The following is a 41,011-nucleotide window of genomic DNA, read 5'->3' as shown; positions in this document are numbered from 1 at the left end:
CGGTCCGGACGGGCCGCCGGCGTCGCGCGGTAGTCCGGGAGGGGTGGTGTGGTTGTGGGGTGGGTGGCCGTACCGCTGCGGCTATTTCGCGCAAGCGCTCCGGGGCAGCTTGCCGACCGCGATGGGTGACCGGCCGGGGGCCTTCGCCTTGCCGGCGATGACGGCCGCGAGCGCGGTGAGTGACAGCTTGCTGGACGAGTATGTGGCGACGAGTGTCGGTGTAGTCGCCTGGGCGAGGAGGCCGGGCGAGTCCATCATGACGGTGATCGCCGCGCTGTCGTCGAGGTCGACCCGCTGGTCGCCGTAGCCGACGAGACGGATGACCGCACCGCCCGACGTCTGGACCTGCACCCCGGCCTCCTGGAGCGCCTTGACCAGGTTGACCCGGGCCACCTCGCGATTGGCGGGGGCGAAGACCGACACCGGGCCGTCGGCGAGGGCTCCGGTGCAGCGGCCACGGAGGACCGTCACGGCGGCGGCGTCCAGGGCGGTCACTGCCTGTTGATGGGCGGGTGAGCCGATCACGGAGAGTTCCGGCTGTGGGGTCTGCGCGGTGCGGAACTTGAGGGTGAGGATGCGGGTGACGGCTTCGGTGAGGCGTTCCCGTTTGAGGCTGCCGTCCTTCAGGCCGGCGAGGATGCCGTCGCGGGCGGCACCGATGTCCGGCGGCATGAGCAGCATGTCGTTGCCGGCGTTGAGGGCGCGGACCGCCGCCTCTCCGGCCGGCCACTTCTTGGCGGGGGCCATGTTCATCGCGTCGGTGACGGCGACGCCGGTGAACTTGAGCTGGCCGCGCAGCACGTCCGTCATGATCTTGTGAGAGAAGGTGGCGGCCACCCCCTTGTCGACGGACTGCAGGTTGAGGTGGCCGGACATGACCACGCCGGCTCCCGCGTCGACGCCGGAGCGGAACGGCGGCAGGTCCTGCTGCTCCCAGCGCTTGCGGTCCTGACCGATGACGGGCAGTTCGTCGTGGCTGTCGGCGGTGGTGTGGCCGTGGCCGGGGAAGTGTTTGAGGGAGGCGGCGACGCCCGCCGACTGGAGGCCCCGGACGGCCGCGGCGACCTGCTCGGCGTTGGCTTTCGGGTCGCTGCCGAAGGAGCGGGAGCCGATCACGCCGCCGCCGTTGGTGTTGAGGGTGTCGGCGACGGGCGCGAAGTCGACGGTGACGCCCATCGCGGCGATCTCCTGGCCGGCCGCGCGCCAGGCCGCCTCGGTGAGGTCGGGGCGGGCGGCGGCGCCGAACGCCATCGCGGACGGGAGGATCGTCACGCCCTCGGTGACCCGGGTCACCGTGCCGTACTCCTGGTCCATCCCGATCATCAGGGGCGCGGAGGCCGGCAGTTTCAGCGCGGCGTCCCGGAGGCCGGCGGTGAGTTCGCGGACCTGTTCCGGGTTCTCCACGTTGGTCGTGGGGTTGGTCTTGCTGGTCGGGTCGTCGACGGTGAAGCCGACCAGGATCATGCCGCCGAGGCGGTATTTCGCGATCATCTCGGCGGGCGTGTTCACCCCGGCCAGGCCCTGGTTGGCGCGGGCGTTGTCCTCGTCGACCTCGGTGGCCGAACTGCCGTAGGCATACGGCATCAGCACCTGGCCGGCCAGATCCTCGTCGCTGAGGCGGGCCACGATCTCGGCGGCCCGCGCGGCGGGGTCGGCGGGTGGCGCGGCCGACGCGCTCTCCGGCACCGGCGAGGACGGGCCGGGCGCGGCGGTGGCCGGCGGGGCTGCCGCCGGTTCCGGCTCGTCGCCGCACGCCCCCAGAGCCAGCAGCAGGGGTACGACCAGAGCACGCGCCAGATTTCTCACGATCGCCATCGAACCAGTTCACGGCAAACGTCGCCAGTTCGCCCCGCCACCGCGCCTTGGGCACGCTTCAGGGGGATTTGCCCCGTCAGCCGAAGGTGTGTGTCAGCCGACCCGGGTGAGCAGCGTCACCGGGGCGCCGTCACCGGCATAGCGATAGGGCTCGAGCTCCACGTCCCAGGCGGTGCCGAGCGCCTTCTCCAGCGCATGCGACAGCGCCTCGGGCGCGCGGGCCGAGGTCATGATGGCGCGCAGCCGGTCCTCGCCGATCTGGATGTCGCCCGAAGCGCCCATGACCCCGTGGAACAGCCCTCGACCGGGAACGTGCATGAACCGTTCCCCGTCGACACCCGGACTGGGTTCCTCGGTTACCTCGAATCGGATCATGGGCCACTGTCGCAGGGCAGCAGCCAGCTCGGCGCCAGTCCCGGCACGGCCGGTCCAGCTGCACTCGGCTCGGCGCACGCTGGGATCGACCGGTTGCACGGTCCATTGCAGGTTGACCGGCGCTGTCAGGACGCGCGCGATCGCCCACTCGACATGCTGGCACACGGCGAGTGGGGTCGAGTGGACGTATACGACGCCACACGTTGGCACGGTGACCTCCCGGAGACCGAGGTGCGTCTTCCCCTACGACCTCGACCGCGGTTGATCGTGTCCCATGATGCCGGTTGGTACGGATGGTGCGCCAGAGAATCCGCAACATCGACTATGGGAGCTGCCGTAGTGGCATACCCTGCCCAACGGCCTTACCTGCTCCGACGGTATGGTCGAGGGGACGTCGTGTAGAGTTGCCACGGCCTTTTTTCTTTCTGCCCCAAGCTTTCCTTCAAGGAGTTCCGCCGTGGCGAGCAACACTTCAAAGACCGCCCGCGCATCAGTCCGCGCCGGCCAGGGCAGCGGTGGCGCCCTCAGCGTGCTCGGGGAGTACAAGTACCTGATCCCGCTCGCCGACGGCCGCTTCGCCTACGTGCGCAACCTGACCAACGGCAAGACCGCGCACCTCAAGACCGACTCCGAGGCCTTCGTCGAGGAGATCCGGGTGCTGACCGGCGCCGGCCACGGTGCCAAGATCCGCGCCGAGCTGGTCACCCTGCACGAGAAGAACCCGGAGCACGGCTGGGCCGCCACCGAGAAGCGTCTCGTCGACGCCGGCGTGTTCGAGGGCTGAGTCGCCGCACGACAACGGAAAGCGCCTCCCGGTTTCGGCCGGGAGGCGCTTTTTTGCATGATCAGTGGATCACGGCAGGAACTCGACCCACCCGCTGTCCAGGTCGTAGACGGCACCGGCGACCTTGATCCGGCCCTCCGCGATCTCGTGGGCCAGCTCCGGCACGTCCCGCAGCCGGTCGACCGTCCGGCTCACGTGCTCGCGGACCGCCTTCTCGTCGGTGTCCTCGTCGTCGAGGCCCACCGCCTGCACCGCCGGTGCCAGCTCGTCGACCAGGTAGCCGACGTAGCCCACGTCAGCGCCGGGCCGGGCACCGGCCCGCAGCGCCTCGACGGTGGCGTGGACCGCCCCGCAGCGCTTGTGGCCGACCACGAGCACGAGCGAGACCCCCAGCTCGGCCACCGCGAAGTTGATCGAACCGATCAGCGAGCGGTCCAGCACGTGCGCGCCGGAGCGGGCGACGCAGATCGAGCCGAAGGTCTGGTCGAAGATCGCCTCGAGCGGAACCCGGGAGTCGATGCAGCCGAGCACCAGCGAGTGCGGCTTCTGCCCGTTCGCGGTGGCGGCTGCCTGCGCGACGTCGTGGCCGTACCGCGGGCGGCCGTAGACGAAACGCTTGTTACCGGCGATGAGTTCGCTCATGGCAGCGGAGGGCGTACTGACCTGGGCGTCACGAGTTGCCGTCATGTTAGGGATTTTCGCTGCCCCGGCCCTGGGGAGAAGTGTTTGCGAGGTAACTCACTGTCTCGACAGGGCTGTGGGCCCATGTCAAAAGTCCCACCGAAACATGCTGGTAATACTTCAGATCACGAGTGATGCTTATTACCCGCGGGTACTGCGGGGACCGTGGCCATCACGGAGGTACCCATGCTCACTCTCGCCGACGGCGTCCGACTGTACGTCTCCGTCACCGGTCCGGTGGACGCACCGGTCACCGTGGTGCTCTCGCACGGCTGGTGCCAGGACCGCCGCACCTGGCGGCGGCAGATCGCCGCGCTCGGCGAGATGGGACACAAGGCGCCGCGGGTGATCGCCTTCGACACCCGCGGTCACGGCCGGTCCGGCACCACCCATCTGCGGTCGGCCACCCTGGCCCAGCTCGGCGACGACATGGCCGAGGTGATCCGCCACTACGCGCCATCGGGCCCGGTCGTACTGGCCGGGCACTCGATGGGCGGCATGACGATCATGGAGTATGCGCACCGCCATCCGGACGAGTTCGCCGACCGGGTGAAGGGCCTGCTGCTGGTCTCGACGACGGCCGAGGGCCACACCCACACCCGGTACGGCCTGCCCGACCAGCTGACCGCGCTGCTGCGGGCCGGCGAGACCCTGGGCGCCGGCCTGCTCGCCCGTTCCGGGGCCTGGCGCCCGCACCGGGTGGTGCTGCCCGCCCTGCGCCCGGCGCTGCGGTGGCTGCTCTTCGGCGACGAGTGCGGCGACGAGGCGATGACACTGACCATGGGAGGGCTGGGCCGGGCGCCGCTGCGGTCGATCGGCGGGTTCCGCGAGTCGATCGGCACCCAGCTGCGCCTGGAGACGCTGGCCGGGCTGGGCGACCTGCCGGCGGCCGTGCTGGTCGGCTCCCGGGACCGGCTGACCCCGCCGGCCTGTGCCGAGTCGATCGCCGCGGCCCTGCCCGGTGCCGAGCTGACCGTGGTGCCGGGTGCGGGTCACATGCTGCCGCTGGAGCGGCCGGAGGAGGTGTCCGCGGCTCTGATCACGCTGGTGCGCCGGGCGGCCCGGCGGGCGAGGAAGGGCCGGCGGCCGATCAAGCCCACCATCGGACAGGCCCACTGCCGTAAGGCGGCGTGAGTCGTTTTCCGGGGAAATGCACACCTCGCAGTGATTCGGCGACGATCCTGGGAAGTTCGAACTTCTGCGTGACCGCCGGGCTCGTTCGACGCGGGCGCACGGGCAGGAGTAAGTTCGATTGCCCCCTTCGCGCGAGCGCCTCCGCGCGTGTGGTGGTGCGCCACGAGAGGGAGAACAGCGGACTTGAGCGACACCACCGTCCTGGAGCAGGAGATCGCGGTCGAGCAGGAGCACGTGGACCGGGTCTACGCCCGTCTCACGGAGCTGCGGCGGGACGCTTCCCGGGCCGAGAAGGAGGGCTATCAGCTCGCCGGAGTCGGCACGTTCGGCGCCCTGGTGGAGCGGGACGCGATGGTCTTCCATCAGGCCCGCCGCCGGCACGCGCTGGACGCCGAGCACGAGGGCCTGGTCTTCGGCCGCCTCGATCTGAAGACCGGGGCCACCCACTACGTCGGCCGGATGGGCATCCGCGACGACAACGCGAAACCGCTGGTCGTCGACTGGCGCGCACCGGCCGCGGCGGCGTTCTACCGGGCCACCCCGGCCGACCCGCTCGGCGTGGTGCGGCGCCGGATGATCCAGTCGAGCCGGGAGAGGGTCACCGGCATCGAGGACGACCTGCTCGACCCGGATTCGGCACCCGAGGGCATGCGGGTGGTCGGCGACGGCGCCCTGCTGGCCAGCCTGGCCAAGGCGACCGGCCGCGGGATGCGCGACATCGTCGCCACCATCCAGCGCGAGCAGGACGACGCGATCCGCTCCCCCGCCTCCGGCGTGACGATCGTCACCGGCGGCCCGGGCACCGGCAAGACCGCCGTCGCTCTGCACCGGGCGGCCTATCTGCTCTACTCCGACCGCAGCCGGTTCGCCGGCGGCGGCATCCTGGTCGTCGGCCCGTCCGGCGTCTTCGTGGAGTACATCGCGACCGTCCTGCCGTCGCTGGGCGAGGAGACCGCCACGCTGCGGTCGCTGGGCACGCTGGTGCCGGGCTGGAACGCCACCCGGGTCGACCCGGGCGACGTGGCGTCGATCAAGGGCTCGCTGCGGATGCGGCGGGTGCTGGAGCGGGCCTCGCACGACGCGGTGCCGGGCGGCCCGACCGAGTTGAAGCTGCTCTACCGCGGCACGCTGCTGCGGCTGGGCGCCAACGAGCTGGACCGGATCCGCCGCGCGGCGCTGCCCAACGGCGCACGCCGCAACGAGGTGCGCGGACGCGGCTTCGACCGGCTCTTCGACGCCCTGTGGGCGCAGGCCCGGGACGCGAAGGTACGGCTGCCGGAGAAGCGCGAGTTCGAGTCGGAGCTGGCCGACCGCAACGACTTCCGGGAGTTCCTGAAGGAGTGGTGGCCGCGGTTCACGCCGATGCGGGTGCTGCGCTGGCTGGCCGACCCGAGACGGCTCCGGGCGTACGCGAACGGCGTGCTCTCCCGCGACGAGATCGCCACCCTCCAGGGCTCGTTCGACGCGCTGGCCGAGCACGGGCCGACGATCGCCGACGTGGCGCTGCTGGACGAGCTGGACGAGCTGATGGGCCGCCCCCGGCAGGCGCAGCGGAAGACGACGAACCCGTTCCACGTGCGCGACGGGATCCAGGAGGTCAGCACCTACGCCGACCGGCAGGCCGCGGCCCGTGCCCAGCAGGTGCAGCGCGAGGAGGACTACCGGGAGTACGCGCACGTCGTCGTCGACGAGTCGCAGGACGTGTCGCCGATGCAGTGGCGGATGATCGGGCGGCGTGGCTCCTACGCGTCGTGGACGATCGTCGGCGACCCGGCGCAGACCGCATGGTCGGGTGACCCGGCGGAGCTCGACCGGTCCCGTGACCGGGCGCTGGGCAGCCGCAAGCGCAACAGTTACGCGCTCACCACGAACTATCGGAACTCGTCGGAGATCTTCGAGGTGGCGGCTCGGGTCATCCGTACCATCATGCCCGATCTGCCGTTGCCCTCAGCGGTGCGCAGCACCGGCGTCGCGCCGGCCGACGTCGTCTCCACCGCCGGCGCCCTGCCGGAAACGGTCCGTGAGCTGGCCGAGAAGCAGCTCGCCGAGGTGGATGGCACGATCGGCCTGATCATGCCGGTGCCCCGCCGGGACGAGGTGGCCGGCTGGGTGGCCGGGCTGCCGGAGCGGGTGCAGGTGGTGACCGCGCTGGAGGCCAAGGGTATGGAGTACGACTCGGTGGTCCTGGTCGAGCCGTCGCAGATCGCGACCGACCCGGCCGGGGTCCGCACCCTGTACGTGGCGTTGTCGCGGGCGACGCAGCGCCTGACCACGGTGGGCACGAACCCCGGCTGGCTGCCGAACGACTAGGGGATCGGCACGGAGACCGCGTTGTAGGTGGTCTCCGGGGTCGGCGGTGTGGTGAAGCGGGCGTTCGGCAGGTAGAAGCGCCCGCGGAACTCGGCGATGGTGGTCGGCACGTCGAAGGACGCGTCGGTGGTCGTGCCGGTGAGGGAACCGGCCGTCCCGGACCGGTTCAGCCTGATCTCGGCGATCTGGTTGAGCCGGTTCTGCACCACGTAGAGGTCGCGGCCACGCAGCCACAGCCCGTCGCCGTTGGTCACGAGCGTGTCGCCGACGTCGATCCGCGAGGTGACACCGGCCGTCGTGACCCGGAAGAGGAATCCGGTGTTCGACTGGACGATGATCAGCGCCCGGCCGTCCGGTGTGGTGCTGATGCCGTTGGCGTTGTTGCCGGTCTGCAGCTGGATGTCGCCGGTGAGCGGCACCGCGACGGCCGCCCCGGGCAGCTTGCCGTGCCGGCCGAAGGGCAGCTTGAACAGGGTGAGGCTGCGCGAGTCGGTGAACCAGGCGGCGTCCTCGGTGACGACGACGTCGTTGATGAACGGGCCGTCCGCCGGCGGCCGCAGCTGATAGGACTTCAGGACCGTGCCGGTGCGCAGGTCGATCACCCGGGCGTCGCCGCCCGCGCCGCCGGCCACGAAGAGCCGGCCGTCGTCGATCTTGAGGCCCAGCGAGGCGGTCCCCGGGCCCTGGCTGAACGTGGCGCCGGTTCCGGTGCGCAGGTCGGCGCGATAGATGTCGCCGTCGACGCGGGAGCCGAAGTAGGCGTACGGCTTGTCGCCGATCGCGATGCCCTCGGGCTGGAAGCCGTCGGGCAGGGTGATGGCGGTGGGCGGTGGAGCGGGTGACGCGGCCGCGGCGGGCACGGCGGAGACGGTCACCGCCACGGCGGTGAGGCAGAGAACGTTCGCAAGGGTACGGCGAAGCACGAAACTTCCTTTCCTATGCAGAACGGGGCATCAAGATTCTCATCGCCCGGAAAGGCGGACACAACCGATTGCGCGATCTGCACGTCCGGGCGCTCGGCCTCGGCATCGGCGCGCCTTAAGCTGGATCGCACCACCCCTCAGGCCGAGCCGGCGATCGGTTGGTGATGGATAGCGGTGTTCGAGCTTTAAACGGCATCTGTACTTTTTGCGAACCGCCACGCCGGATGCGCAAAAAGATAACAATGCGAGACATGAGTGACGGGCGTGTCATGGTCTTCGCGCCGGCCCCACAGCTGACGGTGACCATCGAACAACACCACGACGAGCCGGAACTGCACGTTCACCCCGGCGGCCAAGGCATCTGGCAGACCCGGATGATCACGGTGCTCGGGGCGCAGGTGACGCTCTGCACCGCGGCAGGCGGCGAGGTGGGGCGCGTGCTGGCCCCACTGCTCGGCGAGCTGCCGGGCGTGACCCTGCGGCTGGTCCGGCGTGAGCACGGCAGTGGATGGTACGTGCACGATCGCCGCGGCGGCAGCCGGCAGGAGATCGCTGAACGGCCCGGCAGCCCGCTCTCCCGCCATGAGCTCGACGAGCTCTACAACCTGACCCTCGCCGAGGGGCTGCGGGCCGGCATCGCGATCCTCAGCGGCCCCGCACACCCCTCGGTGATCAAACCGGAGGTGTACGGCCGGCTCGCGGCCGATCTGCGCTCCAACGGCTGTCAGGTCATCGCCGACCTGTGCAGCCGCCACCTGGCCGCGGTCCTGGAAGCCGGGATCTCGGTGCTGAAGATCAGCCACGAGGAGCTGATCGCCGACGGTATGGCCCCGGACGGCAGCACCGGAGCCCTGACCAAGGCACTGGTCCAGTTGCACGAGGCGGGCGCCGAGACGGTGCTGGTCTCCCGGGCCGACATGGGCGCTCTGGCGCTCTTCAACGAGGAGATCTACACGGTCGCGCTGCCCCGGCTCACCCCGGCCGAGCACCGTGGCGCCGGCGACTCGATGACCGCCGGGGTCGCGGCCACCCTCGCCAACGGCGGCCCGATGGACGAGGCGGTCCGGACCGGCGCGGCGGCGGGTGCCCTCAACGTCACCCGCCACGGGCTGGGCACCGGGCACGTCGATGCGGTCCGGGTCCTCACCGAGAGGGTCCGGCTGACCCCGATCGAGAAGGCATAGGCATCATGACCCCCACCGCGGGCAATCACCAGCGAATGCGAATCCTGATCACCAACGACGACGGCATCGAGTCCCCGGGCATCCGCACCCTGGCCCGTGTCGCCGCGCACGCGGGATACGAGGTGGTGGTGGCGGCGCCGCTGAGCGAGTCGAGTGGTGCCAGCGCCTCGATGACCGCCGTCGTCCAGGACGGCAAGATCGTCTCCGAGGCACGGGAGCTGGCGGGCTGCCGGAACATCCCGGCCTTCGGAGTGGCCGCGTCGCCCGCCTACATCGTCCTGCTGGCGCTGCGGGACGCCTTCGGACCGGCCCCGGACATCGTGCTCTCCGGCATCAACCGGGGCGCCAACGCCGGGGCGGCGGTGGTGCACTCCGGGACCGTCGGCGCCTGCCTCACCGCGGCGCACGCCGGCCTGCACGGGCTGGCCGTCTCGCTGGACGTGCTCACCCCCGCGGCGGCCAGTGCGTCCAGCGGCGGGGCCGCCATCGCCGCCCTCGACAAGATCGACGACGAGCAGCACCACTGGATCAGCGGCGCCGAGATGGCGATCAAGCTGCTGCCGTCGCTGCTGCACACGCCACCGGGGACCGTCTTCAACCTCAACGTCCCCGACCTGCACGTCGACGGCATCCGCGGGCTGCGGCAGGCGTCGCTGGCCCGTTTCGGCCAGGTGCAGATGAGTATCGCCGAGGCGGGTGACGGTTACGTCCGGACGGCGGTGCAGGCCGCCGAGGAGAACCTGGACGCCGGCACCGACCTGGCCGCTCTCGCCGAGAACTTCGCCGTCGTCACGCCGATCCGGGCGCCTCATGAGGACCAGAGCATCCGGATCAACGTCGAGGGCGTCCTGGTGCAGAGCCCGGCTTACTGAGACGGGGTCAGGCGGTGACCGTCTCCTCGTCGAAGGGCTGTGGGTTGCCGAAGAGACCGAGCAGGCCGGTCACCCAGAGCTGCCGGTGCGCGAAACGGCTGGGCCGCGTCACGACCAGCTTGACATCGCTGACGCCGGCCAGCTGGAACGCGGCGACCAGAGCACTGATGCCCACCGAGTCGATGAAGGTCACGTGCCGCATGTTGAGCTCGATCCGGACGGGCGATCCGGCGGACAGCTGCGCCGCCACGGCCTCACGGATCTCGTACGCGTTCTCGACATCGATCTCGCCTCGCGGGGACACCTCCACCGCGCCGTCAGCCAGCGTCGACGTCGTTATCGACAGCGTCACGTCTTCCCTCCACCCACCCGGCAGATCCGGGTGCTTTTCCTTCTATACGCGGGCGGCCGCAGCGCTGCCCCTGGTCAGGGCGGCGAGGGTTACCCCCGAGAGGTTCGGTGAAACTGACCGAAAGGTTAGGCCCCGAACCTGTTAGTCACCTGAGTGGTCCGTGTGAACCTGGTCAACAATACTGCGGGCCGTCAAATCGTTTTCGAACCGTGATGGCGTCCACACCGGACGTTTGCGGGCACCATGGGCGGGAAACATCCGGAAGACAGTGCGCTGGAGGTGACGGACGATGTTCGCGAAGAAGAACCGGGCCGAACGGACGGCCGAGGAGGCCTGGGAGCACCTCTCCAGCGCCCTGAGCACGGCTGGTGACAGCGCCGGCCGGGCCGGGCGCCGGAGCCGGCGGCTCGCCTCGCAGGCCGGCGACCGCGTGACATCGGTCACCGACGAGGCGATGACGCGGGCCGCGGCGGCCGCCGACGCGCTGGCCGGGCGCCGTCCGCGCCGCCCGTGGGCGCTGATCGCCGCCGTCGGCCTGATCGGCGCGGCCCTCGGCTGGGCGGCGGCGAGCGCGGCCCGCGCGGCGATCGAGCGGCAGGCCGAGAACGAGGAGATCGAGCTGGCCGAGACGGCGGTCGTGGTCACCCCTACGTACGACGACCACTGACCGTCCGGAGGCGTTCTCGCAGGCCCTTGCTGCTCTCCCATGTTGAGCCCAGGCTCTGTACAGTTGAGCGGCATTCGGCTTGAACTCCTACAGATAAGGTCCGCTGGTGCTCAGTGCAGGAAGCCTCCTGGACAACCGCTACCGGTTGGACGACCGCGTCGCGACCGGCGGCATGGGTGACGTCTGGCGCGGCACCGATGTCGTGCTCGGCCGCACCGTCGCCGTGAAGGTGCTGCGGACCGCGATGCTGGAGGACCCGGAGTTCGCCGCCCGCTTCTACGGCGAGGCCCGGATGATGGCCGCGTTCCGGCACCCGGGCGTCGTCGAGGTCTACGACTACGCCAGCGACGGTGACTACGAGGGCCCCGAGCAGGTCGCCTATCTGGTGATGGCGTATGTGGAGGGCAACCCGCTCTCCAGCCGGGTCAAGGAGGGCCCGCTGGGGGTCGCCGAGACGATGGCGATCGTGGCGCAGGCGGCCGACGCGCTGCACGCCGCCCACGAGAACGGGATCGTCCACCGCGACGTCAAGCCCGGCAACCTGATCGTCAAACCGACCGGCGCGGTGATCCTGGTCGACTTCGGTGTGGCCCGGTCCAACGCGATGACCAGCGTCACCGGTCTCAACGCGATCGTCGGCACGGCGCTCTACATGGCGCCGGAGCAGGTGGCCAAGGGCAATCTGACGCCGGCCACCGACATCTACGCCCTGGGCGCGGTGGCCTATCACTGCATCGCCGGCCGGCCGCCGTTCGACGGCGACAACGCGCTCCAGGTGGCACTGCGCCACCTGGAGGACGATCCCGACCCGCTGCCCGATCACGTGCCCTACGAGGTCCAGGACCTGATCGCCCGGGCGATGGCCAAGCAGCCGGCCGACCGGTTCCAGAGCGCGGCCGAGTTCGCCGAGGCGGCGTTCGCGGTGGCCGGGCCGATCGACTGGAAACGGCTGACCGGCACATCGATGAACGCCCCGGTCAGCCCGGCCCGCGTCGGCACCGGGGCCTACCCCGCGGCCCGCTACCCCAGCGGCGCCTACCCGGTCACCGGCTACCCCGGTGGCCAGCACCCGACCGCCCCGATCAGCCCGGCCGGGCCCCGGCAGGCCCTGCCGGCCCAGCGCAGCGTCGCCGCGCCGGCGCCGTTCCCGGTGCCCCGGCCCGGTCAGTCCCCGATCCAGCGCGTCCTGATGTTCGCGATCCTCGGCCTCTTCGTGCTGGCCGGCGGCCTCGGCGTGGCCTTCGCGATGATGGACGAGACGCCGCCGGGAGCCAAGGGCGACCAGGGCAACACGGCACCGCGGGGCAACGAGCCCGCCCCGGTCGACTCCGAGCTGCCCAGCGACGAGCCGACGCCGGCCGAGTCGGAGGAGGTCGTCGTCACTCCGACGAAGACCACCAGGACGAAGAATCCGTCGGCCAGCGCATCGGCCAGCGCATCGCCGTCGCCGAGCGTGTCCTCGGCATCGCCGAGCCCGTCGCCGTCGCCCAGCAAGACCACCGAGAGCCCGAGCCCCAGCCCCAGCCCGGAGACGTCGACCACACCGGTCACGCCGCCGGATGCCGGCACCTGAAATACAACTAACCCTCAACTCGGGCGGCCCGCTGCCGATGGTCCCGGCGGCACGGAGAACCAGCCGGGCCGTTACGGGAAGAGGGTCGCACCACGATGACAGTCCAGACTCCGCCGGAGCCGGGGCACTACCCGAGCGCGCCACCCTGGACCGGGCAGCCGGAGCCCGGGCACTATCCGAGCGCGCCGCCGTGGGCCGTGCAACCGGAGCCGGAGCCGGCACCTCAGCCCGGCACGCCGCCCTGGGCGGTCCCGCCGGAACCCGACCCTCCCGCCGCGCCGCTGTACGGCGGGACGGTGGCGCCCTACGGCTCCCCCGAGAACAAGCACGGTCAGCTGCTGGTCCGGTTCCCCGGTGAGGTGCACGACCTGAACCGGCCGGAGGCCCCGTCGTGGCGGCCGGTGGCCGGCTGGACGTTCCTGCTCAGCGCGCTCGGCATCATCTCGGTGCTGCGCCGGTCGTCGCAGGCCAAGCGGGTCGGTCGCGCCCGCCGGCCGTACTGGATCGTCTTCCTCGTCACGCTGGTGGCCGGGGCTCTCTTCTGGACGGTGGCGGTCCGTTATGCCGCGATCCCGCTCTACCACTACCACCAGGAGTCGGGGCTGACCGAGCAGCTCCAGACGTCACTGGCCGCGGACAGCCGGGTCACGAAGAAGTTCGGTGCGGTCACCGCGGTCGAGTGCACGTCGGAGAGCGACCGGGACGCCGAGGGTGTCCGCACGTACCTGTGCACGTTCGAGCTGTCCACCGGCAAGAGCAACGGGATGTTCGTGGACGCCGACACCGAGGGCAACTGGAAGGAAAAGGAGTGACGGTGGGCCGGCCCGGACGACCGGGCCGGCCCACCGCTGCGGGGGAAGCCGTCAGAAGACCGGCACGCCCTCGCGGACGAGCTGCCAGTTCTTCACCGAGAAGTCGGCCGGGTCGATCCGGCCCTTCGCCTGCGCCCAGTCGATCAGCAGCTGGCGGATCTCCTGCTGGGCGTTGTAGACCTGGGTCTTCACGATGCCCGGGAAGCTGCCGCCGCCGGAACGGCGGTAGTTGTTGACCGCGACCACGAACCGCGCGTCGGCGGCCACATCCACGCCGCCGATCTGCAGGCGGGTGATCCGGCTGCCGACCGGCTTGCTGATGTCGATGTCGTAGTCGACGCCGGAGAACACGTCGTAGTTGTAGTCCGGCACGGCGGCGTCGCTGATCGTCGCCGGGTCGACCGGAGCACCGACCGCGTGGGTGAGGAAGTACTTCGCCGAGTACTCCAGGTACGCCTTCACCTCGGCGCCGGTCAGCACGACCGCCTCCAGGGTGTTGTCGTAGATGTAGAGCCCGGCGACGTCCTTGATCTTCACGTCGCCCTGCGGGAACACCGCGGTCCGGCTGAACGGCGCGGCGATCGACAGCACCGGCAGCGTCGCGTACTCGGTACCGGCCAGCGCCGCCGTGACGGTGTCGGTCTGGACCTGGTTGATGTAGTCCAGGATCGGGGTGTCCTCGTAGCGGCTGGTCTCGGCGGACAGCTCGACGGTGGACGCGGCGACGACCTGGTTGACGTAGGTCACGGTCTTGTCGTGCTGCTTCTTCACCACGGCCAGGACCTTGGGGTCGGCCTCGACGGTGTTGGTGTTCAGCGAGGCCGCGGCCTTCGACGTGATCTTCCAGCAGCCCTTGACGCGGGTGATGTCGAAGTCCATCTTCGTCAGGCGCTGGCCCCACTTGGACGGCTCGGAGAGCAGCACCTGCTCGCCGGTCGTCAGGTTGGTGACGAAGCGCTGCGGGACCTCGCGGTGCGCGTGCCCGAAGAGGATCGCGTCGATGCCGGGCACCTGCTCGGCGATGAGCGCGGTCGGGTTCTCGTTGGGCAGCTCGGGGCCGTAGCTGGAGGTGCCGCTGTCGCCGCCGTGCGCGGAGATCAGCACGACGTCGGCGCCCCGGGCCCGCATGATCGGCACCCACTTGGCCGCCGTGGCGATCATGTCGGTGAACTCGATCTTGCCTTCGACGTTCGCACGGTCCCAGATCGCCGAGCCCGGGTTGGTCAGACCGAGGATGCCGACGCGCAGCGTCGGCGCGTGCCGGCCGAGCGACACCTTCTTGATGACGTACGGGGTGAACGCCGGCTTGCCGGTCTTGACGCTGATCGCGTTCGCGGCGAGCGCCGGGAACCCGAGCTGCCGGATCCACAGGTTCAGCAGCGGCAGGCCGTAGTTGAACTCGTGGTTGCCGAGCGTCACGGCGTCGTAGTGCAGCACGTTCATGGCCCGTGCCATCGGGTGCTTCTCACCGGTGGAGGTGATCGGCTCCTGCTTGGCGTAGTAGGTCGCCAGCGGGGTGCCCTGGATGGTGTCGCCGGCGTCCAGGACCAGGACCGGACCGGTCGCCTCGGCTCGCAGCTTGTTCACCAGAGCGGCCAGCTTGGCCACGCCGACGTCGTTGTGGGCGCTGTCGTCGTACTCGGCGTCCTTGTAGTAGTCCCAGTTGTAGACGTTGCCGTGGGTGTCGGAGGTGCCCAGCACGGTCAGGCGGTAGGTGGTCGTGCCACCGCCCTTGTGGCCGGCCTGCGCCGCCTCGGAGACCATCAACGGCGCGGCGACGCCGGCCGCGGACGCGGCGAGGACAGTCCGCCGCGAAATGCCGGTGGGATGGGTCATTGCGGACCTCTCAGCATCGGATCAGGTGGCGCCTCGTGGGCGCTGAAAACTGCACCCTAACGGCCGGTAAGGGGATCGGTCGATGGAAGGCCGGTTGCGTGGAGATCAAATCTGTTCGAGGGCCTCGATACCCAGCAGAAACATTCCGGTGTGGAGCGTCCGTGCGGTGAGGTCGGCCAGCCCGAGCCGGCTCGCCCGCACCTCGTCGGCGGCCTTCAGCACCGGGCACCGTTCCCAGAAGACCGAGAACGCCGCGGCCAGGCCGTGCAGGTGGACCGCGAGCCGGTGCGGCTCGGCCGAGGCCGCGGCGGCCCGGACCGCCGGTTCGAACCCGAGCAGGGCCAGTGCCAGCGCCCGCTCGGCCGGCTCGGTCACCGTCACCTCGCCCGGGCCGCTGCCGGCCTTCCCGAACAGCGACTGGATCCGGGCGTAGGCGTACTGCAGGTAGGGGCCGGTGTTGCCGGTGCTCGCCAGCATCCGGTCCCAGTCGAAGACGTAGTCGCCCATCCGGTCACCGGAGAGATCCGCGTACTTGATCGCGCCGATGCCGATCGCCGGCTCGGTGGCCCGGGCCGTCGCCTCGTCGAGCAGCTCGGCCAGTTTGATCGTGTCGCCGGCCCGGGTCTTCAGCATCCTGCCGTCGGCGCCCAGGATCGAGCCGAACCCGATGTGCTCGGCGGTCACGTCACCGGGCAGCCAGCCGGCCTCCCGGGCGACCGCGAAGACCATCTGGAAATGGATCCGCTGCGGGCTGCCGACCACGTAGAGCATCCGGTCCGCGCCGAGTTTCCCGACCCGGTGCCGGACGGCGGCCAGGTCGGTCGCGGCGTACCCGAAGCCGCCGTCGGCCTTCCGCACGATCAGCGGCAGCGGGGCGCCGTCCCGCCCGGTGAACCCGGCCGGGAACGCGCAGAGGGCGCCGTCGCTCTCGGTCAGCAGGCCCTTGGCGGTCAGGTCGGCGACCACACCGGCCAGATCGTCCTGGTACCGGCTCTCGCCCGCGAAGTCGTCCGGGCCGAGCGTGACGCCGAGCCGGGCGTAGACGTCCAGGAAGTACCGCTCGGACTGGGCGACCAGCTCCCGCCACAGGTCCCGGGAGAGCGGGTCACCGGACTGCAGCGCCACCACCCGCAGCCGGGCCCGGGTCCGGAAGTCGTCGTCGCCGTCGAACTTGACCCGGGCCTCCTGGTAGAACGCGGTCAGGTCGCCGATCGAGTGGCCGCCGGCTCCGCCGAGGTCGACAAGGTGCTCGACGAGCATGCCGAACGGGGTCCCCCAGTCGCCCAGGTGGTTGACCCGGATCACGTCGTGGCCCAGCCACTCGTACGTCCGGGCCAGCGCGTCCCCGATGATCGTCGACCGCAGGTGGCCGACGTGCATCTCCTTGGCCACGTTGGGGCCGGAGTAGTCGACGACGATCCGCTCCGGCCCGGTGACCGGCGGGACGCCCAGCCGGTCGTCGGCCGCGGCGGCCCGCAGCGCGCCGTTGATCAGGTCGCTGGTGAGGGTGAGGTTGAGGAAGCCCGGGCCGGAGACGGCGATCTCGGCGATGCCGTGCAGGTCAGCGGCGGCGGCCACCTCGGCGGCGATCTCCCGGGGCGGCCGGCCCAGCTCCCGGGCCAGCGCGAGTGGCGCCCCGGACTGGAAGTCGGCGTGCGGCGAGGCCCGGACGGCCGGATCCACCGGGTGACCGGCGACCGCGTGCAGGGCGGGGGCGAGCCGGTCGTGCAGAAGCGATTCGAGATTCATGGGTCGACTCCGTCGATAGATGATCGAGACGGGTCGGACCGGTGCCTTCTCCAGCGCCGGCGGGTGTCGACCCGCCGGGTGGGAAGCATGCTTCAGCGGCGGCCGTGAGGACGCCGGCGTCGTGCACCGGGGAACGGGGCGCTGAAGCAGAACATGCGGCGACTATAGCCCGCCTGGCACGATCGGGGCCATGAACGGGTGGGACGAGGACGGCGAGGGCATTCTGCGGCTGCCGTCCGGACGGCTGGTCCGCGGGCGGGGGCTGCGCCGGGCGATGCCGACCGGGCACCCGCCGCACCTCGGGATCTACCTGCAGGGTGCGGCGCCGCCCGAGTTCGGGTGGGAGAGCCGGTGGGTGCGGTGGCCCGACTTCTGGCTGCCGCGCGATCGGCCGTACACCTCGGAGGTCTTGAAAGAGGCCCTGCGCCGGGCGGACGGTGAGCGGGTCGAGATCGCCTGCACCGGAGGGATCGGGCGGACCGGGACCGCGCTGGCGTGCCTGGCCGTCCTCGACGGTGTGCCGCCGGGTGAGGCGGTGGCGTTCGTGCGGGCGCACTATCACCGGCAGGCGGTGGAGACGCCCTGGCAGAAACGGTTCGTCGAGCGTTTCACGAGTTAGGCGGCGGCGGTGGGGTGGCCGAGATCTGCTCCAGGTGGATGCTCAGACGCCGGGACTCGAGGTGGGTCTGCCAGGCCAGCCAGAGGGTGAGGGCGCCGAGGCCGGTCCCGGTGGCACCGGCCAGCTGGTCGGCGAGGCTCGGGCCGAGGAAACTGACCGCGAAGAGCGGCACCGCGATGCAGCCGAGCATCACCAGGATGCCCACCCGCAGGCGCTTGCCGGCGAGCTGCCGCTCGACGTCCTCCGGGCGGGCCGGCTGCGGCTGTGGTTTCGGCTTGCGGTCGGCGTAGACGCGTTTCAGGACCTGGTCGACGACCAGCTGGAGCAGCAGGATCGCGGCGGTGACGAAGAGCGGGATGTGCCAGCCCTGCAGGCCCGAGCTCATTTCAGCGCCTCCTGGATGTCGTTCACGAACCGCTGGGTGAGTTGCTCGCCGCGGTGCAGATAGGCGTACGTGTGCTCCTTGAACCGCTCGGCGAACTCGGCGTAACCGGCCGTCATCGGCCGTGGCCGGGCGTCCTCTATGGCGTCGCGGACCATGGCCAGGTGCGGCGCGGTCTCCTTGAGCTGGGCGTCGATGTAGGCGTCCAGGCCGGTGGGCGCGAACCCGTAGGTCGCCAGCAGCTTCTGCGCCGGTGTGTCGGTGAGGAAGTGGATGACCTGCTCGGCGGCCTCGCGGTGCGGGCTGTCGGCGGCGACCGCGAGGTTCTGGCCGCCGAGGATGCCGATCGGGAGGCGGCTCAGCCGGATCTCCGCGGTGTCCGGCCGGGCGCGCTCCTCCCGGTCGACGCCCGGGAACCAGACCGGCCAGTTGCGCATGTAACGCAGATGCTCCTGCTGGAAGGCCCGGATCGTGTCCTCCTCGCTGGTCCGGGTCTTGATCCGGCCCGACCGCATCGCCTCGGCCAGCGGTTTCAGCGCGCCCTGCCACTGGGTGAGACTGGTCGACAGGACGCCGTCCTGGTCGAGGATCAGCGGGTCCTGCGCGAGGGCGTGCTCCAGCACGTTGATCACGAACGCCTCGTCGGTCTGCGCGCCGATCGTGTCGAGCTGCCCGATGAACCCGTCCAGGGCGAGGACGTCACGCAGCTCCGGCTCGCGGTCGGCGGCGCGTTTGTCGGTGACCCGCCGGTAGAGCATGCCGACGTCGCTGTTGAACGGGATCGCCCAGAGCCGGCCCGAACCGTCCTCCATCTCGCAGGCCCGGCGCACCGGGTCGAGTAGCGAGATGTCGTTGCGCGGGGTGATCGGCGCGATCCGGCCGGCGTCGGCGAACCGGCGGATGTGGATGACGTCGAGGTTGTAGATGTCGGCGCGGTTCTCGGTGAACTTGGCGAACTGGTCCTGGGTGGTGCTGTTGATCTCCCGGGGCACGATCGTGATGTCCGGATGCAGTTCGTTCCAGAGCGTGATCAGCAGGTTCCGGCCGCCGCCGGTCGGCTCGGAGCCGGTCGCGAGCGTCAGGGTGACCGGCTCCCGGCGGGTCAGGACATATCCGGCGGCGGAGGAGAGCAGGCCGGTACTCAGCACGCCGACCATGAACGACCGTCGCGAGTAGACCTGGGCCATGTGATGCACGTTACTGGACCGTGGCCCGGTGGGCGGCCCCACCGGACCACGATGTGATCAGAGAGTGACCGGTGGGCGCCAGATGGTGAAGTCCTCGATGTGGAAGTGGCTGGCCACCGTGCGGAAGGCGAACCAGCCGCTGCGGTACGGGTCCGGGTCGGTGTAGTCGAAGACCAGCTGGTCGTCACTGAAGTACCGGATCTGCTGACCGTTCACCTGGATCCGGACCTTCACCGGTACGTTCGCCTCGATCAGTGGCGACGTGTAGTCGTAGATCAGCGGACGGTTGCCGGGCTCTCCCACGTACTTACGGAACCTGGTCGTGGTGTTCAGGTTCGCGCCCTGACCGACGTAGTAGGTCTTCAGGTAGTCGTACTGTGCGAAGGCGCCGTTGCGGGTCGTCGCGAAGATGTCCGCCGGTGATCGCACGTCGCGGGCGTTCCAGAACGTGTTCAGGTCGGTGACCTTGTCGTTCGCCCCGCCCGCACTCACCGGCGTGGCGGTGAACTCGATCTCGTACGGCCCCTCGATCTCCTGCTTCAGCCAGACCGTCGCGCCGTTCGGCACGTCGATGTCGAGGACGCCGTCCTTCGCCCGGACGGTGCCGCCGCTCTGCAGCTCGGAGGACCACTTGCCGGAGTCGTCGACGAAGTTGTCGTAGGCGATGACCGACCAGGCGCTCTGCCGCGCGGTGGTGATCTTCGGCTTGGCCGGGGGCCGGCTGCCGAACCCGAGGTAGAAGTCGGGCAGCGTGGACTGCAGGTAGCCGCGGACCGTCCAGCCCAGCCGGTAGGCCGGGTTGTGGGCCAGGGTGTAGAGCTTGACGTTGGTCGGGATGTTCGTGGTGAACAGCCGCAGCGTGGTGTGGTCGGCGGTCTCGGCGAAGTACTCCTCGCGCCAGTCGCCGAGGATGTCGCCGTAGAACGGGACCGCGTTGCGCCACGACGAGACCACACCGGACGGCTCGAAGATCTTCGAGGTCGTCTGTTTCTTGGGGTTCCACTTCTCGACGTAGGTGTTGTCGAGCAGCTCGGAGCCCTTGTCGCCGTCCCACCAGATGCGGAAGTTGACACTCGGCGTGGTCTTCGCGATCCGCGTGCCGTCGACGCTCCACACACCGGCACCGGGGAGATCGGCATTGGCGGTGGCCGCCCAGAACTCGTAGCCGTCGTGAGCCGGGTCGATGTCGGCCGTGGTGCCGCGCGGGACGTCCCAGAGCGTGGCGTCCTGCGGGACGTCCGGATGCGAGCCGGTGATCAGGCGCTCGCCGGTCGCCGCGTCGTAGTAGTACCAGGGGAAGTTCGTGAAGATCCCGCCCTCGGTCTGCTGGATGGCATACCCCTCCAGCCCGGGACGGCTCGGATCGAGGTCTCCGATGTGGAACCGGTCGCCGTGGACCGAGCCCTCGACGACATAACGGAACGTGCCGTCACTGTTGACGACGTAGTTACCGTCCGCGATGTCGTCCTTGCCGTCCTGGTCGACGTCGACGATCCGGAGCTGGTGGAAACTGGTGCCCTGGTCTGCTCCCCGGACGAACTTCCACTTCCGGGTCAGGTCGCGGCCGTTGAAGTCCCAGGCCGCGAAGAGGACCCGGAAGTCGCCGCGCTTCGCCCCGATCCGGACCACCTGCTTGGTGATCAGGCTGGGGTGCACGCCGTCCAGGTAGGCGACGCCGTACTGGCCACCGGACGGGCCGTCGGCCGTGAAGTCGTCGGCGACCGGGACGCGCTCCCGCTCGACACCGGTCCGGCCGTCGATCACCGAGACGAACTGGTCCAGAGCGCCCGGCGTCCGGATCACCGCTCCGTCGGCGAACGTGGTCCCGTTGGCGGTCTTCACGAAGACCTCGGATCGGCCGTCACTGTCCAGGTCGTACACCGTCACGTTGTCGTCGTTGCGGTAGCCGGCCACCTCGCCGTAGCCGCTGATCGCGGCGAGCGGCGGGTCGTTGGCGGCGTTGCCCCCGGCCCGGGCGTACGAGTTGACTCCGAGGTCGACCCGCCACAGGTTGCGCCCGTCGAGGGTGTACGCCTCGAGGTAGTTGGGCTGGTCGAGGGCGTAGGACAGCCGGGAGACGACGATCTCGTAGCGGCCGTCCCCGTCCAGGTCGCCGGGCCACGCGTGGTGCACGTAGTAGTTGACGGCGGGTAGCAACGGGATGTCACCGGGTGTGATCGCCGGGCCGCTCGGCGCCTGCTCGCGGTTCTTGACGACGGCCCGGACGGTGTAGACGCCGGTGCCGGGAGTGGTGTCGGTGAAGTTCGTCGACTCGTCGAGAGGCTTGCGGTTGAGCTTCGTCGCACCCTTGTAGACGTTGAACTCGACGTTGTTGCCGTACTCGGTGCCGAGCAGGCGCCAGCTCAGGAAGGTGCCGCCGTTCGGGGCGGGCACGGCGACCAGGCCGCGGTCCAGGTCCTCGACGATGCGCCTCTTCTCGGAACCGGCGTGCGCCGGTGTCGCCAGGAGGCCGACGGCCAGTGTGAGGCCGGCCACGGCGGCGGTGATCGCTTTCATGCCGCGGAAGGTAGGGGACGAGTATGTATCGACGTTTGCGGAAGTTTGAATCACCCGCGCCGAGCGGACCGCGTCGGCTCAGGTGAGAGCTTTGCCGCGCTGCAAAATTGAGACGGTGGCCACGCTCCCATCGAGGGCGGCGATCAGCACGCCGAGATGCTCCAGCAACTCGGGGCTGACCGGCAACTCGGCGATGATCTGCCGGATCTCCTCGTCGACGCGGTCGTGCAGGCCTCGGCCACGAGCCGACAGATGCACCCGGATGCGCCGGCGGTCGATGTCGTCGCCCCGGCGGTAGACCAGGTTCTCCTCGACCATGTGGTCGATCAACCGGGTGAGACTGCCCGGCGGCAGGAAACTGAGCTCGGACAGCTCGGTCATGAAGTGGCCGTGGCCGTCGGCCAGCACACGGACGACCCGCCAGGCGTCCATCGAGCAGCGCTCGGCGCCGAGGATGGCGGCCACGCGGCGCGACATCAGCCGCTCGGCACGAGTGAGCAGGTACATGAGGTCCGTGGATCCCCGCATCGTCGGGATGTTACCGAAGGGGGACCATGAGGCCATGTCGTCGTTCGACGTGGCTCTCGTCGTGCCGCTGCGCGGGCCGGCCGGGATCTTCGGGCCGGGCGCCGAGCTGTGCGCCGGTCTCGCCGCCGAGGAGATCAACCGGGCCGGCGGCATCCTCGGGCGGGAACTGCGCCTGGTGCCGGTCGACGGCGGCGCCGACCCGCGGGCGGTGGCGGCCGAGGTCGCCGGACTGGTCGGCACCGGAGCGGTGCAGGGGGTCACCGGCTGGCACATCTCCACGGTCCGGCAGGCGGTCGCCCCGCGGGTGGCGGGCCGGGTGCCCTACGTCTACACGGCGCTCTACGAGGGCGGCGAGCGGGCCGAGGGCGTCTACCTGACCAGCGAGACCCCGGACGTGCAACTGTTCCCGGCGATGAGCCTGCTCGCCGGGGAGCGGTCGGCCCATGACTGGTACATCGTCGGCAACGACTACGTCTGGCCGCGCCGGACCGCCCAGGCGGCCCGGCGGCACGCGATCGCGGACGGGATGACGGTGGCCGGGGAGAGCTACGTCCCGCTGGGCACACACGACTTCTCCGCGGTGCTCCGGCGGATCGAGCGGTCCGGGGCCGACGCGGTGCTGATGCTGCTGGTCGGTACGGACGCGGTGCGGTTCAACCGGGCGTTCGGCCGGGCCGGACTGGCCGCCCGCTGCCTGCGGCTGAGCACCCTGATGGACGAGAACATGCTGCTGGCCAGCGGCGCCCCGGCCACCCGGGACCTGTTCAGCACGGCCGGGTTCTTCGCCTCGATGGTGACGCCGGAGAATCTGGACTTCCATGGGCGGTACGCGGCCCGGTTCGGTCCCGAGGCGCCGCCGCTGGGCAGCCTCGGTGAGTCCTGTTACGAGGGCGTGCTGCTGTTGGCGGCGCTGATCGAGCGGGCCGGGTCGCCGGATCTCCGGGCGATCGGGGCGAACGCCGAGTCGGTGTCCTACGAGGGGCCGCGCGGGCTGCTGCGACTGCGGGAACGGCACGTGAACCAGCGCATCTATCTGGCCGAGGCCCGGGGCGTCGAGTTCGATGTCCTCACCGAGCTGACCTGATCAACCTTCTTCTATGTCAGAAGTGAGTCATCGGTACAACCACGCCGCCGATCATGGCAGAACTCTGACGCCCATCTCTCATGAGCCTTCGCCCTCTTACAGGGGATTCTCTCCACACTCGATGCGTCGGCTACAGAGTTGGAACATTCAAGAAATGTCAGAGCAATGACTCCGGGTCAATCTGCTTTCACCTGCAGCAGCCAGCTGCACGCCCCTCGAAGCAGGAACGGAGCTCCCATATATGTCCACCACCAGCAAGCGGCTGCGCACGCTTACGGCGATGGGTGCCATCGGGACGACCGTGGCCCTCGTACTCGCCGGTTGTGGCGCCCGAGCCGGCGACGAAGCGGCCGGCAGCGCGGCATCCGCGGCGCCCAGCTGCGTCGACACCTCCGGTGACACCGTCAAGCTCGGCTTCCTCAACTCGCTCACCGGCGGCATGGCGATCTCCGAGAAGACCGTCTCCAACGTGCTGCACATGGCCGCCGACGAGATCAACGCCGGCGGCGGCATCCTGGGCAAGAAGATCGCCTACGTCCAGGAGGACGGCGCCACCGACTGGCCCACCTTCGCGGAGAAGACCGAGAAGCTGCTCACCCAGGACTGCGTCGCCGCGATCTTCGGTGGCTGGACCTCGTCCTCCCGCAAGGCCGTCAAGCCGGTCGTCGAGAAGCACAACGGCCTTTTCTTCTACCCGGTCCAGTACGAGGGACTCGAGTCGTCGCCGAACATCTACTACACCGGCGCGACCACCAACCAGCAGATCATCCCGGCGATGGACTTCCTCGCCTCCCAGGGCGTGAAGCGGCTGTTCCTGGCCGGTAGCGACTACGTCTTCCCGCGCACCGCGAACGCGATCATCAAGCTGTACGCGGCCAAGCTCGGCATCGAGATCGTCGGCGAGGAGTACGTGCCCCTCGACAAGGACGACTGGACCAGCCAGGTGGCGAAGATCGTGGCGGCCAAGCCCGACTTCATCTTCAACACCATCAACGGCTCGTCGAACGTCGGCTTCATCAAGGCGTACTACGACGCCGGCCTCACCGCCGCGACGACGCCGATCATCTCGGTGTCGATCGCCGAGGAGGAGGCCCCGGCGATGGGTCACGAGGTCGCCGGCCAGTACGCGTCCTGGAACTACTTCCAGTCACTCAAGACCGACACCAACCCGAAGTTCATCGACAACTGGAAGGCCTACCCCGACAGCAGCGGGGTCACCTCCGACCCGATGGAGGCCGCCTACATCTCGATGTACCTGTACAAGGCCCTCGTCGAGGCGGCCGGCTCGTTCGACGTCGACGCGGTGAACGCCGCGGCGAAGAAGAACACCATCACGTTCGACGCGCCGGAGGGCAAGGTCACGCTCGACGGCGACAACCACCACATCTCCAAGCCGGGCCACATCGGCAAGATCAACTCCAGCAACCAGTTCGACATCGTCTGGGCCTCCGACAAGTTCATCGAGCCGGACCCCTACCTCGAAGGCTACGACTGGTTCCCGGCCGACATCCGCAAGCAGCTGGTGGACGCGGCGGGCTGATCCCCCGCGGGGCCGCGTGTCACCGAACGGCACGCGGCCCCTCCCCCGCCAAAGAGACGCTAGAGAGAGCGAGTGCACGTGGACGCACTGATCGCACCGCTGCTGAACGGCAGCGCACAGGGTGCGCTGCTCCTGCTCGCCGCGCTGGGCCTCTCGCTCACCTTCGGGCAGATGGGCGTGATCAACATGGCCCACGGCGAGTTCCTCATGCTCGGCGCCTTCGCCGCCTACCTCGTCCAGCAGGTCATCTCCGCCAGCGACCTGTCGATCCCGGTCGCGTTGCCGGTCGCATTCGTCGTCGCGGGCCTGTTCGGCCTCCTGCTGGAGGTCACCATCATCCAGTGGATGTACCGCCGGCCCCTGGACACCCTGCTCGTCACGGTCGGTGTCAGCCTGATCCTGCAGCAGGCGGCACTCCAGATCTTCCCGTCCCAGGGCGTCCCGGTGGAGAAACCCGGCTGGCTCGACGGACAGCTGACCGTCCTCGGTTACGGCTGGCCGCTGCGGCAGCTGTTCACCATCCTGCTCGCGACCGTCTGTGTCGCCGCGCTGTCGGCCTGGCTCAAGTACACCTCGTTCGGCCGCCGCATCCGGGCGACCGTGCACAACCGGGACCTCGCCGAGACCTCGGGGATCTCCACCCGCACCGTCGACCGCCTCACCTTCTTCACCGGGTCGGGTCTGGCCGGTGTCGCCGGCGTGGCCGCGTCGCTCATCGGTGGCACCAACTCCCAGATGGGTGCGCAGTACATCATCCCGGCCTTCCTCGTCGTCGCCGCCGGTGGCATCGGCCAGCTCAAGGGCACCATCATCGCCGCGTGGGCGGTGGGCGTCGCGCTCGCGTACTTCGCCTACTGGACGACCGGCAGCCTGGCGCAGGTGCTCGCCTTCATCCTCGTGATCGTCTTCCTGCAGCTCCGCCCGCAGGGCCTCTTCACGGTGCGAACCAGGAGTCTGGCATGACCAAGCCGAAACCATGGATCTCCCTCGGCGGCATCGGGGTGTTCGCCGTCCTGCTCCTCGCCGTCGCTCCCCTCCTCCTCACCGATCACTGGCTCAACAACCTCGGCAAGTACTGCTGCTGGGCCATCGCCGCCGTCGGCATCGGCCTGGCCTGGGGCCGGGGCGGGATGCTCGTGATGGGCCAGGGTGTGTTCTTCGCCCTCGGCGCCTACTCGATGGCCATGCACCTCACGCTGGAGAGCGCCGGTGACCGGGTCCCCGGTTTCATGGTGCTCTACGACCCGCTCGCGCCCCTCCCGGCTTTCTGGGAACCGTTCCGCAGCGCGGAATTCACCCTGCTGGCGATCGTGCTGCTGCCCGTGATCATGGCCGGCGTCCTCGGTTATGCGCTGTTCAAGCGCCGGGTGAAGGGGGCGTACTTCGCGATCCTGACGCAGGCTCTCGCCGTCGCGCTGGCCACCCTGATCAGCTCCACGATCCGCGAGACCGGCGGCGACACCGGGCTCAGCGACTTCAAGTACTTCTTCGGCTTCGTGCTGAACGACCCGGCGAACAAGCTGATGGTGTACCTCATCGCGGCCGGGCTGCTCGTCGTCTGCCTGCTCGCGGTGTGGCAGCTCTACCGCAGCCGCTTCGGTGAGCTCCTCGTGGCCACCCGGGACGCCGAGGAACGCGTGCGCTTCCTGGGCTACGACCCGGCCAACGTCAAGCTCGTCGCCTTCGTCGTCTCGGCGCTGATGGCGAGCATCGGCGGCGCGATGTTCGTGCCCCTCGTCGGCATCATCACCCCCGCCGAGATCGGCGCCGCCGCCTCGATCCTCATGATCGCCGGCGTCGCCTTCGGTGGCCGCGCCTCGCTCTTCGGCCCCGCGCTGGGCGCGATGGCGGTCGGATGGGGACAGTCCAGCCTCGGCTCGACCTGGCCCGAGGGCTGGACCTACATCCTCGGCCTGCTGTTCATCGTCGTGATCCTCTTCCTGCCGAACGGGCTGTCGTCGCTGCCTGCCAGATTCACCGGACGGGCGCGCCGGCGCCCCGACCCGCAACAGCCCGCCCCGGTGATCGCCGCCGCAGAGCTCGAAGAGGTGCGGTCATGACCGATGCTTCCCTGGTAGTCACGGACCTGCGCGTCGAGTTCTCCGGCTTCGTCGCGGTCGACGGCGTCTCCTTCGACGCGCACCCCGGCGAGGTCCGGTTCCTCATCGGCCCGAACGGCGCCGGCAAGACGACCTGCATCGACGCGGTCACGGGGCTGGTCAAGGGCACCGGGTCGGCGCGGCTCGGCGAGAAGGAACTGCTCGGCAGACAGGTGCACCGGATCGTCCGCCTCGGGGTCGGCCGCACGTTCCAGACCGCGAGCGTCTTCGACGAACTGACCGTGCTGCAGAACCTCGACATCGCCGCCGGGCGCCACCGCTCCCCGCTCTCGCTCCTGCGGACCCGGCGTGGCGTCGACCCGTCGATCGAGCAGGCGCTGGAGGAGACCGGGCTCACCGGCGAGCTCACCACACCGGCCGGCATCCTGTCGCACGGCCAGAAGCAGTGGCTGGAGATCGCGATGCTGCTCGTGCAGGACGCGAAGGTGCTGCTGCTCGACGAACCCGTCGCCGGCATGAGCCACGACGAGCGCACCGCGACCGGCGAGCTCCTGCAGCGCATCGCAGCGAAGCGGATCGTGCTCGTGGTCGAGCACGACATGGACTTCATGCGCCGGTACGCCACCCGCGTGACCGTGCTGCACCAGGGCCGGGTGCTCTCGCAGGGGACGGTGGCCGAGGTCCAGGCCGACCCCCGGGTGCAGGAGGTCTACCTCGGCACAGCAGACGCGATGACGGAGGCTTGACATGCTGGAACTCACCGACATCGAGGCCGGGTACGGGCGTACCCGGGTGCTGCACGGCGTCACGGTGCCGTCCGGCAACGTGGTGGCCGTGCTGGGCCACAACGGCGCCGGCAAGTCGACCCTGCTGCGTCTCGCGATCGGCCTGATCAAGCCGTCGAAGGGCCGTGTGGTGTTCGACGGCGAGGACATCACGTCGCTCGCCCCCCACCAGCGCGTGGCTCGCGGCATGGCCTACGTACCGCAGGGTCAGCAGTCGTTCGGCCAGCTCACCACGCTGGAGAACCTCCAGCTCGTCGCCGATGGGCGCCGGCGCGGCAAGGCCCTGATCGACGCGCAGCTGGCCCGGTTCCCCGCGCTGGAGCAGTTCGCCACCCGGAAGGCGGGCCTGCTCTCCGGCGGGCAGCGCCAGCAGCTCGCGATCGCCCGCGCCCTCATCACCGAGCCGAAGCTGCTCATCCTCGACGAGCCGACCGAGGGCATCCAGCCCACGATCGTCGCCGAGATCGAGCAGACCATCATGCAGCTGGCCGACGAGGGCATGAACGTGCTGCTCGTCGAGCAGCACATCGGCTTCGCCCTCACGGCGGCCGAACGGTACGTCGTGCTCGCCTCGGGCCACGTCACGCAGACCGGAGAGGGGGGCAAGGCGGCCACCTCCACCGTGCGGGCCGCCATGGCGATCTGAGCCGACGTGACTCACACCCGCAACGCCGCCGTAACACCGGACAGCGAAATTTGCCCTGTGTCGACGGACAACGCGCGCGCGGCCGCGGAGGACAGCCTGGAGGACTACGCGTTCCGCTATGTGCCACGCACCTTCCGGCGCTGGAGCGCGGCCTCCGTCGGCGCGACCGCCCTCGGGTCCATCGCGTTCCTCGCCGACTTCTCGATCGGCGCGAGCATCGGCATCGACCACGGCACCGCCAACGCCGTGCTCGGCATCGTGTTCGCGTCGGTCATCATCGTCATCGTGGGCGTGCCCGTCGCCTACTACGCCGCCCGCTACAACCTGGACCTCGACCTGATCGCCCGTGGCTCGGGATTCGGCTACTACGGCTCGATCATCACGACGGTGATCTTCGCGGGCTTCACCTGCATCTTCTTCGCCCTGGAGGGCGCCATCATGGCGCAGGGGCTGCAGGTGGCGACGGGGATGCCACTGTGGCTCGGCTATCTCGTCTCGACCGTCGTGGTGATCCCGATCGTCATCTACGGCATGCGCGCGCTGGAACGCCTGCAGTTCTGGACCACGCCGCTGTGGCTCGCCCTCGCCCTGCTGCCACTGCTGTGGATCGTCCTCTCCGACCCCGAGGCGGTCCGTGCCTTCACCTCGTTCACCGGCGACTCCGACGGCACGATCAGCTTCGGCGCCGTGGTCTCGAGTGCCGCGGTGTGCTTCGCCCTCACTCCGCAGCTGGCGGAACAGATCGACTACATCCGGGCCATGCCACCGCGTACGCCGTCCAACGCCCGTTCGTGGTGGACGTCGTTCGCGTTCGCCGGTCCGGGATGGGTCGTCTTCAGCGGCACCAAGCAGGTGATCGGGGTGTTTCTCGCCGTCTATCTCCTGGTGAAGGTCGAACCCACTCTCGGGCATCAGGCGACCGAACCGGTCAAACAGTTCGTCGTGATGTACCAGACCCTGCTCCCCGACTGGCTCGCGATCGTCCTGGCCCTGGTGCTCATCGTGGTCGCGCAGGTGAAGATCAACGTGACGAACGCGTACTCGGGCTCGCTCGCATGGTCGAACGTCTTCACCCGGGTGGCGAAGCACTACCCGGGCCGCACGATCTTCGTGCTGTTCAACCTGGTGATCGCGTACGTGCTGATGATGCTGGACGTCTTCACCCTGATCTCCTTCGTGCTGAGCCTCTACGCGAACATCGTGATGGCCTGGCTCGTGACGATCGCCACCGATATCGCGATCAACAAGTGGGTGCTGCGGATCTCGCCGCGTTTCCCCGAGTTCCGCCGCGGCATGCTGCACGACTGGAACCCGGTCGGGCTCGTGTCGGTGGGGCTCGCCTCGGCGCTGTCGCTGCTCGCGTTCGCCGGGGTGTTCGGCGCCGCCGTCCGGCCGTTCTCGGTGCTCATCGCGATCGGCGTCGCGATCGTGGCCACGCCGGCCATCGCTCTCGCCACGCGTGGGCGCTACTACCTGCGCCGCCGCTCCGACGGCATCGACTCCCCCCGGTTCGACGTGCACGGCAACCCGTCGGGCGAGCGGCTGCGCTGCCACGTCACCGGGTACACCTTCGAGCGGCCGGATATGCTGGCCTCGGCCGAGAGAGGACCGCACGGCGAAGTGCAGTACGTCTCGTCGCTGGCGCTCACGCTCGACGATTCCGACCACTACGTGCTCCCGCCGGAAGTCATCGGGCCCCCGTACCGGACGGCCGCCCGAAAGAGGGAGACGTGATGGAGGAGCCGGTCGACACCGCGACCGCGATTCTCGCGAGTGCGGCGGTGCTGCTGCGCGAGCGCACGTTCGACGACATCTCCTATCGTGCCCTCGCCGACGAGGTCGGCATCTCGGAGCGCACGATCTACCGCCAGTACCCGACGCGCGCACACCTGCTCGCCGCGCTCTCGAACTGGATCGAGCAGACCTGCTTCCCGCTGCCGCCGTTCGTGACCGTGCCCGATTTCCGCGCCGCCGTGCACGAGCGGTTCCGGGCCTTCGACGCGTCGCCCGCGTATGCGTACGTCGGCGCGCGGGCGTCCGCGATCTCACCGACGATCGACATCGAGCCGGCCTACATCACGCGGGCGATCGAGGCGATGCTCGAGGTGGCGGCGCCGACGCTCAACCGGCGGGACCGGCGGCGGGTCGCGGCCTCGCTGCGTTACTTCTCGTCGGCGATGTTCTGGGCCCGGTTGCGGACCGGCTTCGAGCTGGATGCCGGCGAGATCTGCGACGCGTTCGACCGCGCTGTCGGCTCCGTGCTCGCGAGGCTGCCGGACGCGACATGGGCGGAGCCGCTCGCGACACGGCCCGACGCGACATGGGCGGAGCCGCTCGCGACACGGCCAGAGGCGACATGGGCGGAGCCGCTCGCGACACGGCCAGAGGCGACATGGGCGGAGCCGTGACCGGGCCGGCGGCGGTCCCGGCGCTGAGCGGCACGCAGGAGGCGATCCTCGCCGCCTACACCGAGCTGATCGAGGAGCTCGGCAGCGACGACGTGTCGTACCGGGTGATCGCGCGCCGGGCCGGCATCGCCGAGCGCACGGTGTTCCGCAACTACCCGACACGTGTCGACCTGCTGCTGGCGACCGCGGCCTGGATCGAGGCGACGCTGTTCGCCCGCGAGGAGTCGCACTCGATCTTCGACATCCCCCTCGCGATCCGGGAGGCGATGCAGCGGTACGACGCGCGGCCGGAACTCGCCCACGTCGTCGCCGAGACAGCGATGCGCGGTGTGAACGGCGCGGCGCCGTCGCCGGGCCGGGCACAGCTCGAACGGCTGCTGGACGCGGAGGTACCGTCCCTCGACGCGGCACAGCGCAGATCGGTCATCGCGGCGCTGTCGCATCTCGACTCCGTCGGGACCTGGGTGACGTTCCGCCGCGAGTTCGACATGGATCGGCGGGACATCGCCGACGCCGCCGCGTGGGCGGCCGAGGCGATCCTCGACAGCATCCGCGACCGAGTGACCCCGGCCTAGCCTGACCGTTTGAGATCAGAGAAGGGGCCGGTCGTCGGCCGGCCCCTTCCGTCACACCTGGTTGGCCGGGTCCTCGGCGAGCAGCTTGTCGACCTTGCCGTCGATCTCGGCGAGCGCCGCCTCGGTACGGCTGTGCTCTCCCGGGACGTGGGCCAGGATCGAGCCGGCCTCCGCCATGTACGGCGTGGTGCCCGGCTCGAAGTTGATGTTCCACTTCGTCTTCCAGACCCGCTCGGCGGCGCTGGTGGCGGCCTTGTCGATCTGCGCGGCCAGCCACTTCTTGTCGGCGTCGGTGAGTGCCACGGGAATGTCCTCCAGATGCCAGGAAGCGGTCGAGGCTTCGAGTTTCGTCTCGTACGAGCTGGAGAAGTGCGCGTGCTCGGTGTGCGGGCTGTCCCCGCTGTACGAGCGCTGCCTCCAGCCGTTCGACGCCTCCCAGATGCGCCGGTTGTAGATCACGTAGCGCAGACGTTTCTCGGCGCCGCTGCGGCAGCGGCCGACCACGTGCTGCACCACCATCTCCATGGTCAGATTGGGCTCGCGCAGGTCGGTGTCGAGGTCGATGGCGTGGACCTCGTGCTTGGAGTCGGCGTCCCGGATCGGGACCCGTCCGACCTCGTCGTCGTTGTGATCGGAGACGCGGCCCTGGTGCGCCGAGTCGCCGATGGTGCCGTCGCTGGACTTGTCCCTGTTCGGCGCGATCCGGTTGAGCTCGGTGCGCAGTTGACCCAGACACGGCACGAGAAGCCAGGTGGCCATCGAGCTCCCTTCGGCGTCGTCCGTCAGCCCCGTCTGTCGCTTGTATATCTCCCGGGAGTACGCGCGGAAATCACCCGAAGCCGCGATTATGAATGCCAAATTTGTCTTTTGTGACGCCGGTCACCACGTGAAGCGACCGGGATAGACCACATCGGCCAGTTCCTTCTGGCCCTCGGCGTTCGGGTGGAAGTAGTCGAACTTGTTCAGCTGGTCGATGTCGAAACGGACCCGGTGGGCCGCCCCGCCGTCCCAGCGACAGCGGTCCCCGTACGCCCGGCAGGCCTGTCGCAGTTGGGTGTTGTAGTCGTCGATGCGGTCCCGGACGCGCTCGCGCCGCTCCTGGTCGGCATCGGCGGTGGAGGTCGGGTCGGCCAGCATCGACGGGCAGATGCCGCCGCGGCTCCAGATCTCGGCGGCCTTCTCGTTCTCCCTGCCCACCTGCCAGAGCCGGTAGAGGTCGGGGATGCTCACCACCAGCACCCGCGCTTTCGGCAGGCCCTTGCGCAGCCGGGTCAGCCCCTCGTCGATCTGCTCACGGAACGTGTCGACCGGCGTCATGGCGTCGACGGTGCGGGCACACGCGTCGTTGGCTCCGATGAGGATCGTCACGTACTGCGGTTTCAGATCGACGGCCCGGCGGGCCTGCCCGTCCAGCGCGTCGGCCTCGGCGCCCGGGGTGGCCAGGTTGTCGGCGTCGCCCTTGATCCGGTCGTTCTTCTCCAGGATCCGCTGGTAGTGGCTCTGGATGGCGGCGTTGTCACCGGTCGACCAGGAGTTGCGGGCGCACGCGACATAGGCGAGACAGGCGCCGAGACCAGCGGTGATCGAGTCACCGAGCGCCACCATCGAGGCCGGGTAACCGGCAGCCGGTTTCGTGGGCTCCGGCTTGTCCGAGGCGCCCGGCGTGGCACGGCCGGCACCTCCGCAGGCCAGGGCGAAGACGGCGAGCAGGGCCAGGGCGGCGACGTGCCATCGGCGAATCACCTACCAACCTTGCCTCACCGGACCACCGGTCTCCGAACCCGGAGGCTGTCGGATCAACTCACGTCGGAGAGCGGCCGCAGGTAGGAGGGGTCGGTGAGGATCCGGTTCACCTCGTCGCCGAAGGCCGTGGCCCGGGTCGCGACCGTCGACTGCCGGGCCAGGATCTCGTCGACGTTGAAGCGGTCGACGGCGAGGCCGGGCACGTACAGCCAGCCCTTGGGCAGCGCCTTGCCGGTCTTGGCGTGCTCGGCCTGGAGCCGGCCGGCGACGGCGCCCTTCACGTAGTGCTCCGGCGACACCAGGATCAGGTCGCCGTTCTTCACGGCGGCCAGCGACTTCGGGTCGATGTCGAAGGCGGCGGCCACCCAGGAGGCGACCTCCCGGCGGCGGATCTCGGCGAGGTTCCAGCCGTCGGCATCGCTGGTGCCGATGAAGGCGAGCGCCGACGGGTTGACCTTGACCAGGGTCTCCCAGGCCTCCATGTTCGCCTCCACCTCCTGTTTCGTGTCGAACGGGCCGAACACGGTGACGGCGGGGAGCTTGTCCTTGAACTCGTCGCGGATGCCCATGGCCCGGCGGTCGAGCACCGAGACCCCCGGCGACGAGGTCCCGAGGACGACCTTGCCGGTGGCGTTGGACGGAAGCTGGGTGATCACCTTCCGGGCGAGCAGCCGGCCGAGCTCGTAGCTGTCGTTGCCGATGAACAGCTCCACGCCGGCCGACGGCAGGGCCGGGCTGTCCACCGCGATGATCGGCACCCCGTCGGCGATCGCCGAGGCCATCGGCTCGGCGAACAGGTCGGGGGTCAGGGTGAAGACGGAGATGCCGTCGGGGGCGGTCTTGCGCATCTCCTGGAAGAGGGCGAGCTGCCGGGGGCCGTCGACGATGTTGGGCCCGTCGACCTGCAGGCTCACGCCCTTGACCTGGTTCACCCCGGCGATGAACCCGAGCGACATCTCCTGGGAGAAGTTGAGCTGCTTGTTCGCCACCACGAAACCGACAGTGGGCGTGTGACCCTCGCCGTCGTTCTGTTTCGTGCACGCCACCGGGCCGAGGAGCAGCCCAACCACCGCAATACGAAAGATCCGATATTTCATAGCTATTCCATTTTCACCCCTCAGGGAAGTCAGTATGTGCGATCTCCTTCATCCGGGCTGCGGTTCAGCCGATCGGTAGCTCCGCAAGCGGCCGCCCACGGGCGGTCCGCTTCTGGATGCTCTGGGGAGGTATCGGGGTGCTCGGGAAGGTCGTCCGCAGCAAGGCCGTTGCCCGGGCCGCCGTCATCGGACTGGCACTCGGCGTCTTCGCGCTGGCCGCACTGGCCGCCATCAGCATCACCACCAACGCCCGGACCACCAGTCACGTACGGCACGTCTCCCAGATCAGCGACCACTGGGCCGAACTGGACGTCAACATCAGCGTCGAGACCGAGGCGCTCAACAGTTACGTCGTGTCCAAGAAGTTCGGGCGGGACCTGCTCGACAGCGCGCTCCACTCAGCCAGCTCGGGCCTCGCCTGGCAGTCCCGCAACGGCGACGACCTCGACGTCGAGAGCGCGGCCCTGGCCAACGACGCCTACAGCGCCTTCACCCAGACCCTGATCGAGGTCCGCCGCGCCACCAGCGACCCCGAGCACATGCAGGTGCTGTCCGACCAGGCGGCCCTCGGCTCGTCGATGCTCCGCAAGATGGCCAACGCCAACGTCACCCGGCACCGGCTCGCGATGGACGCCTACCTGGCCGAGGCCGACCAGTTCAACCAGGCCCTCAGCCTGGCCGCCGCGGTCGTCTGCGGCGCCGACTTCCTGCTGCTCGTGCTCTGCGCCTCGATCCTGCTCACCCACCAGCGCCGGATCGAGGGCCAGGCGGTGGAGAGCCGCTACCGGGCGCTGCACGACGAACTGACCGGGCTGGCCAACCGGGCGCTGCTGGCCGACGAGATCGACGGGGCGTTGCTGACGGCCCGGCAGCGGCAGGAGTCGGTCGGCCTGCTGCTGCTCGACCTCAACAAATTCAAAGAGGTCAACGACACGCTCGGCCATCACGCCGGTGACCTGCTGCTCAAGGAGGTGGCGGACCGGCTCACCGCGGCGGTCCGGACCAGCGACACGGTGGCCCGGCTCGGTGGTGACGAGTTCGCCGTCCTGATGCCGGAGATCAACTCCCCGGAGCACTGCTCGGAGATAGCGCGCCGGCTGCTGGAGTCCCTGGAGGGGCCGGCCGAGCTGGAGGGCGTGATCGTCGACATCAGCGGCAGCATCGGCGCGGCCGTCTACCCGCTGCACAGCTCCTCCGGTGCCGAACTGCTCCAGCACGCCGACATCGCGATGTACACGGCCAAGCGCAACCGGCTCGGTATCGCCGTCTACGACCCGTCGGCCGACAACCACGACTCGCAGCAGCTGAGCCTGATCGGTGAGCTGCGCCGGGCCCTCGACGAGGACGAGCTGGTGCTGCACTACCAGCCGAAGGTGTCGACGAGCACCTGGCGGGTCGTCGGTGTGGAGGCGCTGATCCGCTGGGAGCACCCGACCCGCGGGTTGCTCCAGCCGGGCGACTTCATCCCGCAGGCCGAGGAGAACGAGATCATCATCCCCCTCACCGACCGGGTGCTGACCATGGCGCTGCACCAGCACCGGATCTGGCGGGCACAGGACACGCCGCTGCCGGTGGCGGTCAACGTGCCGACGGTCTGCCTGCTGGACGACACCTTCCCGGACCGGGTCGCCGCGGCTCTCGCCTCCTCCGGCGTCTCGCCCGGCGCCCTCACCCTGGAGATCACCGAGACCTCCATCATCAGCGACCCGGTACGCGCCGGAGCGATCCTGACCAGGCTGCGCGGGATGGGCGTACGCCTGTCGGTGGACGACTTCGGCACCGGCTACTCGTCGATGTCCTACCTGCAGAGCATGCCGCTGAACGAACTGAAGATCGACCGCAGCTTCATCCGGACGATGAGCGACTCGCACGGCGGTAACGCCATCGTGCGCGCGGTGCTCGAACTGGCCCGCGCCCTCGACCTCGAGGTGGTGGCCGAGGGCGTCGAGGACGAGGCGACGCTGATCCTGCTCGGGAACATGGGCTGCACCAACGCGCAGGGCTACTACATCAGCCGCCCGGTGCGCGCCGCCGACCTGATGGCGTGGCTCGGCCGGCCGGTGCTCGAATCGGCGTAGGACACACCCGCCCCGGATTTCCGGAAATCGTCTACAACCGATCCTGACGTATCGCCGTCGGACAGGGAGAGACGGCTACAGGGAGCGGGGCACATGCCGGAACGATCCGACCGCGACTATCTGGCGTACGTGCACGCGCGCGTCGCCGGGTTGCGGCGCACCGCCTTTCTGCTCTGCGGCGACACTCACGAGGCCGACGACTTCGTCCAGGAGACCCTGACGAAGTTGTACGCCCGGTGGCCACGGATCGGGCGGGTGGACAACGTGGACGCCTACGTGCACACGATGCTGGTCCGGGTCTTCCTCGACGACCGGCGCCGGGGCTGGTGGAAGGTCCGGTTGCTGACCGGCCCGCCCGAGCCCCCACCGGCCGACCGGAACCCGGAGGACGGGCCGGTGGTGCGTGCGGCGCTGGCGAAACTGCCACCGCGTCAGCAGGCCGTGCTGGTGCTGCGCTATCTCTGTGACAAACCGGTCCGTGAGGTGGCCGAGCTGCTGCGCTGCTCGGAGGGCACGGTCAAGAGCCAGACCGCACACGGGCTGACCCGGCTGCGCGCCCTCCTCGGCGTCGACGAGCGCACGCCCGCCCGCCGTTTCTCGGGAGTCACGATGAGGGATTCACGATGAGAGACGAGGACGAGATGACCGACGAACGCGCGGTCCGGCTGCTGCTCCCGCTGCGGGAGGAGCCGGAGGGCCCGGCGCGGATCGACGTGGCGCGGAGCATGGTGGAGGGCCGCCGGCGCCGGGTGCTGCGCCGTTGGTCCGGTGGCGCGGCCCTGATCGCGCTGACCTCGGTCGCCGCAGGTGGCGGCACGCTGGCGGTCGCCGCGCTGAACGACGGGACACCGGTCCCCGGTCCGGCCACCACCGCCGCGCCGAGCGCCGTCGCCGCCGCGCCGGACGTGCCGGTCGGCTGCGAGGTCACCCGGCTGCCGACCGACGGTGTGAAGAAGTCGCTGGTCACGTCCGGTGACCCGAGTGGACGGTATCTGGCCGGGCGGCTCTACCGGGCGGCCTCGAACACGATCCTCTGGCGGGACGGCCGGATCCTCGCCACACCGCGCGTGCCCGGCGACGACGCGTCCTTCCGCGACGTCAACCGCTCCGGCGTGGCCGTCGGGGGGTCCTTCGTGACCTCGGACCGGCAGCAGGCGTACGTCTACCGCGACGGCCGGGTGCAGGAACTCGACGGCCGCGGCACCACGGCCACGGCGATCAACGACGCCGGGGTGATCGTCGGCTCGATGGGCCCGGCCTACTCCGGTGTCCCGGTCCGCTGGGACTCGGCGGGGGCGAAGGTCACCCCGCTGCGACTGCCGGAGGGAGCCACGACGGGCTCGGCCGACGGCATCGCCGAGGACGGCACCGTCGTCGGCTCGGTGGCCCCGGACGACGGGTCCGAGGCGAGCGGTTACCTGTGGCTGCCCGACGGCACCGGCCGGACCATGTCGTTGCCGCCCGTCGACGGGGAGAAGGCGACCTTCTTCTGGCCGGAGTCGATCGTCGACGGCTGGGTGGCCGGGCGGGCGGTCCTCGACAAGCCGGACGGCAGCCGGTGGTTCACCGCCTACCGGTACCGGATCGCCGACGGGACCTACGAGAAGGTGGACGGGCCCGGATATCCGGTGCTGATCGCGGCGAACGGCTGGGTGGTCAGTGGCACCCAGCAGCCGGTGATCACGGCCGATGACCGGCTGTTCGACCTGCCACTCCACCCGGACGCGGACGACTACCAGATCAGCAGCATCAGCGCGGACGGCCGGGTGATCGGCGGATCCGGCGCCGCCCTGGGCGGGAACCAGGTCGGCAACGACCCACTGATGTGGACCTGCCGCTGACGTGACGGAGCGGGCGCCGCTGACGCGACGCCCGCTCTCCTTCCCCGGTGGAGCCTTCAGGAGACGGTGGAGCCTTCAGGAGAGCCTCAGGAGACGGCCACGTCGTCGAACCAGACGGAGCCGCTGTTGTCACCCGACTTGAGGTGCAGCTGGACGCTGGTGGCGCCGGCCGGGGCGACCGCCTCGACGACCAGCTTGGTCCAGGAGGAGTTACCGGCGGGCAGACGGTTCGAGGTGCTCTGGCTGATCCACTTGCCGGTGACGTCGAACCAGCTCAGCGCGATCTCGGTGACACCGGTGGCGTTGGTGCCGCGGGCGTACGCCTCGGCGCGCCAGCGGTAGCCGGCCTGCACGGGCGTGATCGGCGAGGTGACCAGCGACGGAAGACCGGCCGTGGTGCGGGTGGTGCCGGAGAAGCGGACCGACTTGGAGCCGCTGCGGGCGACGTCGGTGACCGTCACCGGGGTACCCGCGTCGGTGTTGGCGAGCCGCCACGGCGAGTCGCTGGCGGCGGCCTCGAAACCGAGGTTGAGCAGGCTGTTCGGGACGGTACCGGTGGTCCACCAGCTACGCACCACGGTCGCGGCGAACTTCGCGGTGCCGTCGGCGCGGTAGAGGCCGAACTTGTACTGGGCCGGCATCGTCGACACCTGCGAGTTGGCCGGGATCGCGCCGTTCGCGAAGTCGTTGAGCGTCCACGGCGACACCGAGCCGACGCCCGCCTCGCTCGCGGCACGGAACACCCGGGCCAGGTAGGCACCCTGCTCGCCCTCGCTGACGACGGCGCTGCTCACACCGGTCTCACCGATCACGACCGGTGCCGGGGCGACGGCCGCCTGCGCCTTGCGGATCTCGGCGAGCGCCCGCTCCGAGGAGCCGTAGAAGTGGAAGTCGTAGTAGTCGAGCGGACTGGCGGTCAGCTGCGACTTGATCTGGGCCATGCCGGTCGCGCCGGTGCCGCCGTCGACCGAGAGGGTGAGCGGCATGGCCGGCGCCCAGACCCGGACCGCCGGGATGACCTGCTTGATCCAGGTGACCGCGGCGCTGTCACCGGGCTGGAACTCGTTCTTCAGCTCGACGGCGATGACCCGGGGGTCGTTCACGTACGGCGAGAGGATCGCCTTCGCCCAGTTGACGCTGTTGTTGACCTCGTTGTAGCCGGACCACCAGTCGAAGAGGGTGACCTTGACGGTGAGGCCGTTGGCGTCGGCGGCGCTGATGAACTTGCGCAGCTTCTCGGTGTACTCCGCCTTCGGGGTGGGCCAGCCGAACGCCTGCGGGAAGACGATCACCCGGACGTTGTCGGCACCCAGCGCGGCGACCTTCGCCAGGTCGGCGTCGATCCGGGCCGCGTCGAACCCGGTCCACATCGCCGACCAGCCGGCATCCGACGGGTAGTAGTTGAGCGACTTCGCGGTCTGCACCGCCGCCATCCGGTCCGTCATGGTGGGAGTCTCACCGTCCGCCGAGGCGGGCGCGGCGGCAAGTCCGAGGGTCATCAGAACGGAGGAGGCGAGGACGCCGGCGCGCACGCGGAAGCTGCTCATAGGGGGATCGATGCCTCTCGCAAGGTTGCTTTTCGGGGGTGACCTCTCATTCGGCTCCGGCGTCGGATCCCGGAGCTTCCGGCTGATGGCAAGGTGGTTGCAAACCGGGTGCGCCCCTTTCGGACGTTGCGAACCGGTTGCCGGACGCCCCGGCAACCGCCCTCCCCTTTCTCCGGTGCCGGCCCGGGTGTTGCCGTTCGGTTGCCGTGCAACCCACCGCGGCCCCAGTCCAGCATCGACCGCCGAGCCGCCGATCGACCGGTGACGACGGTGAGATTCACCCCCGCGGAGGGTGCGGGCCGGGAAGATCGGTTGCAGCGATCCACGAAGCACGATTCGATGGCTGTCGACCTGCTGTTTCGACGGAGAGAGCGACATGCGCCTGCTGGACGACCCGCCGAGACGGCTCGCGACGATCCCCTACCGGGCGGCCGGGCCCGGCGGCGCCACCCGGGCCCTCCAGCTCGCGGTCGAGGGACTCCGGGTCGACGAGCTCCCGGCCGGCTGCACGGCCCTGCTCGCCACCGGTGACCTCCAGGGCATCGCCGTCTCCCCCGACGACGGCAGACCGGTCCTGCTCGGCGTCGCTCTCGCCGGATATCTGCGGCTCTGGGCCGGCAGCGGCCTGCTGCCGCCGCCCGGCGACCTCACGGTGCTGCTCACCGGCGACCTCTACTCGGCACCGAACGCCGACCGCCGCGGCGCGTCCGGCGACGTGCACGAGGTGTGGGCGGCCTTCGCCGCCGGCAGCCCGGCGGTCCTCGGCATCGCCGGGAACCACGACGAGGTCACCGGCGGCGTGAGCGGGTTCGGCCCCGGCGTCGCCCTGCTCGACGGCACCCGGCGCGGTCACGGCGACCTCACCGTCGCGGGCGTCAGCGGCGTCATCGGAGACCCTTCACGACCATTCCGGCGTACGGAGGAAGCGTTCCTGTCCGCGGTGGAGGCGGTCACCTCGCCCCCACCGGACGTCCTGCTGCTGCACGAGGGCCCGCGTGGCACCGGCCCCGACCAGCCCGGCCGGCCCGCCCTGCGCGGGCTGCTGGAGCGGCGTCCCCCGGCGATCACCCTCTGCGGGCACGTCCACTGGAGCCGCCCGGTGGCCCCGCTGGGCAGCGGTCACATCGTCAACGTGGACGCCCGGGCGGTCCTGTTCACCACGTGAGGTCGGCCTCCACGCCGTAGTGGTCGGAGAGGAACGCGGGGCGGCCGTCACCGAGCCGTACCTCCTCCTGGAAGACCAGGCGTGCCCCGGCCACCGGCACCGCCCGGACCAGGACGTGGTCGAGAGCGTCCGGCACCGGCCA

The 41,011-nt window shown here is 70.0% G+C and carries 38 protein-coding genes; 22 read left to right on the top strand and 16 right to left on the bottom strand.

Going from position 1 to position 41,011, the window contains the following annotated elements:
• Positions 1-81: 81 nt before the first annotated feature.
• Positions 82-1,815, bottom strand: a complete 1,734-nt coding sequence (locus ACFO0C_RS47090) for a glycoside hydrolase family 3 protein (protein ID WP_378073416.1) — start codon at positions 1,813-1,815, stop codon at positions 82-84.
• A 93-nt stretch (positions 1,816-1,908) separates the two neighbouring features.
• Positions 1,909-2,400: a DUF3145 domain-containing protein gene (locus ACFO0C_RS47085; RefSeq protein ID WP_378073415.1), complete on the bottom strand. Its 492-nt coding sequence runs from the start codon at positions 2,398-2,400 to the stop codon at positions 1,909-1,911.
• Positions 2,401-2,647: 247 nt separating this feature from the next.
• On the opposite strand from ACFO0C_RS47085, the gene ACFO0C_RS47080 reads away from it, so the two are divergent.
• A complete protein-coding gene (locus tag ACFO0C_RS47080) occupies positions 2,648-2,974 on the top strand; it encodes a hypothetical protein (RefSeq protein ID WP_378073414.1) in 327 nt (108 codons plus the stop codon).
• 69 nt (positions 2,975-3,043) lie between these two features.
• Here the strand turns inward: ACFO0C_RS47080 and ACFO0C_RS47075 are convergent, their stop codons facing one another.
• Positions 3,044-3,661, bottom strand: a complete 618-nt coding sequence (locus ACFO0C_RS47075; protein ID WP_378073413.1) for a carbonic anhydrase — start codon at positions 3,659-3,661, stop codon at positions 3,044-3,046.
• 180 nt (positions 3,662-3,841) lie between these two features.
• On the opposite strand from ACFO0C_RS47075, the gene ACFO0C_RS47070 reads away from it, so the two are divergent.
• Positions 3,842-4,789, top strand: a complete 948-nt coding sequence (locus ACFO0C_RS47070) for an alpha/beta fold hydrolase (protein WP_378073412.1) — start codon at positions 3,842-3,844, stop codon at positions 4,787-4,789.
• A 183-nt stretch (positions 4,790-4,972) separates the two neighbouring features.
• Positions 4,973-7,099 carry a HelD family protein gene (locus ACFO0C_RS47065; RefSeq protein WP_378073411.1) on the top strand — a complete coding sequence of 709 codons (2,127 nt, stop codon included), beginning with the start codon at positions 4,973-4,975 and terminating at the stop codon, positions 7,097-7,099.
• Here the strand turns inward: ACFO0C_RS47065 and ACFO0C_RS47060 are convergent.
• Complete coding sequence (locus ACFO0C_RS47060; protein ID WP_378073410.1) at positions 7,096-8,022, bottom strand: SMP-30/gluconolactonase/LRE family protein; 927 nt, start codon at positions 8,020-8,022, stop codon at positions 7,096-7,098. The genes ACFO0C_RS47065 and ACFO0C_RS47060 overlap by 4 nt on opposite strands.
• A gap of 242 nt (positions 8,023-8,264) precedes the next feature.
• Here ACFO0C_RS47060 and ACFO0C_RS47055 point away from each other — a divergent pair, with 242 nt between their 5' ends.
• Complete coding sequence (locus ACFO0C_RS47055) at positions 8,265-9,206, top strand: PfkB family carbohydrate kinase (RefSeq protein WP_378073409.1); 942 nt, start codon at positions 8,265-8,267, stop codon at positions 9,204-9,206.
• A 35-nt stretch (positions 9,207-9,241) separates the two neighbouring features.
• Positions 9,242-10,078: a 5'/3'-nucleotidase SurE gene (surE, locus tag ACFO0C_RS47050; RefSeq protein WP_378073408.1), complete on the top strand. Its 837-nt coding sequence runs from the start codon at positions 9,242-9,244 to the stop codon at positions 10,076-10,078.
• A 7-nt stretch (positions 10,079-10,085) separates the two neighbouring features.
• Here the strand turns inward: surE and ACFO0C_RS47045 are convergent, their stop codons facing one another.
• A complete protein-coding gene (locus ACFO0C_RS47045) occupies positions 10,086-10,430 on the bottom strand; it encodes an STAS domain-containing protein (RefSeq protein ID WP_378073407.1) in 345 nt (114 codons plus the stop codon).
• A gap of 289 nt (positions 10,431-10,719) precedes the next feature.
• Between ACFO0C_RS47045 and ACFO0C_RS47040 the strand changes: the two genes are divergently transcribed.
• The 3 genes from ACFO0C_RS47040 to ACFO0C_RS47030 all read left to right on the top strand — a co-directional run bounded on the left by ACFO0C_RS47040 (position 10,720) and on the right by ACFO0C_RS47030 (position 13,482).
• A complete protein-coding gene (locus ACFO0C_RS47040) occupies positions 10,720-11,097 on the top strand; it encodes a hypothetical protein (RefSeq protein ID WP_378073406.1) in 378 nt (125 codons plus the stop codon).
• A gap of 106 nt (positions 11,098-11,203) precedes the next feature.
• Positions 11,204-12,670, top strand: a complete 1,467-nt coding sequence (locus ACFO0C_RS47035) for a serine/threonine-protein kinase (protein ID WP_378073405.1) — start codon at positions 11,204-11,206, stop codon at positions 12,668-12,670.
• Positions 12,671-12,765: 95 nt separating this feature from the next.
• Positions 12,766-13,482, top strand: a complete 717-nt coding sequence (locus ACFO0C_RS47030) for a hypothetical protein (protein ID WP_378073404.1) — start codon at positions 12,766-12,768, stop codon at positions 13,480-13,482.
• Between the two features lie 51 nt (positions 13,483-13,533).
• Here the strand turns inward: ACFO0C_RS47030 and ACFO0C_RS47025 are convergent, their stop codons facing one another.
• Entirely contained in the window at positions 13,534-15,318 is a 1,785-nt protein-coding gene (locus ACFO0C_RS47025) for a bifunctional metallophosphatase/5'-nucleotidase (RefSeq protein ID WP_378073403.1), read from the bottom strand.
• Positions 15,319-15,423: 105 nt separating this feature from the next.
• Complete coding sequence (argS, locus tag ACFO0C_RS47020; RefSeq protein WP_378073402.1) at positions 15,424-17,067, bottom strand: arginine--tRNA ligase; 1,644 nt, start codon at positions 17,065-17,067, stop codon at positions 15,424-15,426.
• A 190-nt stretch (positions 17,068-17,257) separates the two neighbouring features.
• Here argS and ACFO0C_RS47015 point away from each other — a divergent pair, with 190 nt between their 5' ends.
• A complete protein-coding gene (locus ACFO0C_RS47015) occupies positions 17,258-17,686 on the top strand; it encodes a protein-tyrosine phosphatase family protein (protein WP_378073401.1) in 429 nt (142 codons plus the stop codon).
• On the opposite strand, the gene ACFO0C_RS47010 is transcribed toward ACFO0C_RS47015, so the two are convergent.
• The 4 genes from ACFO0C_RS47010 to ACFO0C_RS46995 all read right to left on the bottom strand — a co-directional run bounded on the left by ACFO0C_RS47010 (position 17,676) and on the right by ACFO0C_RS46995 (position 22,300).
• Positions 17,676-18,071, bottom strand: coding sequence for a hypothetical protein (locus ACFO0C_RS47010; RefSeq protein WP_378073400.1), 396 nt, complete (start codon positions 18,069-18,071; stop codon positions 17,676-17,678). The genes ACFO0C_RS47015 and ACFO0C_RS47010 overlap by 11 nt on opposite strands.
• Positions 18,068-19,255 (bottom strand): extracellular solute-binding protein, encoded by a 1,188-nt coding sequence (locus ACFO0C_RS47005; protein ID WP_378073399.1) that lies wholly within the window; start codon positions 19,253-19,255, stop codon positions 18,068-18,070. Before ACFO0C_RS47005 ends, ACFO0C_RS47010 begins: the two co-directional genes overlap by 4 nt.
• Positions 19,256-19,312: 57 nt before the next feature.
• Positions 19,313-21,772: a rhamnogalacturonan lyase family protein gene (locus ACFO0C_RS47000; RefSeq protein ID WP_378073398.1), complete on the bottom strand. Its 2,460-nt coding sequence runs from the start codon at positions 21,770-21,772 to the stop codon at positions 19,313-19,315.
• Positions 21,773-21,850: 78 nt separating this feature from the next.
• On the bottom strand, positions 21,851-22,300 hold the full coding sequence (locus ACFO0C_RS46995; protein ID WP_378073397.1) for a MarR family winged helix-turn-helix transcriptional regulator: 450 nt from the start codon (positions 22,298-22,300) through the stop codon (positions 21,851-21,853).
• Positions 22,301-22,334: 34 nt separating this feature from the next.
• Between ACFO0C_RS46995 and ACFO0C_RS46990 the strand changes: the two genes are divergently transcribed.
• The 9 genes from ACFO0C_RS46990 to ACFO0C_RS46950 all read left to right on the top strand — a co-directional run bounded on the left by ACFO0C_RS46990 (position 22,335) and on the right by ACFO0C_RS46950 (position 31,398).
• The gene (locus ACFO0C_RS46990; RefSeq protein ID WP_378073396.1) at positions 22,335-23,384 is read left to right on the top strand and encodes a substrate-binding domain-containing protein; all 1,050 of its coding nucleotides are present in this window, start codon (positions 22,335-22,337) and stop codon (positions 23,382-23,384) included.
• 241 nt (positions 23,385-23,625) lie between these two features.
• Positions 23,626-24,924: an urea ABC transporter substrate-binding protein gene (urtA, locus tag ACFO0C_RS46985; RefSeq protein WP_378073395.1), complete on the top strand. Its 1,299-nt coding sequence runs from the start codon at positions 23,626-23,628 to the stop codon at positions 24,922-24,924.
• Between the two features lie 78 nt (positions 24,925-25,002).
• Positions 25,003-25,887: an urea ABC transporter permease subunit UrtB gene (gene urtB, locus ACFO0C_RS46980; protein ID WP_378073394.1), complete on the top strand. Its 885-nt coding sequence runs from the start codon at positions 25,003-25,005 to the stop codon at positions 25,885-25,887.
• Positions 25,884-26,984: an urea ABC transporter permease subunit UrtC gene (gene urtC / locus ACFO0C_RS46975; protein ID WP_378073393.1), complete on the top strand. Its 1,101-nt coding sequence runs from the start codon at positions 25,884-25,886 to the stop codon at positions 26,982-26,984. The genes urtB and urtC overlap by 4 nt, the downstream gene beginning before the upstream one ends.
• On the top strand, positions 26,981-27,730 hold the full coding sequence (gene urtD / locus ACFO0C_RS46970; RefSeq protein WP_378073392.1) for an urea ABC transporter ATP-binding protein UrtD: 750 nt from the start codon (positions 26,981-26,983) through the stop codon (positions 27,728-27,730). Before urtC ends, urtD begins: the two co-directional genes overlap by 4 nt.
• 1 nt (position 27,731) lies before the next feature.
• Complete coding sequence (locus ACFO0C_RS46965) at positions 27,732-28,415, top strand: ATP-binding cassette domain-containing protein (RefSeq protein WP_378073391.1); 684 nt, start codon at positions 27,732-27,734, stop codon at positions 28,413-28,415.
• A 57-nt stretch (positions 28,416-28,472) separates the two neighbouring features.
• Entirely contained in the window at positions 28,473-30,149 is a 1,677-nt protein-coding gene (locus ACFO0C_RS46960) for a purine-cytosine permease family protein (RefSeq protein WP_378073390.1), read from the top strand.
• Positions 30,149-30,823 (top strand): TetR/AcrR family transcriptional regulator, encoded by a 675-nt coding sequence (locus ACFO0C_RS46955; RefSeq protein WP_378073389.1) that lies wholly within the window; start codon positions 30,149-30,151, stop codon positions 30,821-30,823. The genes ACFO0C_RS46960 and ACFO0C_RS46955 overlap by 1 nt, the downstream gene beginning before the upstream one ends.
• Positions 30,808-31,398 (top strand): TetR/AcrR family transcriptional regulator, encoded by a 591-nt coding sequence (locus ACFO0C_RS46950; protein ID WP_378073388.1) that lies wholly within the window; start codon positions 30,808-30,810, stop codon positions 31,396-31,398. The genes ACFO0C_RS46955 and ACFO0C_RS46950 overlap by 16 nt, the downstream gene beginning before the upstream one ends.
• Positions 31,399-31,449: 51 nt before the next feature.
• Here ACFO0C_RS46950 and ACFO0C_RS46945 read toward each other — a convergent pair whose 3' ends face one another.
• The 3 genes from ACFO0C_RS46945 to ACFO0C_RS46935 all read right to left on the bottom strand — a co-directional run bounded on the left by ACFO0C_RS46945 (position 31,450) and on the right by ACFO0C_RS46935 (position 34,211).
• Positions 31,450-32,157 carry a hypothetical protein gene (locus tag ACFO0C_RS46945; RefSeq protein WP_378073387.1) on the bottom strand — a complete coding sequence of 236 codons (708 nt, stop codon included), beginning with the start codon at positions 32,155-32,157 and terminating at the stop codon, positions 31,450-31,452.
• Positions 32,158-32,277: 120 nt separating this feature from the next.
• Positions 32,278-33,141 (bottom strand): SGNH/GDSL hydrolase family protein, encoded by an 864-nt coding sequence (locus tag ACFO0C_RS46940; protein WP_378073386.1) that lies wholly within the window; start codon positions 33,139-33,141, stop codon positions 32,278-32,280.
• Between the two features lie 53 nt (positions 33,142-33,194).
• Positions 33,195-34,211: a sugar ABC transporter substrate-binding protein gene (locus tag ACFO0C_RS46935; RefSeq protein ID WP_378073385.1), complete on the bottom strand. Its 1,017-nt coding sequence runs from the start codon at positions 34,209-34,211 to the stop codon at positions 33,195-33,197.
• A 164-nt stretch (positions 34,212-34,375) separates the two neighbouring features.
• Here ACFO0C_RS46935 and ACFO0C_RS46930 point away from each other — a divergent pair, with 164 nt between their 5' ends.
• The 3 genes from ACFO0C_RS46930 to ACFO0C_RS46920 all read left to right on the top strand — a co-directional run bounded on the left by ACFO0C_RS46930 (position 34,376) and on the right by ACFO0C_RS46920 (position 38,157).
• A complete protein-coding gene (locus ACFO0C_RS46930; protein WP_378073384.1) occupies positions 34,376-36,316 on the top strand; it encodes a putative bifunctional diguanylate cyclase/phosphodiesterase in 1,941 nt (646 codons plus the stop codon).
• Positions 36,317-36,409: 93 nt separating this feature from the next.
• Entirely contained in the window at positions 36,410-36,943 is a 534-nt protein-coding gene (locus ACFO0C_RS46925) for a SigE family RNA polymerase sigma factor (RefSeq protein WP_378073383.1), read from the top strand.
• Positions 36,940-38,157, top strand: a complete 1,218-nt coding sequence (locus tag ACFO0C_RS46920; RefSeq protein WP_378073382.1) for a hypothetical protein — start codon at positions 36,940-36,942, stop codon at positions 38,155-38,157. Before ACFO0C_RS46925 ends, ACFO0C_RS46920 begins: the two co-directional genes overlap by 4 nt.
• A gap of 86 nt (positions 38,158-38,243) precedes the next feature.
• On the opposite strand, the gene ACFO0C_RS46915 is transcribed toward ACFO0C_RS46920, so the two are convergent.
• Entirely contained in the window at positions 38,244-39,704 is a 1,461-nt protein-coding gene (locus ACFO0C_RS46915; protein ID WP_378073381.1) for a glycosyl hydrolase, read from the bottom strand.
• A 376-nt stretch (positions 39,705-40,080) separates the two neighbouring features.
• Between ACFO0C_RS46915 and ACFO0C_RS46910 the strand changes: the two genes are divergently transcribed.
• Positions 40,081-40,869 carry a metallophosphoesterase family protein gene (locus tag ACFO0C_RS46910; RefSeq protein ID WP_378073380.1) on the top strand — a complete coding sequence of 263 codons (789 nt, stop codon included), beginning with the start codon at positions 40,081-40,083 and terminating at the stop codon, positions 40,867-40,869.
• On the opposite strand, the gene ACFO0C_RS46905 is transcribed toward ACFO0C_RS46910, so the two are convergent.
• Positions 40,859-41,011, bottom strand: a 153-nt coding sequence (locus ACFO0C_RS46905) for a hypothetical protein (RefSeq protein ID WP_378073418.1), incomplete at its 5' end; no start/stop codon positions are given. The genes ACFO0C_RS46910 and ACFO0C_RS46905 overlap by 11 nt on opposite strands.

It is taken from the genome of Actinoplanes subglobosus (genome assembly GCF_042650585.1).
In the GTDB taxonomy this organism is placed as follows: domain Bacteria; phylum Actinomycetota; class Actinomycetes; order Mycobacteriales; family Micromonosporaceae; genus Actinoplanes; species Actinoplanes subglobosus.
Note: the sequence above shows the minus strand (reverse complement) of the source record. Positions and strands in the feature narration are given on the sequence as shown.

What these genes read in the sequence shown, in the direction of transcription:
- ACFO0C_RS47090 (WP_378073416.1), bottom strand. Translation starts at nt 1,815, where the DNA reads ATGGCGATCGTGAGAAATCTGGCGCGTGCTCTGGTCGTACCCCTGCTG.
- ACFO0C_RS47075 (WP_378073413.1), bottom strand. Translation starts at nt 3,661, where the DNA reads ATGACGGCAACTCGTGACGCCCAGGTCAGTACGCCCTCCGCTGCCATG.
- ACFO0C_RS47070 (WP_378073412.1), top strand. Translation starts at nt 3,842, where the DNA reads ATGCTCACTCTCGCCGACGGCGTCCGACTGTACGTCTCCGTCACCGGT.
- ACFO0C_RS47055 (WP_378073409.1), top strand. Translation starts at nt 8,265, where the DNA reads ATGCGAGACATGAGTGACGGGCGTGTCATGGTCTTCGCGCCGGCCCCA.
- surE (WP_378073408.1), top strand. Translation starts at nt 9,242, where the DNA reads ATGCGAATCCTGATCACCAACGACGACGGCATCGAGTCCCCGGGCATC.
- ACFO0C_RS47040 (WP_378073406.1), top strand. Translation starts at nt 10,720, where the DNA reads ATGTTCGCGAAGAAGAACCGGGCCGAACGGACGGCCGAGGAGGCCTGG.
- ACFO0C_RS47030 (WP_378073404.1), top strand. Translation starts at nt 12,766, where the DNA reads ATGACAGTCCAGACTCCGCCGGAGCCGGGGCACTACCCGAGCGCGCCA.
- ACFO0C_RS47025 (WP_378073403.1), bottom strand. Translation starts at nt 15,318, where the DNA reads ATGACCCATCCCACCGGCATTTCGCGGCGGACTGTCCTCGCCGCGTCC.
- argS (WP_378073402.1), bottom strand. Translation starts at nt 17,067, where the DNA reads ATGAATCTCGAATCGCTTCTGCACGACCGGCTCGCCCCCGCCCTGCAC.
- ACFO0C_RS47015 (WP_378073401.1), top strand. Translation starts at nt 17,258, where the DNA reads ATGAACGGGTGGGACGAGGACGGCGAGGGCATTCTGCGGCTGCCGTCC.
- ACFO0C_RS47010 (WP_378073400.1), bottom strand. Translation starts at nt 18,071, where the DNA reads ATGAGCTCGGGCCTGCAGGGCTGGCACATCCCGCTCTTCGTCACCGCC.
- ACFO0C_RS47005 (WP_378073399.1), bottom strand. Translation starts at nt 19,255, where the DNA reads ATGGCCCAGGTCTACTCGCGACGGTCGTTCATGGTCGGCGTGCTGAGT.
- ACFO0C_RS47000 (WP_378073398.1), bottom strand. Translation starts at nt 21,772, where the DNA reads ATGAAAGCGATCACCGCCGCCGTGGCCGGCCTCACACTGGCCGTCGGC.
- ACFO0C_RS46995 (WP_378073397.1), bottom strand. Translation starts at nt 22,300, where the DNA reads ATGCGGGGATCCACGGACCTCATGTACCTGCTCACTCGTGCCGAGCGG.
- ACFO0C_RS46990 (WP_378073396.1), top strand. Translation starts at nt 22,335, where the DNA reads ATGTCGTCGTTCGACGTGGCTCTCGTCGTGCCGCTGCGCGGGCCGGCC.
- urtA (WP_378073395.1), top strand. Translation starts at nt 23,626, where the DNA reads ATGTCCACCACCAGCAAGCGGCTGCGCACGCTTACGGCGATGGGTGCC.
- urtC (WP_378073393.1), top strand. Translation starts at nt 25,884, where the DNA reads ATGACCAAGCCGAAACCATGGATCTCCCTCGGCGGCATCGGGGTGTTC.
- urtD (WP_378073392.1), top strand. Translation starts at nt 26,981, where the DNA reads ATGACCGATGCTTCCCTGGTAGTCACGGACCTGCGCGTCGAGTTCTCC.
- ACFO0C_RS46965 (WP_378073391.1), top strand. Translation starts at nt 27,732, where the DNA reads ATGCTGGAACTCACCGACATCGAGGCCGGGTACGGGCGTACCCGGGTG.
- ACFO0C_RS46955 (WP_378073389.1), top strand. Translation starts at nt 30,149, where the DNA reads ATGGAGGAGCCGGTCGACACCGCGACCGCGATTCTCGCGAGTGCGGCG.
- ACFO0C_RS46950 (WP_378073388.1), top strand. Translation starts at nt 30,808, where the DNA reads ATGGGCGGAGCCGTGACCGGGCCGGCGGCGGTCCCGGCGCTGAGCGGC.
- ACFO0C_RS46945 (WP_378073387.1), bottom strand. Translation starts at nt 32,157, where the DNA reads ATGGCCACCTGGCTTCTCGTGCCGTGTCTGGGTCAACTGCGCACCGAG.
- ACFO0C_RS46925 (WP_378073383.1), top strand. Translation starts at nt 36,410, where the DNA reads ATGCCGGAACGATCCGACCGCGACTATCTGGCGTACGTGCACGCGCGC.
- ACFO0C_RS46920 (WP_378073382.1), top strand. Translation starts at nt 36,940, where the DNA reads ATGAGAGACGAGGACGAGATGACCGACGAACGCGCGGTCCGGCTGCTG.
- ACFO0C_RS46915 (WP_378073381.1), bottom strand. Translation starts at nt 39,704, where the DNA reads ATGAGCAGCTTCCGCGTGCGCGCCGGCGTCCTCGCCTCCTCCGTTCTG.
- ACFO0C_RS46910 (WP_378073380.1), top strand. Translation starts at nt 40,081, where the DNA reads ATGCGCCTGCTGGACGACCCGCCGAGACGGCTCGCGACGATCCCCTAC.